This window comes from Lactobacillus sp. UMNPBX17, from assembly GCF_002553735.1.
Lineage (GTDB): Bacteria > Bacillota > Bacilli > Lactobacillales > Lactobacillaceae > Lactobacillus > Lactobacillus gallinarum.
This window is the reverse complement of the sequence record NZ_PCYT01000009.1, coordinates 1-42,320: the sequence shown is the minus strand read 5'-3', so window position 1 is coordinate 42,320 and position 42,320 is coordinate 1. Positions and strand designations below refer to the sequence as shown.

Annotated in this window: 38 protein-coding genes and 1 pseudogene; 33 read left to right on the top strand and 6 right to left on the bottom strand. The window is 36.1% G+C overall.

Features of this window, described 5'->3' with window-relative positions; all coding sequences use genetic code 11:
- Positions 1-99: 99 nt before the first annotated feature.
- Entirely contained in the window at positions 100-2,286 is a 2,187-nt protein-coding gene (locus tag CP368_RS02780) for an ATP-dependent Clp protease ATP-binding subunit (RefSeq protein WP_087175622.1), read from the bottom strand.
- Between the two features lie 191 nt (positions 2,287-2,477).
- Between CP368_RS02780 and CP368_RS02775 the strand changes: the two genes are divergently transcribed.
- The 6 genes from CP368_RS02775 to CP368_RS02750 all read left to right on the top strand — a co-directional run bounded on the left by CP368_RS02775 (position 2,478) and on the right by CP368_RS02750 (position 7,159).
- Entirely contained in the window at positions 2,478-2,660 is a 183-nt protein-coding gene (locus tag CP368_RS02775) for a hypothetical protein (RefSeq protein ID WP_014919161.1), read from the top strand.
- A 113-nt stretch (positions 2,661-2,773) separates the two neighbouring features.
- Complete coding sequence (locus CP368_RS02770) at positions 2,774-3,040, top strand: phosphocarrier protein HPr (protein ID WP_005718606.1); 267 nt, start codon at positions 2,774-2,776, stop codon at positions 3,038-3,040.
- Positions 3,040-4,773, top strand: coding sequence for a phosphoenolpyruvate--protein phosphotransferase (gene ptsP, locus CP368_RS02765; RefSeq protein WP_098043758.1), 1,734 nt, complete (start codon positions 3,040-3,042; stop codon positions 4,771-4,773). The genes CP368_RS02770 and ptsP overlap by 1 nt, the downstream gene beginning before the upstream one ends.
- A 230-nt stretch (positions 4,774-5,003) precedes the next feature.
- Positions 5,004-5,402: a transcriptional regulator Spx gene (gene spx, locus CP368_RS02760; RefSeq protein WP_012211591.1), complete on the top strand. Its 399-nt coding sequence runs from the start codon at positions 5,004-5,006 to the stop codon at positions 5,400-5,402.
- 91 nt (positions 5,403-5,493) lie between these two features.
- The gene (locus CP368_RS02755; RefSeq protein ID WP_098043757.1) at positions 5,494-6,234 is read left to right on the top strand and encodes an adaptor protein MecA; all 741 of its coding nucleotides are present in this window, start codon (positions 5,494-5,496) and stop codon (positions 6,232-6,234) included.
- Positions 6,235-6,310: 76 nt separating this feature from the next.
- Positions 6,311-7,159, top strand: coding sequence for a competence protein CoiA (locus CP368_RS02750; protein WP_098043756.1), 849 nt, complete (start codon positions 6,311-6,313; stop codon positions 7,157-7,159).
- 8 nt (positions 7,160-7,167) lie between these two features.
- On the opposite strand, the gene CP368_RS02745 is transcribed toward CP368_RS02750, so the two are convergent.
- A complete protein-coding gene (locus CP368_RS02745; RefSeq protein ID WP_087175626.1) occupies positions 7,168-7,785 on the bottom strand; it encodes a DsbA family protein in 618 nt (205 codons plus the stop codon).
- An 85-nt stretch (positions 7,786-7,870) separates the two neighbouring features.
- A complete protein-coding gene (locus CP368_RS02740; protein WP_098043755.1) occupies positions 7,871-8,479 on the bottom strand; it encodes a CYTH domain-containing protein in 609 nt (202 codons plus the stop codon).
- A gap of 122 nt (positions 8,480-8,601) precedes the next feature.
- Here CP368_RS02740 and CP368_RS02735 point away from each other — a divergent pair, with 122 nt between their 5' ends.
- The 4 genes from CP368_RS02735 (at position 8,602) to CP368_RS02720 (ending at position 12,816) form a co-directional block, all read left to right on the top strand.
- Entirely contained in the window at positions 8,602-9,234 is a 633-nt protein-coding gene (locus CP368_RS02735) for a GTP pyrophosphokinase family protein (RefSeq protein WP_056945575.1), read from the top strand.
- Positions 9,231-10,043, top strand: coding sequence for an NAD kinase (locus CP368_RS02730; RefSeq protein WP_025005485.1), 813 nt, complete (start codon positions 9,231-9,233; stop codon positions 10,041-10,043). Before CP368_RS02735 ends, CP368_RS02730 begins: the two co-directional genes overlap by 4 nt.
- Entirely contained in the window at positions 10,027-10,923 is an 897-nt protein-coding gene (locus tag CP368_RS02725) for an RluA family pseudouridine synthase (protein ID WP_098036852.1), read from the top strand. Before CP368_RS02730 ends, CP368_RS02725 begins: the two co-directional genes overlap by 17 nt.
- Positions 10,924-11,040: 117 nt before the next feature.
- Positions 11,041-12,816: an oleate hydratase gene (locus CP368_RS02720; RefSeq protein ID WP_098036853.1), complete on the top strand. Its 1,776-nt coding sequence runs from the start codon at positions 11,041-11,043 to the stop codon at positions 12,814-12,816.
- 33 nt (positions 12,817-12,849) lie between these two features.
- Here CP368_RS02720 and CP368_RS02715 read toward each other — a convergent pair whose 3' ends face one another.
- Together CP368_RS02715 and CP368_RS02710 are read right to left on the bottom strand one after the other, a co-directional pair.
- Entirely contained in the window at positions 12,850-13,542 is a 693-nt protein-coding gene (locus CP368_RS02715) for a TVP38/TMEM64 family protein (protein WP_025005488.1), read from the bottom strand.
- Between the two features lie 105 nt (positions 13,543-13,647).
- Positions 13,648-14,676 (bottom strand): lactonase family protein, encoded by a 1,029-nt coding sequence (locus CP368_RS02710; protein WP_098045737.1) that lies wholly within the window; start codon positions 14,674-14,676, stop codon positions 13,648-13,650.
- A gap of 152 nt (positions 14,677-14,828) precedes the next feature.
- Between CP368_RS02710 and CP368_RS02705 the strand changes: the two are divergent.
- From CP368_RS02705 to CP368_RS02640, 14 genes and pseudogenes are all read left to right on the top strand, one after another.
- Positions 14,829-17,590, top strand: a pseudogene (locus tag CP368_RS02705) (cation-translocating P-type ATPase).
- A gap of 70 nt (positions 17,591-17,660) precedes the next feature.
- Positions 17,661-18,041: a PTS glucitol/sorbitol transporter subunit IIA gene (locus CP368_RS02700; protein WP_098043897.1), complete on the top strand. Its 381-nt coding sequence runs from the start codon at positions 17,661-17,663 to the stop codon at positions 18,039-18,041.
- Positions 18,042-18,057: 16 nt separating this feature from the next.
- A complete protein-coding gene (locus tag CP368_RS02695; protein WP_087175633.1) occupies positions 18,058-19,257 on the top strand; it encodes an AI-2E family transporter in 1,200 nt (399 codons plus the stop codon).
- 51 nt (positions 19,258-19,308) lie between these two features.
- Positions 19,309-19,869, top strand: a complete 561-nt coding sequence (locus CP368_RS02690; protein ID WP_098043898.1) for a tRNA (cytidine(34)-2'-O)-methyltransferase — start codon at positions 19,309-19,311, stop codon at positions 19,867-19,869.
- Complete coding sequence (locus tag CP368_RS02685) at positions 19,869-20,258, top strand: DUF1149 family protein (RefSeq protein ID WP_098043899.1); 390 nt, start codon at positions 19,869-19,871, stop codon at positions 20,256-20,258. Before CP368_RS02690 ends, CP368_RS02685 begins: the two co-directional genes overlap by 1 nt.
- A 20-nt stretch (positions 20,259-20,278) precedes the next feature.
- Entirely contained in the window at positions 20,279-22,690 is a 2,412-nt protein-coding gene (locus CP368_RS02680; RefSeq protein ID WP_098043900.1) for a DNA translocase FtsK, read from the top strand.
- A complete protein-coding gene (locus CP368_RS02675; RefSeq protein WP_025005495.1) occupies positions 22,677-23,891 on the top strand; it encodes a pitrilysin family protein in 1,215 nt (404 codons plus the stop codon). Before CP368_RS02680 ends, CP368_RS02675 begins: the two co-directional genes overlap by 14 nt.
- Complete coding sequence (locus tag CP368_RS02670; RefSeq protein WP_087363030.1) at positions 23,888-25,144, top strand: pitrilysin family protein; 1,257 nt, start codon at positions 23,888-23,890, stop codon at positions 25,142-25,144. The genes CP368_RS02675 and CP368_RS02670 overlap by 4 nt, the downstream gene beginning before the upstream one ends.
- Positions 25,145-25,873: an elongation factor P 5-aminopentanone reductase gene (gene ymfI, locus CP368_RS02665; RefSeq protein WP_025005496.1), complete on the top strand. Its 729-nt coding sequence runs from the start codon at positions 25,145-25,147 to the stop codon at positions 25,871-25,873.
- Between the two features lie 67 nt (positions 25,874-25,940).
- On the top strand, positions 25,941-27,056 hold the full coding sequence (locus CP368_RS02660; protein WP_098045736.1) for a RodZ family helix-turn-helix domain-containing protein: 1,116 nt from the start codon (positions 25,941-25,943) through the stop codon (positions 27,054-27,056).
- Positions 27,057-27,078: 22 nt separating this feature from the next.
- Positions 27,079-27,639 carry a CDP-diacylglycerol--glycerol-3-phosphate 3-phosphatidyltransferase gene (pgsA, locus tag CP368_RS02655; RefSeq protein ID WP_025005498.1) on the top strand — a complete coding sequence of 187 codons (561 nt, stop codon included), beginning with the start codon at positions 27,079-27,081 and terminating at the stop codon, positions 27,637-27,639.
- A gap of 183 nt (positions 27,640-27,822) precedes the next feature.
- Positions 27,823-28,920 (top strand): recombinase RecA, encoded by a 1,098-nt coding sequence (recA, locus tag CP368_RS02650; RefSeq protein WP_025005499.1) that lies wholly within the window; start codon positions 27,823-27,825, stop codon positions 28,918-28,920.
- Positions 28,921-29,037: 117 nt separating this feature from the next.
- Positions 29,038-30,669: a ribonuclease Y gene (gene rny, locus CP368_RS02645; protein ID WP_098045735.1), complete on the top strand. Its 1,632-nt coding sequence runs from the start codon at positions 29,038-29,040 to the stop codon at positions 30,667-30,669.
- Between the two features lie 105 nt (positions 30,670-30,774).
- Positions 30,775-31,932 (top strand): glycosyltransferase family 4 protein, encoded by a 1,158-nt coding sequence (locus CP368_RS02640; RefSeq protein WP_056945578.1) that lies wholly within the window; start codon positions 30,775-30,777, stop codon positions 31,930-31,932.
- Positions 31,933-31,957: 25 nt separating this feature from the next.
- Here the strand turns inward: CP368_RS02640 and CP368_RS02635 are convergent, their stop codons facing one another.
- Positions 31,958-32,620 carry a YigZ family protein gene (locus tag CP368_RS02635; protein WP_056945512.1) on the bottom strand — a complete coding sequence of 221 codons (663 nt, stop codon included), beginning with the start codon at positions 32,618-32,620 and terminating at the stop codon, positions 31,958-31,960.
- 44 nt (positions 32,621-32,664) lie between these two features.
- On the opposite strand from CP368_RS02635, the gene CP368_RS02630 reads away from it, so the two are divergent.
- From CP368_RS02630 to CP368_RS02590, 9 genes are all read left to right on the top strand, one after another.
- Entirely contained in the window at positions 32,665-33,951 is a 1,287-nt protein-coding gene (locus tag CP368_RS02630) for a DEAD/DEAH box helicase (protein WP_098045734.1), read from the top strand.
- Positions 33,948-34,643: a ComF family protein gene (locus CP368_RS02625; protein ID WP_025005161.1), complete on the top strand. Its 696-nt coding sequence runs from the start codon at positions 33,948-33,950 to the stop codon at positions 34,641-34,643. Before CP368_RS02630 ends, CP368_RS02625 begins: the two co-directional genes overlap by 4 nt.
- Positions 34,644-34,723: 80 nt before the next feature.
- Positions 34,724-35,266, top strand: coding sequence for a ribosome hibernation-promoting factor, HPF/YfiA family (gene hpf / locus CP368_RS02620; RefSeq protein WP_087175641.1), 543 nt, complete (start codon positions 34,724-34,726; stop codon positions 35,264-35,266).
- Between the two features lie 139 nt (positions 35,267-35,405).
- A complete protein-coding gene (gene secA, locus CP368_RS02615) occupies positions 35,406-37,805 on the top strand; it encodes a preprotein translocase subunit SecA (RefSeq protein WP_087235407.1) in 2,400 nt (799 codons plus the stop codon).
- Between the two features lie 66 nt (positions 37,806-37,871).
- Positions 37,872-38,988 (top strand): peptide chain release factor 2 gene (gene prfB / locus CP368_RS02610; protein ID WP_164477382.1). Its coding sequence is split into 2 segments (ribosomal slippage): positions 37,872-37,943 and positions 37,945-38,988, totalling 1,116 coding nucleotides; the frame shifts between segments, so codons are not numbered across the junction.
- A gap of 7 nt (positions 38,989-38,995) precedes the next feature.
- A complete protein-coding gene (locus CP368_RS02605) occupies positions 38,996-39,271 on the top strand; it encodes a hypothetical protein (RefSeq protein WP_025005157.1) in 276 nt (91 codons plus the stop codon).
- Between the two features lie 17 nt (positions 39,272-39,288).
- Positions 39,289-40,260, top strand: coding sequence for an HPr(Ser) kinase/phosphatase (hprK, locus tag CP368_RS02600; protein WP_098043905.1), 972 nt, complete (start codon positions 39,289-39,291; stop codon positions 40,258-40,260).
- Positions 40,253-41,092 carry a prolipoprotein diacylglyceryl transferase gene (gene lgt / locus CP368_RS02595; RefSeq protein WP_198995851.1) on the top strand — a complete coding sequence of 280 codons (840 nt, stop codon included), beginning with the start codon at positions 40,253-40,255 and terminating at the stop codon, positions 41,090-41,092. The genes hprK and lgt overlap by 8 nt, the downstream gene beginning before the upstream one ends.
- Positions 41,093-41,132: 40 nt before the next feature.
- Positions 41,133-42,152 carry an NAD(P)H-dependent glycerol-3-phosphate dehydrogenase gene (locus CP368_RS02590; RefSeq protein ID WP_025005155.1) on the top strand — a complete coding sequence of 340 codons (1,020 nt, stop codon included), beginning with the start codon at positions 41,133-41,135 and terminating at the stop codon, positions 42,150-42,152.
- Positions 42,153-42,320: the final 168 nt, after the last annotated feature.

Below are 42,320 nucleotides of genomic sequence, written 5' to 3'. Positions count from 1 at the left end.
AATGATCTAAAAGCTTAAACTATCAATTTGTCAATGTCTTAACTTAATGACATTGGATTATTAATCGCAGAATCTTTTTTGAATTATTAATTGGCGTAATTACTCAGCTGTGTTTTCATCGCTAATAACGATCTTATTATCGACAACATCTGCCTTAAGATTCTTGCTATCAGTGTGATCAAGCTTGAAGTCTGCAACGTTATCTTCGATTTCTTCTTGAATTGTTCGACGAAGTGGACGAGCACCTAAAGCAGGGTTGAATCCATCTTCAACTAATTTATCTTTAGCTGCGTCGGTAACATCAATGTACAAACCTTGATCCTTAACCATGTTGTTGGTGTTAGCAAGCATCAAGTCAACAATCTTAAGTAAGTCAGGTTTAGTCAATTCGTTGAATTCAATGACGTCATCAAGACGGTTAAGGAATTCAGGCTTGAAGAATTGACTCATGTTGTTTCTAGCTGATTCATTACTTTCGTCTTCATTTTCAGCAGCGAAACCAACGCTAGCATTCTTGATGCCTTGACCTGCGTTAGAAGTCATGATGATGATTGTATCTTTGAATGAAACAGTTCTACCTTGTGAATCAGTCAAACGACCATCATCTAAGATTTGCAAGAAGAGGTTCAAAACGTCTGGGTGAGCTTTTTCAATTTCGTCAAGCAAAATCAAGCTGTATGGGTTGTGACGAACTTGTTCAGTCAATTGACCAGCTTCTTCGTAGCCAACATAACCAGGAGCTGAACCAATCAACTTAGATACAGAATATTGTTCCATGTATTCAGACATATCGAAACGAATCATGGCATCTTCTGAACCGAACATTTGCTTAGCAAGTTGTTTGGCAAGCTCAGTCTTACCAACACCAGTAGGTCCTACGAATAAGAAGGAACCAATTGGACGACCTGATTTGTTAAAGCCGATTCTATTACGACGAATTGCACGAGCCACTTTTTCAACTGCCTTATCTTGACCAATGATATGAGCCTTTAAGTCACTGGCTAAGTTTTGCAATTGATTTTCTTCTTGCTTTTGAATATCGCCGACAGGGATGCCAGTCTTTTCTTCAACAATCTTATTCATAATCTTGTTGGTGATAACTGGAGACTTGTCTGGATCTACCTTTTGATCTTTAACTTTTTCGTATTTTTCAATTTGGTCGCGGTAGTAGGCTGCCTTTTCGTAATCTTCATTCTTTAAGGCTTCTTCTTTTAGTTGCTCAGCTGCATTGATTCTTTCTTGCATTTTATCCTTATCAATATAAGGAATAGTTAAGTTCATTCTTGAACCAGCTTCATCTAACAAGTCAATGGCTTTGTCAGGTAAAAATCTGTCTTGAATGTAACGAGCTGATAATTTAGCAGCTGCTTCAATTGCATCATCTGTATAATGAACGTGGTGGTAATCTTCGTAGCGTTGTTGAATACCTTTCAGAATCCTAATAGTTTCATCAATAGAAGGTTCTTTTACTTCAACGGGTTGGAATCTACGTGCTAAAGCAGAATCTTTTTCAATGTCGCGGTATTCCTTGATAGTAGTAGCACCAACTAATTGGAGTTCACCACGAGCTAAGGCTGGTTTGATGATGTTACCAGCATCCATACCGCCTTCAGCGTTACCTGCACCAACAATTTCGTGAATTTCATCAATGAATAAAATGATGTCATCACTTTGTTGTAATTCTTTGATTAATTGCTCCATCCGTTGTTCAAATTGACCACGAATTCCAGTACCTTGAACAAGTGAAACTACATTTAATGATATGATTCTTTTATTTTGTAATTTAGCTGGGACAGAACCATCAACGATTTCTTGTGCTAATCCTTCAACTACGGCTGTTTTACCAACACCTGCTTCACCGATTAAAACAGGGTTGTTTTTAGTTCTTCTATTTAAAATCTCAATTACACGAGCGATTTCTTTATCACGGCCGATAACTGGATCGATTTTTCCTTTTTTAGCAAGAGCAGTTAAATCAGTACCGTATTGGTCAAGGAGACTTTTACCACCTTGATTGCCGTTACCATTTCCTCCGCCCATTTGCATTCTTGGATTATTTCCGTTCATATTATTTGCGGCATTGTTGTTATTTCCGTTTAAAGCGTTGAATAAATCATCAAAGTCGCCAAAAAATTCATTGTTATTATTCATATTTTCTAGATTTCCTTGTTGATTTCTTAATTCTTGATAGCATTGTTGACATAAATCAATTTCTCGGCTTTGGCCATTTACCTTAGTAAAGAGGTGAATGGAGGCTGGCCGTTTATGACAATTTTGACAAAGCAAAATGCATGACCGCCTTTCATTTAAGTTGTAACAAAATTATATTATTAGCACTCTTAGTAGTCAAGTGCTAAGCTCTACATTTCTTACTTAATGTAAGAAACACATAAAATAATAATATTTTTGAAAAATTACCATAAATAGTAGAATAAATAATGAAAAAATTATAAAATTTAAAAAGTGTGGTGATATTTTTGGATTATCAAAAGATTTTAGATCAATTGGTGTCTGGAGAGCTTAAAGAATATAAGGTAGAGCCTGAAGATGCCTTTGATTTACAGAAAACTATTAGAAATTATGGCAAAAGACAATATATTACCGGCAGAGCTGAAAGAGGCGGTGCTATTGTATATACCGCTACGAACACTGACGATTGAATAATGTAAACTGTTACATTATTGTTGTCTAAACTGTAAAAACATGATAATCTAATACCTGAATGGGTATTTATTACCAGTTTAATTTTTTCAATTTAAAGGAGATATTTATAATGGAAAAACGCGATTTTCATATTATTGCAGAAACAGGTATTCATGCACGTCCAGCTACTCTTTTAGTACAAGCTGCTTCAAAGTTCGGTTCAGATGTTAACTTGGAATACAACGGCAAGTCAGTAAACTTGAAGTCAATCATGGGTGTTATGTCACTTGGTGTTGGCCAAAATGCTGATGTTACTATCACTGCTGAAGGTGACGATGAAAAAGACGCATTGGACGCAATTGCCGACACTATGAAAAAAGAAGGTTTAGCTGAATAATGACCAAGACTTTAAAAGGAATTGCTGCTAGTGATGGTATTGCCATTGCTCCAGCATATCTTCTTGTGGAGCCTGATCTTTCATTTTCAAAGTCTTCAGTTGATGATGTTGAAGCTGAAGTAGCTCGTTACAAGGATGCTATTAAGACTTCAACTACTGAAGTTGAAAAGGTTCGTGATGTTGCCAAGAAGAGCTTGGGTGAAGAAGAATCTCAAGTTTTTGAAGCTCACTTAATGATTTTGAATGATCCAGAATTTACTGGTGCCATTGAGAATGAAATTAAGGATTCAAAGATCAATGCAGAAGCTGCATTAGATGAAACTGCACAAAAGTTCATCCAAATTTTTGAAAGTATGACTGATAATCCTTACATGCAAGAACGTGCTGCCGATGTACGCGATGTTTCTAAGCGTATTATGGCTCACTTACTTGGTAAGGAATTACCAAACCCAGCTTCAATTGACCATGAAGTAATCGTTGTTGCTCATGATTTGACTCCAAGTGATACTGCACAACTTAACAAGAAATACGTTAAGGGCTTTATTACTGATATTGGTGGTCGTACTGCTCACTCAGCAATCATGGCACGTTCACTTGAATTACCAGCCGTAGTTGGTACTGATTCAATTACTAAGGACGTTAAGAACGGCGACATGTTAATTGATGATGGTCTTGATGGTGTAGCTATTATTGATCCTAGTGATGATCAAGTAGCTGACTACAAGAAGAAGGGTGAAGCTTTCTTAAAGCAAAAGGCTGAATGGAAGAAATTGAAGGATGAACCTTCAGTAACTGTCGATGGTAAGCAATTTACTATTGCAGCCAACATCGGTACTCCTAATGATATGCCAGGTGTACATGAAAACGGTGCAGAAGCTGTTGGTTTGTACAGAACTGAATTCTTGTACATGGATTCATCAAACTTCCCAACTGAAGATGATCAATTCGAAGCTTACAAGAAAGTTATCGAAGGCATGAACGGCAAGCAAGTTATCATCAGAACAATGGATATTGGTGGTGACAAGCACCTAGATTACTGGGACTTGCCAGATGAAATGAACCCATTCTTAGGTGTACGTGCTATTCGTCTTTCACTTAAGAACGAAAAGATTTTCCGTACCCAATTAAGAGCTTTGCTTCGTGCATCAGCATACGGTAAGCTTGGTATTATGTTCCCAATGATTGGTACATTGGCTGAACTTCGTCAAGCTAAGGCTATCTTAAATGATGAAAAGCAAAAGCTTGTTGAAAAGGGCGTTAAGATCGGTGACGACTTGCAAGTTGGTATGATGATCGAAGTTCCTGCAGCTGCTGTTTTAGCAGATCAATTCGCTAAGGAAGTTGACTTCTTCTCAATTGGTACTAACGACTTGATCCAATACACTATGGCTGCTGACCGTGGTAACGATAACCTATCATACTTGTACCAACCATATAACCCATCAGTACTTCGTTTGATTAAGCACACTATTGATTCTGCTCATGAAAATGGTATCTGGTGTGGTATGTGTGGTGAAGCTGCCGGTGATAACACCATGTTCCCAATCTTACTTTCAATGGGACTTGATGAATACTCAATGAGTGCAACTTCAATCTTACGTATCAGAAGCTTAATGAAGAAGTTTGATACTAAGGATCTTAAGGAATTGGCTAACGAGGCATGCTTCGTTTCAGAAACTGCTGAAGAAAATGAAAAGTTAGTTAATGACTTAATGAAGAAGATCGACAAATAAATTCATATTTTGAATTGAGAAAAGAGACCGAAAGGTCTCTTTTTTCATATTTAAATATTTTAAACAAAACATACAATTTCTTCACAAATAATTCACGTTTTATCTTTAGAATATAAAGAGAAGTTAACATAAAAGATAAAATGAGTACTTACAAAAAAGAAGTTAGTATGTTATACTAATAGTAAGATTAAGAACGTATACAAATATTTGTTCTGAGGAGCGTGATTTTTATGGTAGATTTATATGTTTCGCCTAGTTGTACTTCATGTCGTAAGGCACGAGCTTGGCTTGAAAAGCATGATATTCCATTTAAGGAAAGAAACATTTTTTCGGAGCCTTTGACTAAAAAAGAGATATTAAAAATTCTACGTATGACTGAAAATGGTACTGAAGAAATCATTTCTACCCGCTCAAGAGCTTTTCAACAATTAAAAATAAATTTGGATGATTTATCAATTGATCAGTTACTTGATTTAGTAGAAAAGAATCCAAGCTTGTTAAGAAGACCAATTATTATGGATGATCGTCGACTTCAAGTAGGATATAATGAAGACGAAATTCGTCGTTTCTTACCACGTAAGGTTCGTCGATTAGAATTGGCTGAAGCCCAAAAAATTGCAGATTTATAATATGGAAGAGTGTTAGTAATGATGCTAACACTTTTATTTTAGATAAAAAATAGGCTACAATAGGTTATATAATTCGTGGAGGAGATATCCTGTGCAAGTAGATCATATCAATGAAAATACAATAAGAGTTAGAATTAATAAAAATGAATTAGCTCATCGTGGATTGAAGGTTTTAGATTTATTGGGGGATAAACAAAAAATACAGCAATTCTTCTACTCCATTCTTTCAGAGGTAGATACTGATCATACCTTTACTCAAGGAGTACCTGTAACTTTTCAGGTAATGCCTAACAATGGCGGTCTTGACTTGATGATTACCAAGATTAAGCCTGACGATGCTGATAATCTCCGTCAAATGATAGAGCCAATGAATAGTGAGACTAATCAAACACAGGCAGAGCCCGATTCAAGAAGAAGTTTCTTTGACCTTGATCCGAAAGATGATGTAAATACTGAACTTGATCCAATAAAAGAAGAAAAGCTTGAATCATCTAATCAGGAGAACGCAGTTAATATTCAATATTGGAAATTCCAAAATCATCATTCCTACAGCTTTGATGAGTTAGGAAATCTAGTTGAATTAGCGGATAGTTTGAAAGTAAGTGATCTGGCTTCAAGTTTGTATTATTTACGGGGTAAATACTACTTGAAGTTAGCATTTTTAGATGAAAATTATGCTGAACTTAAGCCAGCTGATGCTTGGGCTATTGCTAATGAATACGGAATCAAGATTGATGATAAAGAAATGAAGACGGTAAAGGAAACTGGAAAATGTTTGTTGAACCGTGATGCTCTTGATTATATTCGCTATTACTTTCTTCAAAAGCAATAATTAAGATTTTATAAAGAAAAAGAGACGTTAGAAAAAAACGTCTCTTTTTTACGTAATAAAACATGGGTGAAGAAATATGTATGCAGCCATGTTGAATAAAAAAATAGTATTAGCCGTTAGTGAAGCGAATATGGTTAATACCGGTCAAAAAAATTTAAATATAGATGATTATCGTTGTCCACACTGTCATAAAAAAGTAATTTTAATTATTTCAGAACAAAAGGCAGCCTTTTTTAAGCATTTAACTAGTTATAGCAATGCGATGGGAGAAAAAGAGGAACATCATCAATCTAAGATGCTGTTGAAAGCCGCGCTTACTGCGGCCGGATTCAACGCGCAAGTTGAGATACCGTTAGCTGATGGTCAGCTAAGAGCAGACGTTTTAGCTTCAGAAAAATTAGCCTTTGAAGTTCAATGTGCACCGCTAAGTGATACTGAATTTAGACATCGACATTTATTATATTCTGAAATAGGAGTAACCGATATTTGGATTGTGGGACAAAGGCATTATTTAAAGAAGAAACTAAAACATACTCAGTCGATCTTTTTTAGAAAGAATAAATTGTGGGGAAATTATTATCTGGAAATTAATCCTAAAAAGAATGTGTTTTGCTTAAAATATAATGTTTTACAGGAACCGGTAACGAATAATCTTCATTACCAAGTAAAATATTTTGCTTTAGATGAATTAGATATGAAGATCTTTTGGCATTTTAAGCCTATAAAAAGAGACTATCCAATTAATATAAATAATCAAAAAAAATATTTAAGAAGACAGTTAGCACAGAAAACAAAGCTCGGATTAAAAATAGGCGAGTTACTTTATTGCAAGGGGCTAACTGTGGATAGTCTGCCAGATGAAGTGTTTAGTACTTGGCGTAATCCTGGTGAAGTAGATTCTGTCACTAAATTTTTGCAAAAATAAAACGCCTATTAAATAAGGCGTAAGTGGTTTTGTTGCGGCATAAAATTTGAAAAGCAATTTTGATAATCAGGTAGAAGCAAATTAACTAAATCCTCATGTGCAACGGGACCTTCTAGAAGGACACCATTTTGTTCATTATCCTCATTGAACAAAACAATTGTTGGTGTAGCTTTAATGTTCCATTGATTAGCTAATTTTTGATCTTCCTCGATTGAACTCCGTACATAACTGCTTTTCTTGATTGCATTAATTGTATTAGCTTTAATGTTAAGCTTAGTAGCAATTTTTTCTAACAATTTAGGATTGTAAGCTGAAGCATCATGACTTAAATTCTTTTGCAGTTCATATAAAAATTCACGTGCTTTTTTATTACCATATTTAAGTTTAATAGCATGGTAATTTTCTAGCGCATCATAAGTTGCTTTAGAAAAAGTACTGATGTCTGGCAGCTTTTGTGCATCCTTACGACGCCTAATAGCGTCATCATTTACTAAACAAACATTAGCAATAGGAATATAGTGATAACAAACGTCAATTCCAAGTTCATCAACGGTGTTGCGAATTTGTTTTTCCGTATCATAACAGTAAATTCCTATTGGATTAATGAATAGAAAAATCTCGAACATACTCTCGACCCCTTTGGTGATTTACTATTGATACTTTAGCAAGAAACAAAAAAAGTGACAAAAAATATGCCTTATTTTGTATATGTTATTTTTTGTGAATACTTGCTCGAGCAATTTTACTTTGGTTAGTATTGCTAGAATTCTGCTTAAAATTGTAATCGCTTTCCAGCTTAGCTAGGACATTAGTTATTAAAACTGGATCATCATTCTCGATTTCTAATTCAAAGTCTTCATAGCCATCTGGATAAGAAGTTGCATCTAATGTTAATTCACAATCTTGTGGTCCATTCATTAAGATACGTCTAGTTTTGCTCCAGGTGAAAAGTGAAAGAGCGTCTTGTTCCTTAGCAAAATGTGCACTGAGGTATTGACCAATATTACCGTGAAAGGTAAAGTGCCTTTTTGCTACCAATTCTTTAGCTTGCGCATGAGTTAAATTATCGTTAATTTCAATAACTTCATGATAATTTTTTTGAACTGGATTAGGATCAGGCACTTTCATTGTTTGTTCGGCATGATCGCTATAAATTCTGATTCGCAAACTAATATGGTGCTTTTTTAATAATTTATCAGGTGTATCAAAATAATAATTCTCTTGTACAAAATCACTTTTTACAGGAAAATCACTGACTATTTTTTGATAAGTCTCTTTATGTAAAAGTGTTTTAGCTTCGATTTCTCGATTTTTGCTCATAAGTTTAAAACCTCCGAATCCATAAATTATTATAATAGTTAGGAAAAAATATTTAAATCAGTTCAGATTATAATCTTTAACATGGTAAAATGTGTTTGTTTACTAAGAAAGGATGTTTTCTCATGGAAGTAGATTGGGATAACTTCTTGTGGCCTTATAATGAAGCTGTACGCGAGTTAAAGGTTAAATTTCGTTCCCTTAGACAAGGCTTTTTAACTAGGGGAGAACATTCACCAATTGAATTTGTAATTGGTAGGGTGAAGACAGTAGATTCTATTAAAGAAAAAATGACGAGACGGGTAATTAGCCCAGATGTCATTGAAACTGATATGCAAGATATTGCCGGTATACGTATTGTGACACAATTTGTGGACGATATTTATAAGGTGGTAGACTTAATTCATTCACGTGATGATATGGAAGTAGTAGAAGAGCGTGATTATATTCAAAATGCTAAACCTTCAGGCTATCGTTCATATCATATGGTAATTAACTATACAGTTTACTTGCCAGAAGGACCTAAAAAGTTAATTGCGGAAATTCAGATTAGAACTTTAGCAATGAATTTTTGGGCTACTGTTGAACATACTTTAAATTATAAATACCAAGGTGCTTATCCAGAGGATATTTCAAAACGACTTAAGTCAACCGCAGAAGCTGCGTATAAGCTAGATGAAGAAATGTCTTCTATTAAGGATGAGGTCCAAGAAGCTCAAAAGATTTTTACCAAAAATAAAGGCAAGGAAAAGTCATGAAAGTAACAATAGCGCATAATAACTATGATAAGACTTTAGAGACAGTGGCCTATCTTAAGAAGCTATTGCAAAAGAAGAATGTCATTTTTGACGCTAAATATCCAGATGTAGTAATTACAGTCGGCGGAGATGGTACTTTAATCAACGCTTTTCATCGTTATGAGAATCAGGTTGATTCAGTACGTTTTATAGGTGTGCACACAGGACACTTAGGTTTTTATACTGATTGGCGTAATTATGATATTGATAAAATGGTTGATGCGCTTTTATTAACCAAAGATCAACCGGCTAAGTACCCCTTGCTTGAAATTAAAATGTTAACTGAGTCGGGCGATACTCGTTATCATTTGGCTGTAAATGAATCAGCGGTTAAAAGAATATCACATACGCTTGAAGCAGATGTTTATATTGATGATGAAATATTTGAAAATTTTAGAGGCGATGGTTTATGTGTTTCTACGCCAACGGGCTCAACCGCTTATAGCAAATCGCTGGGCGGGGCTGTAATTCATCCGCGATTAAAAGCTTTGCAAATGACAGAGATCGCTTCAATCAATAATCGTGTATTTAGAACATTATCTGCGCCAATTGTAATCGCACCCGATCAATGGATTACGATTGTGCCTAACGCTGATCATTTTGTAATGACTGTGGATGGGGCAAGAATCGATGTTAAAAATGCCAAAAAAATAGAATATCGTATTTCTAAGCACTCAATTCAGTTTGATCAGTTTGGTCATCACCATTTTTGGGCGCGTGTACAAAATGCGTTTATTAAGGATAACGAGGGTAATGACAAGTTTATTTAAATTAATTGTACAAGAAAAAGATCCCAAAAAATTGGGCTCTTTTTTGTTAAAGAATGGTTTCTCGCATCAGGCTTTGATTAAGGCAAGACATCATCACGGAATGATTTTGGTAAATCATAAGCGAAGATATTTAAGTTTTCATTTACGGACTGGGGATGAAGTTATTTTTGTTAGTGGTGAAGAAAAGAAAAATCAATTTTTGAAGCCATCTAATAATCCGGTAGATCCAGTTTTAGAGACTAAAAATTATATTGTGCTAAATAAACCAGCTGGGGTTTTATCAATCCCGTCTAGATATGAAGATAACGATGCTATTGTAAATAGATTAATGGGCTATTTTTCGAGTCAAAATGAAAAGGATTTAAAGCCTCATGTGATTACTCGTTTGGACCGAGATACTTCTGGTTTAGTATTAGTTGGAAAGAATGCTGTTGCGCATGCTCGTTTTAGCAAAATTGGTAAAGAGCAGTTTATTAAAAAGTATCACGCTATTGTTCATGGGAATTTTGCGAAAGATGAGTTAGCTGGATTAATTGATGAACCGATCGGTAAAGAAGGCGACGGTGTAAAAAGAGCCGTAGTAGCAAGCGGAAAAAAAGCACAGACGTGTTATCGTGTGCTTAGCCAAGTTAAAGGGGCTAGTCTAGTAGAATTACGCCTGTTAACAGGTAGAACGCATCAGATAAGGGTTCATATGGCTTATTTAGGCCATCCACTTTTTGGTGATCCCTTATATGGCATTGATGACGATTTTTCCCGGCAAGCATTAAATTGTTTTTATTTAGCTTTCCCTGATCCATTTGATAATGAAAAAAAGCGAGTAATTGAAATCAAAGATCCACAAGACATGTCGAAGTTATGGCAAAAATTAGTTAATTAATAAAAATTTTTAAAATCATTAGGATAAACTATTAAAATACTTGCATAAAGAAAGCGCATTCTTTAGAATGATAAGTGCAATATAAAACTATACTTATACAGAAAAGAGGATACCTTTATGTATTATTCCAATGGTAATTATGAAGCTTTTGCAGATCCTAAAAAGCCTGAAGGCGTAGACAATAAGTCTGCTTATATTATCGGTAGCGGTCTAGCTGGCCTTTCTGCAGCTGTCTTCTTGGTTCGTGATGCTCAAATGAAAGGTGAGAATATTCATATCTTGGAAGAATTGCCAGTAGCTGGTGGTTCACTTGACGGTGCTAAACGTCCAAACGCTGGCTTCGTTGTCCGTGGTGGACGTGAAATGGAGAATCACTTTGAATGTTTATGGGATATGTATCGCTCAATTCCAAGTTTGGAAATTCCAGGTGCTTCTTATCTTGATGAGTATTATTGGCTTGATAAAGAAGACCCTAACTCCTCAAATTGCCGTTTGATTTATAACCGTGGTGATCGTCTTCCAAGTGATGGTCAATACGGTTTAGGCAAATGTACTAATGAAATTGTTAAATTAATCATGACACCAGAAAAGAAACTTGAAGGAGAAACTATTGAGGAATTCTTTAGCGATGACTTCTTTAAGACTAACTTCTGGTCATACTGGTCAACAATGTTTGCTTTCGAAAAATGGCACTCAGTAGCCGAAATGCGCCGTTATGCAATGCGCTTTATTCACCACATTGATGGTTTGCCAGACTTTACCGCTTTGAAATTTAACAAGTATAACCAATATGAATCAATGGTAAAACCACTCTTGGCATACTTAAAAGATCATGGTGTTAAATTTGAATATGATTGTCACGTTCAAAATGTAGAAGTTGATCATGATGGCAAGCAAAAGATTGCTAAGAAGATCATTATGACTCAAAATGGCAAGGAAACAGAAGTTCCATTGACTCCAAATGACATCGTATTTATTACTAATGGTTCAATTACTGAGAGTTCAACTTACGGTGATCAAAATACCCCAGCTCCAATTACACATGCTAAAGGTAGTTCCTGGAAGTTATGGGAAAATTTGGCAAAGCAAGATCCAGACTTTGGTCACCCAGATGTCTTCTGTGAAAACTTACCAGAACGTAGCTGGTTTGTTTCCGCAACTACTACTTTGAAGAATAAGAAATTAGCTCCATACTTTGAACGTTTGACTAAACGTAGTCTTTATGATGGCAAAGTTAATACTGGTGGTATTATCACGATTGTCGATTCTAACTGGGAGCTTAGCTTTACTATTCACCGTCAACCACACTTCAAGAGTCAAAATCCAGATGAAATTGTAGTTTGGATTTATGCACTTTATTCAGACACTGAAGGTAATTACATTAAGAAGAGAGTGGTTGACTGCAGCGGTAAGGAAATTGCCGAGGAACTTTTGTATCACTTAGGTGTTCCAGAAAGTCAAATTAGTGAATTAGCTAGTGAAGAAAACATGAATACTGTTCCTGTTTACATGCCATACATTACTAGTTACTTCATGCCAAGACATAGCGGTGACCGTCCAGCCGTTGTACCAGATGGTTCTGTCAACATCGCCTTTATTGGTAACTTTGCGGAGTCGCCAACAAGAGATACCGTATTTACTACTGAATATTCAGTCAGAACGGCTATGGAAGCTGTTTATACGCTTTTGAATGTTGACCGTGGTGTTCCTGAAGTATTTGATTCAATTTACGATATTCGTCAACTCTTGCGGGCAATGTACTACATGTCAGACAAGAGGAAGCTGGCTGATCAAGACATGCCACTCCCTGAAAAATTAGCTCTTAAGACAGGGATGCGCAAGATTAAGAAGACTTGGGTAGAAGAATTGTTAAAAGAAGCTAACTTGATGTAGTTTTAATGCAAAAAGAAAAAAGCTTGATTTTTATCAAGCTTTTTTTGTATGCTTCTTAACGCGCTTCATAATAAATAAAATCGCTGCAGCTATTAGGGCAACGGCCACAATCATGACTGCTGCCTTAATAATTCTGCTGGTGTCAAGATGCAAAATTGAGTCGCCACCATAAGCATAAAGATAAGCAAATGGACTTACCCCGATCACAATCGGAATCAATTGCTTTTTGAAATCATTTTTATTAATCAAAATATTGACATAGCTAACGGTTGCACTTGGAATAAATGGGATGAGATAGCCAATAGTTAGAGCGACCATCGGATATTTTTGTGTAGTTAACAATTTGTAGATCTTACTATTAGACATATGTTTAATGTCATATAGTTTGTGCAAAAACTGCATCAAGATGATTTGTCCTAAAATATCACTAATCCAGTTAACAATAAAGCCAAATGCTGGACCATACAGGATTCCATTCAAAACACAGAAGATACCATTAGATAAGCCGGGAATTGCCACACAAATGGCATTTAAAATAAAAAGAAAAGCTAAATCTTCGATCCCGTGGCTACGAACCATTTTAATTAACAATTCTTCATTATGGTGATCAAAATGAACTAGTAATTTTAATTCTGGTAGATAGCTTAAATATAATTTATATAAAAGCAATAATCCTAAAATTCCACCTAGAATAAATAGTATGATACGAATAATCTTTTGTTTCACTTGGTCACCTTCTTATTAATTCAGTTCTGCTTATGTCTATTTTACTTTAAATTTATGAAATGAAAAAGCCATGACTAGCATGTCATGGTTATTTTTCATTATGAGTTATTTGGTGAAAAGTACGCGAGTGCCTTCAGGAACAGGAATTTCTGTTTGAATTGGAGTTAAAGTTCCATTACCGCCATTTCTGATATACAAGGTAGCGTTATCTGTATTTTGATTTGCAGCTACTACGTATTTTTGATCGGCATCCCAGTTGAAGTCACGAGGGAAATCACCAAATGTAGAAATGCGCTGAACTAAGCTTAGGGTGTGGTCATCATTAATCTTAAAGACGGTGATAGAATTGTGGCCTCTGTTGGAGTTATAAACATATTTACCATCTTTACTAATGTAAAGTGCTGCGGCACCATTGTGTTCAGTAAAATCTTCTGGAATGGTCTTGTATGTAGCGATATTTTCGAAGTCCCAAGTGTCTTCATTAAATTTAACTACGTTGATTTTGCTAGATAATTCACCAACAACGTAGAAGTAGTTACCATCTTTTGAAAAGACGATGTGGCGAGTTCCAAAACCAGCTTCATTTTTATATTGAGCTAGGTGATGTAACTTGCCGTTTTCTAACCGGTAGAAGTCGACAGTGTCATTACCTAAATCGCAGCTAACTAAATTACCTGCGGGTGTTTCATCGAAGAAGTGTGGGTGAGGGCCATCGACTTGTTCTGAACGTGGGCCCAATGTTTCGGCCTTGTGAGTGACTTGATCGAGTAATTCTAACTTGCCGCTTTTATTGTAGTGGAATACAGATAAAACGGCGGTGTGGTAATTTGCGGTATAGATAAGCTTTTGATCGCGATCAATACCAACATATGCTGGTGAAGCGCCAGGTGTTAAATAGCGATCGACTTCACTTGAACCATGTTCACCTAATTTAAAGACGCTGATACCACCTTCGTCACCTGCGTTGTTAATAGTAAAAATTAAATCGCCATCTTTTTGGAAATAAGTAGGGCCACCTACACTAATAATATTTTCGGCCTTGCCTAACTTAGCTCCATTATCTTCACCAGTAAAAGGCAATTCATAAATACCTTTAGAGGTCTTCTTAGTATAGCCACCGATTAAAACTTTCATATAATGCCTCCGATTTTTTAGAAAAAGTATTAACTGAGATAAGTATAGCATGGAAAATAATGAATCAGATTGTGACTTGTTCTCGTGAAAAGTGCTAGAGTAGGAAATATAAGGGAAAATAATAATTGTAAAAATGAGAAGGTGCGTATAGGATGGATGAAAATAAAATCCGTAAATTATATGCCCAGAATGAGGTTCAACAAGTTTTTACAAATTTGCAATCTTCTTCTTCTGGATTATCAGATGAGGAAGCCGCTAAGCGACTTAAAAAATATGGTACTAATACTATTCTATTAAAAAAGCCGCAGCTGAATCAGAATGGAAAACGTTTTTAAAAAACTTTTCTAGTATGATGGCAATTTTGCTTTGGATATCAGGGTTAATTGCAATAGTTTCCGGAACGTTAGAATTAGGAATTGCCATTTGGTTGGTTAATATTATCAATGGCTTATTTAGTTTTTGGCAGGAGCGAGCCGCCAAGCGGGCAACGGATACCTTAAACAATATGTTGCCCAGCTATGTAGAAGTGATTAGAAATGGCAAGAAAAAGCAAATAAATAGTAAAGAGCTAGTGCCGGGGGATGTTTTTGTTTTACAAGCTGGTAACTCAATCCCAGCCGATGCAAGAATTATTTCCGCCAGTTCAATGCAAGTAGATCAAAGTGCTTTGAATGGTGAATCTGTTCCAGAGTCTAAAACCACAAAGTATGATCCTGGTGAAGGTAGTTATGCTGAAAGCAATTTGGTCTACTCAGGCACAACTGTGGGAGCTGGCACTGCTAGAACAATTGCTTTTGCGACGGGTATGAATACAGAATTCGGTCGAATTGCAAGCTTGACGCAAAAACAAACGAAGACAAGCAGTCCTCTCACGGCAGAGCTTAATCGATTGACTAAGCAAATTTCGATTATTGCTATTACGATTGGACTTATATTTTTTATCGCAGCTATCTTCTTCGTAAAGTATCCTTTAGCTAAGGCTTTTATCTTTGCTTTGGGGATGATTGTTGCTTTTATTCCAGAAGGATTATTGCCAACGGTAACTTTAAGTCTAGCTCAAGGTGTTAAGCGGATGGCTAAAAAGCATGCGTTAGTGAAAGAATTGAATTCTGTTGAAACTTTAGGTGAAACGACAGTTATTTGCTCAGATAAAACCGGTACGTTGACGCAGAATCAAATGACAATTCACTACCTTTGGACACCAGCTCATGAATATCACGTTACTGGTAATGGCTATGTTAATAATGGTCAGATTGAGCTAAATACAAAACAATTATGGTATGAGGAAAATCCTGATTTACGTAAATTAGTTCAAATTGCAGCTTTGGATAATGATACTTCGGTTCAACCTAATAAAAAGGGTGGAAAGCCTAAGATTTTAGGTACACCAACCGAAGCTTCCTTGATTGTGATGGCAGAAAAAGCTGGATTTGATAAACAAAAAGTTTTAGTAAAATATCCTTGTTTGCGGGAATTGCCATTTGATTCTGATCGTAAAAGAATGTCAACTGTTCATCGTTGGGATGATACGCATTATATTGTTCTCACTAAAGGTTCTTATAGCGACACGATTAAGCAATGTGATCAAATCCAGGTTGATGGTAAAATTCGTCCGATGACTGAAGCAGATCGTCTTCGCGCTAAAAAGGCAAACGCTGATTATGCTTCTCGCGGATTGCGCAGTATGGTCCTCGCTTATAAAATAATCGATCATGGTGTCGATATTAATAAAATAAGTATTGCGGATGCGGAAAATTATTTGATCTTTGTGGGTTTAGCAACAATGAGCGATCCACCACGTCCAGAAATTTATGATGCAGTTAAACGTTGTCATCAGGCCAAAATTAGAATAATCATGGTAACTGGGGATTCAAAATTAACTGCTAAGTCAGTGGCTGTTCAAATTGGTTTAACTTCTGATCAAGCACGTGTAATTTCCGGTAATGAATTAGATCAAATGAGCGATGAAGAATTGCGTCATGCATTAAAAGATGAGGTAATCTTTGCCAGAGTTGCTCCAGAACAAAAATACCGCATTGTAAAGAATTGTCAGGCTAACGGTGAAGTTGTAGCTTCCACCGGTGATGGAGTTAATGATGCTCCGGCTTTAAAGCAAGCCGATATTGGAATTGCAATGGGAATGACTGGTACTGACGTGGCTAAAGATGCAGCCAATATGATTTTGACCGATGATAACTTCGCCTCGATTGTAGCTGCCATTGAAGAAGGACGTGCAGTTTATAGCAATATCCGCAAGTTCTTAACATATATTTTGACTTCTAATGTACCCGAAGCTATTCCGTCAGTGCTATTTCTTTTCTCGGCTGGATTAATTCCACTTCCTATGACAGTTATGCAAATTTTAACGGTTGATCTAGGTACCGATATGCTTCCAGCCTTAGGATTAGGTGCGGAAGCTGCCGATCAAGATGTTATGAAGCAACCACCACGTAAAAGATCAGAACATTTATTGAACAAGGGTGTTATTATTAAAGCCTTTTGCTGGTATGGTCTTTTATCAAGTATTATTTCTACAGCTGCCTATTTCTTTGTGAACTATCAAAATGGTTGGCCTAACGTAGCTTTGGCTGCTAATGGCTCAATTTATATGCGAGCTACAACTATGGCTTTAGGTGCAATTGTCTTCACTCAGGTGGCAAATGTATTAAATTGTAGAACTAATACAGTTTCTGTTTTTAAAAAGGGATTATTTGAGAATAAAAATATTTGGTACGGCATTATTTTTGAAATCATTCTATTCGTTATCTTGACTATTACACCAGGCATTCAGCAGGTGTTCAATACAACTATCTTGACTGCTAGTGATTGGCTATTCCTATTCTTGTTACCAATTCCTTTAGTATTATTAGATGAACTAAGAAAATGGTTGATGTATCATCACAAAAATATCTAATAATTTGGGCTGCTTAAGTTTTTAAGCTGCTATTCTTATGCTAAAATTATTTTTAAGGAGATATAAGATTATGAAATGGATTTCAACTATTAAAAAAATTGGTAAAAAAGCTATCGATAATAAAGATGGCATGGTAATTTTGTTCGGCGAGGGTGCCAACAAAGACTTAGAAGATGTTTCAGTTATTCAAAAATTTAGTGATGAAACTCCAGTTAATGGCTTTGTCTTTAAAAAGGGTGATACGATTACTGTAGATGGTCAAACTTATGTAGCTAATTATGTAGGTCCAATGGTTGAAAGTAATATGAAGGCTTTGGGTCACGCTACTTTATTCTTTAACCGCCCAATTTCTAAAGCACCTTTAGCAAATGCGGTATATTTTGATCCAGATGTTGCTCAACCACTTCCAACCTTTAAAGTGGATGATGATATTGTTTACGAACACATTTAAATACTAGGACAGGTAGATGGATTATAAACAAAAAAGTAAAAAAGAAACCTTATTTAAAAAATGGTTTTTAGATAATCGGTTTAGTATTGTTTTATTAAACATCTTATTGTTCTTTTTAATTATCTGGATTTTTAAAAAAATTTCTTTTGTATTAAATCCTGCTTGGGTATTTTTTAGTGCGATTTTGCCGCCATTACTTTTAGCGGTTATTCAATATTATGTAATGAATCCAGTAGTAGATTGGTTTGAAAAGAAGTTTAAAGTACCTAGAGTTGCTACAATTCTTGTCTTGTTTCTGTTTGTTTTAATAGCTTTAATCTGGATTATCAATATCCTGGTTCCTATTGCCCAGAATCAGATTAATTCGCTGATTAAAAACTGGCCTCATATTTGGAACGATGCTGTTAATGCAACGCAGAATGCTTTGCGTGATCCTCGTTTGCATGAGGTAAAAGGTAGCTTACAAGGCATGATAGACAATACGCAAAAAACTTTGTTTAAATCAGGGCAAAGTACTATCAACGCTACTTTAGGCAATATATCATCTGCGGTAAGTATTATTACAATGATTGTGATGACTCTGCTTACTGCACCGTTTATCTTATTCTTTATGCTCAAAGATGGGCATCAATTGCGTCCTTACATTACGAAATTTGCACCGGAGCATTGGCAACCTAGTTTTAGTCAGCTGTTGTATGATATCAACTATGCATTGGCTTCATATATTCGTGGTCAAATAACAGTTGCTTTTTGGGTAGGCGTCATGTTTGTAATTGGCTACATAATAATTGGCCTACCATATGGATTAGCTTTAGCTATCCTAGCCGGTTTTATGAATTTGATTCCATATTTTGGGACACCATTGGCTCTTATTCCGGTATTCGTAATTGCAATTATGACTTCAGGATCAATGTTAATTAAGGTTTTAGTGGTCTTTTTAATTGAACAAGCAATTGAAACTAGAATTTTAAGTCCTTTAGTTATGGGGAATAAAATGGAAATGCATCCCGTAACTACTATTTTACTTTTAATCGGTGCTAGTTCCGTTTGGGGACTATGGGGTGTAATTTTTGGTATTCCGATCTATGCAGTCTTGAAGATTATCGTGTCTCGCGTGTACAATTATTATCGAAGAGAATCTGAAATTTTTAGTGAAACAGATGCTGTTTCTTCGACCACGGGAGATGCAGATACAAAAGCAAATAATGCTAAATAAATTAAAGCGTGGTTTAAAAGCTGCGCTTTTTTAGTTTAAGGAGTTTTTGAAATGACAAATCACGTAGTTTTATATGAGCCGTTAATGCCAGCTAATACTGGTAATATTGCACGTACCTGTGCAGGTACCAATACAGTTTTAGAGTTGATTGAACCTTTGGGGTTTCAAATTGATAATAAAAAAATGAAACGAGCAGGGCTCGATTATTGGGACAAAGTTGATGTACGTCGTCATGATGATCTGAATGCTTTTTTAAAGACTTTAGGGCCTAATGACGAAATGTATTTAATTTCTAAGTTTTCATCAAAGAATTATGTAGATGTAGATTACACCGACCCAAATAAAAATTATTATTTTGTTTTTGGTAAGGAAACTACAGGGTTACCTGAAACTTTTATGCGTGAATATTATGACAGAAATTTAAGAATTCCAATGTCAGATAATATTCGTTGCTATAATTTGTCGAATTCTGTAGCAATGGTCTTGCTTGAAGCATTGCGTCAACAAGGATTTCCAAATATGGAAACTGCACACCATTATGAAAATGATAAATTGAAGGATGATTATGATCGTCCAGAAAGATATGAACGTAATTTAGGAAGTGAAGAATAATGGATTTTGAGAGAAAAACACCAGTAACTGTACAAGCATTTCACTATGATTTAGTTGATGAAGATACAGAACCAAAGAGCGATGTTAGAACTGGCATTCAAAAATTGGATGTAAGTCAAGATGATGAGCATTCAGAAGAAAATGGCAGCTATTATGATGTAGCTGTGTTCTATGATGTAGTTCCTGCACCAAGTGAATTTAGAGTAAGTGGAACTATTCATCAGGTTGTTCAATTGAAAGATTATCATGGTGATGGTTCTGATATCAGTAGCGCAGATTGGCAACTTTTAAGTCGACCATTGGTTGAATATATTGAGACTTTAACGTATGAAGTAACTCAAGTAACTTTTGACCAACCGGTTAACTTGAACTTTAAAGCCAATTTTTAATCACTAATTAGGGTGAGTACATGCCTGTAAAAAGGAAAAAAAGAAAGACAAAAAAGACATATTCTAAAAAGAAAACAACTAAAAAACAAAATTTAAATTGGAGTATTTTGGGGCTAGTATTTATTTTGCTAGCTGTTTTTGCCTTTGTTAGATTTGGTATTTTAGGTAAACAGATTGCTAATTTGATTCGCTTGTTTTTTGGTGATTCGTATCTATTAGCTGCTAGTTTATTAGCCCTTTTTGGGCTGGTAAATTTGATTTATAACCAGCCAGTTCATTTGTCAGTTAAACGTACAATTGGGCTTTCTTTAGCATTCATTGGTATTTTATTGATTCAAAGTAGCTTGTATTACGAGCATGAATTAGTAAATAGTAATTTCTTGAATTCATTCTGGCATGCGATGACTGCAGAATTTGGTCGTGCCGCTGTTACAGAAAGTGTTGGTGGCGGCCTGATTGGTTCGCTAGGTTATCAGATTTTCTATCCGCTATTAGGACAAATTGGGATCAAGATTTTTGCGTTCTTACTAATTCCTATTGGAATCTTGATGTTCTTTGATGTGAAATTCAGGACGATTATTGAAAAATTTCAATCCAGTAGTCAATTATTTATTCAAAAAAATAAAACCGCTGGTGTTAAGTTGAAGGACAAATATAGCGACGTATTGGAAAAAAGAAAACAAAAACGTGCTAATGACGATGATAAAAATATTTTCCCAGACGTTGCAGATTTTGATTCTGATGACAATGAGGAAGATACTAGTGTTAAACCTTCAAGTGAAGACGTGATGGTCGAACCAGATCCAGAGCCGGCTCCTGAGCCGCAAATCCAAATTGCACCACAGCATGAAGAACCTGACAGCAAGGATTTACCTAAATCGCATTCTTTTGCTCAAGAAGATCAAAAATTGGTGCAAGAATTAGCCAATGTGGATCATGGTGAGTTAAAAACAGATACTATAGTTAACAAGTCATATAAAAAGCCTCCTTTGAGTTTATTAGATCCAATTAAATCAACTGATCAGAGTACAGACCGTGATTTAATTAAGAAAAATACTCAGGTTTTACAATCTACTTTTAAGAGTTTTGGTGTAAAGGTAATTATTAAAAAGGCCATTTTAGGCCCTACTATTACTCGGTATGAGGTTCAACCTGCCGTCGGTGTAAAAGTTAGTCGTATTGTTAATTTGGCTGACGATTTGGCTTTGGCACTTGCAGCCAAGGATATTAGAATTGAAGCTCCAATTCCAGGAAAACCTTTTATTGGTATTGAGGTGCCTAATCGGGCAACTTCAGTTGTATCTTTTAAAGATGTAATGGAACATCAAGATGCAAAGGCAAAAAAGGATCCAATGAATGTGCCATTAGGCAAAGACGTTACTGGAAGTACTATTTCCGCTAATTTGGCAAAAATGCCACACTTATTAATAGCTGGGTCTACTGGTTCTGGTAAGTCTGTTGCCATCAACACTATTTTGGCAAGTATTTTGATGAAAGCCAGACCAGAAGATGTAAAGCTAGTTTTAATTGATCCTAAAATGGTAGAACTTTCTGTTTATAACGGAGTACCACACTTGTTAATTCCGGTTGTAACAGATGCTAAATTGGCTTCTAATGCATTGCGCAAAGTAGTTAAAGAAATGGAACGCCGCTATAAGTTATTTGCGGCAGGTGGCGTTCGCAACATGGGCGAATATAATCAAAAAGTCGCTGAAAATAATCAGGATAAATCTAAGCCTGCAATGAAGCCATTGCCGTATATTTTAGTAGTGGTTGACGAACTTAGTGACCTGATGATGGTTGGTGGCCATGATGTTGAAGGAGCAATAGTTCGACTAGGACAAATGGCTCGAGCTGCCGGAATTCATATGATTTTAGCTACTCAGCGTCCAAGTGTAGATGTTATTACTGGTTTAATTAAAGCCAATGTTCCATCTCGTATTTCTTTTGCTGTATCTAGTGGTGTAGATTCTAGAACTATTTTGGACCAAACAGGAGCTGAAAAACTTCTAGGTCGTGGTGATATGCTTTATATGCCAATTGGTGCTTCAAAACCTGAACGTATTCAAGGTGCTTATATTGCGAGTGATGAAGTTGAACGTGTAATCGATTGGGTAAAGAAGCAACAAAAAGTTGACTATGATGAGACTATGATTCCTAAAAAGGGTGAAAACTCATCGGCTTCTGATAATGGAAACGATGAACCGGAAGATGAATTTTATAATCAAGCTGTTGATTTGGTTCGTCGTCAGCAAACAGCAAGCGTATCTATGTTGCAGAGACGTTTTAGGATCGGTTATAATCGGGCTGCAAGAATCGTGGATGAGATGGAAGCTAAAGGAATTGTGGGACCTTCTGAAGGTTCAAAGCCACGTCAAGTATTAGTCCCACCAGTAAAGAATGAAGGTAATGGAAATAATGCTAATGACTAATATTACAATTAGGAAAAATAAGAAATTTACAACAGCCGCGTTGGGCTGTTTTTTGCGTTTACCGCTGACAAGTCACAATTTAGCTTTTGCAAGCTTGCTATCACGTTTGCAGTCAAACACCAGTATGTTATATCCACAAATTGCGGAGCAGACTCGAAGATTGGCCGATTTATATGATTTGCAATTGGATATTATGCCTCAGCTTTTTGGTAAAGAAATAATTTTGACTTATTATGCAAATTTTGTTGAACCAACTGAAGTACTGGATCCAGAGTATGTATGTCAAGAAATAATTCAAACTATTAGCGAAATTATTACTAAGCCAGATTGTACTCCGGAGATGTTGGCCTATGCGAAAAGACAACTAGAAGATGATTATCGCGAGTTAATGGAGCAGCCTGCCAATTATGCCATCGATCAATTCTTTAAATTATGGTACCGGGATCAGCCAGATTATGCTGAGAATTTTATGGGACCAATTGATGAAATACAAAATGCTACTGTAGATGAGGTAAATCGTTACATTGAGAGTCTGCGTGATGTCCCTGTAGCCGTAATTGGCATGGGACGTGACCACCAGTTAATGACTAAACTAGCTAAATTTTATTTCACCCAGGCTGGTATTATAAAAAATTTCCAAACCACTGGCTTAACTATTCCTGCTAACAAAAACTTAATTGAAAAAGTTGATGAACAAGGCAATGCGCAAGCACAATTGTTAATGGGCTTTGGCATTAATCATACAATTAATTATCAGGAACAAATTGTAGGCTTACTTTTAAGTCAATATTTAGCAGGAGACCAATCATCTAAGTTGTTTAGTAAAATTCGTGAAGAATTAGGTGCAGCTTATGCTGTCGAGGCTAGCTGTTTTGCTAATAATTCTCTGTTTTTAATTAATGCTGGATTGGATCCCGATCAAGTAGAATCTGCTAAGCGAGTGATATTAAATGAAATAGAGAATTTGGCTGCTGGCAATGTAGATGAAGAACTTTTTAAAAAAGCTCAAAAGGCCTTGTATAGAAATACTAAAATTGGTTTAGACAGTCAAAATTGGCAAATGGGTCAAGCCTTTCGAGGAGAATTATTTTCAGACTATTTAGATTTTGATCGAGAGACTGCTATTAAAAAGGTCACAACTCATCAATTAGTCAGTTTTGTTCAAAATTTATTCTTTAATGAAAGCTATATTTTAAAATGATTACACCAAAAATTATTAAAAGAGAATATAAATCTGGTTTTAAAGCCGAGATTATCCTGAAGCCCCATTTTTATCAACGCTTTTTTGGTATTATTATTGATTTCGGCAGTAGTGATCCCCAAAAAGTAGCGGGTTCTGCCCACTTTTTGGAACATAAATTATTTGCTAAAAAAGATGGAGATATTTCTTCACAATTTGAGGAAATTGGCGCAGATGTTAATGCATTTACCTCCTTCAATGAAACTATGTTTTATTGCAGCGGGATTGAACACACCCCCAAGATGATTGATCTGTTGTTTAGATTAGTAGGCGAGCCATATTTTACTAAACAAAATATTGCCAAAGAGGCTCCTATAATTGAGCAAGAATTGGCAATGTACCAGGATGATCCGATGTGGAAAGTAAACAATGCCATTATGACGAGCATGTTTGGTAATTCCAATTTAGGGACCGAAGTAGTTGGGACTAAAGAATCGATTAATCAGGTAACCAAGCAAAATTTGACTAAGGTTTATACTGAAAATTATGTGCCTACTAAAATGCAATTTGTTGCTTGTGGTGATTTTTCGGATAATCAAGTTCGAACCATTTTGCGTCAAGTAGGTAAATTGCAAACTAAGTATCTAGCTGATCGTAAAGATGTTTCGACTCCGGTTTCTCAACCAGTGGGTGAGCTTTCAGATCAAGTTTTGCAAGCTAAAGGAAATTCAAAAGCTTTTGGATTGGGTATTCGATTTAAAAACTTTAAGAAAGTATTATCTAGTTCTGATTTGACTCAAATTCTGCTAGAAATAATGTTAGAATCAAAATTAAGCGTGATGAGTCCTTGGTTTGAGAAAATGCGCAAGGAAAAGCTGTTGGCTAATCCTTTGCAAATTTCAGTTAACTATACTAGACAAGGCGATTTTGCTACTATTTTTGGAGTTAGTGCAGATAATCAAAGAATAATTGAGGAGATTAAACGCGTTTTAACCCAACCTATAGATCCTAATTCTGAGCAATATCGTTTTATTAAAGAGAATTTTGTTTTGCAGAAGAAAGAATGGCTGGCCCGTACTATTCGGACAATGAATAATCTTTCATATTTTGCAATTGAAATGATTGAAGAAAATCTTGACCATGAAGATTTACAACTTAATTTATTAAAGTTGCAGACGATGGGCTTTGAAGAATTCGATCAAATTTGTCAAAAGCTGATGAAAGATAGCACTATTTGCTCGGCTTATTTAAACTCTGATAAGGAGGAGCAATAAATGAAGCGTGCAATTGTATTCGGTGCTACAGGTGGCATAGGACAAGCAATTTGTCGTGATTTGGCTGAAGATGGCTGGTCTCTTTATTTGCATTACAATTCCAAAAAGGAAGTTGCTGAAGAATTAGGTCAAAAGTTGTTTACTAAATATCCTGACCAGGATTTTATGCCGATTAAGTTAGATTTTGAAGTTGATGATGCACAATTAAGTGAATTTGTTCAGAATTTATTGCCGGTTAATGCAGCAGTTTTTGCTCAAGGGGTCACTAATTACGGCTTTCTAGGGGATGAAGATCTTGATAATATTACAAGATTAATAAAAATCAATCTGACTGTACCCATTAAATTAACTAAATTACTGGAGCCGCAGCTAATGAAACAAGGTTTTAGTCGAATCGTTTACTTAGGTTCGGTTTATGGAGGCTACGGTAGTGCTCTGGAATCGGTATATAGTGCCACTAAAGGTGGGTTAAGTCGTTTTGCGCAGGCTTATGCACGTGAAGTAGCATCAAATAATTTGACGGTTAATGTAATTGCACCAGGTGCTGTAAAGACTAATATGAACAGTATTTTTTCAGAAGATACTATTGAGGAAGTTCAAGAAGAGATTCCTGTTGGTCGTTGGGCTGATGGAAAAGATATTTCATATTGGATCAAAGTGTTGCTGAATGAACGAAGCAGTTACCTTACTGGTCAAACAATTTATGTTACTGGAGGCTGGCTTTTATAACTAAGAAGTTGTAAACGAAATTTTATGGTATACTCAATTTGTTAAATTTAATTTTGAAGAGGTTAATATGGCAGACATCGGAGATAAATTAAAGAGCGCCAGAGAGGCTAAAGGACTTTCAATTCAAGATATCGAAAAGGCAACTAAGATTCAAAGCAGATATCTTGAAGCAATTGAAAACAATGAATTTGATAAGCTTCCAGGTGATTTTTACGTTAGAGCATTTATTAGACAATATGCTCAAGTTGTTGGCTTAGATGGTAAGGAACTTCTTAGCGACTATCATGAAGATATTCCTGAATCCAAGCCGGATGAATACGTAGAAAACTCGATTGACAATAAGAGCGAAGAGGTTCGTGAAACCACAAATAACAAGAAGAATTTGTGGAAGAATTACTTGCCAAGAATCGCAATCGCATTAGGTGTAATTATCGTAATCTTAGTTGTATACGTATTGTATGCACGTATTTCATCAAGTGGTCAGCATCATGATACTGATAACAGCGGCGTAACTGTATCATCACAGAAGACATCATCGTCATCTTCTAAGAAGACTAAGCCGGTTGCTGTAAATACAGTTAAGATTAAAAAGATTAATGACAATGAATACCGTGTCCTTGGTCTTAAGAGGAATCGTCGTTTAGTTGTTAAGGCAGGTTCAACTCAAAATACTTCTGCGGGAGTACAAATTAATGGCAATGCAAATAGCTGGCAAGGAACTTTAATTGCTAAGCAAAAGCATACCCTTACTTTACCTTCAAACGCTGAACGAGTTGTAATTACCTTGGGTAATGATAATGGTAGTTCGATTAAGATCGGTGGCAAGAAGGTTCCATACGTACCTAATAATAGCTACAGAACAATTACTTTGTTAATTGGAAAGGCTAAGAAGACTACTACTCATCATACTGATGACAATACTAGTCAAAATGGAACGACTAGCGATAATAATACTAATAACAGTAATACTACTACTCAAAATCAAACTCAGAGCAGCTCTACTACTAGACACAACACTCAAACTAGTCACCAACAATCATCAGCTGCTCAAAGCAGTCAAACAAGACAAAGTAGTCAAACACAACAATCATCAGCTACTCAATCATCAACAACCACTACGCAAAATAACAATGCCGGTGGAAATGATAATGGTGGCAGCGGTGATGAAAATAATGGTAATTAAAGCTTAGGAGAAAATAAGAAGAATGAATTTACCTAATAAACTTACTGTTTTTAGAATCTTTTTGATTCCAGTATTTATGTTAATTATAATTTTCGGTGGGGATGCTCATACTGAAGCCGCTGGTTCAACTGTTGTTTGGAGCTGGGTAATTGCAGCTATTGTTTTTGCCGTAGCTTCAGCTACTGACTGGTTTGATGGTCATATTGCTCGTTCACGCAACATGGTTACCAACTTTGGTAAGTTTGCTGATCCTTTGGCAGACAAGATGTTGACTATGACTGCATTTATTTTCTTAGTTGAATTGAAGCTTGCTCCAGCTTGGGTTGTTGCAATCATCGTTTGTCGTGAATTAGCAGTTACTGGTTTGCGCTTGATTTTAGCTGAAAACAAGGGACAAGTTTTGGCAGCTAAAATGCCTGGTAAGATCAAGACTACTTGCCAAATGTTATCAATCATCTTCTTATTGATCGGTAACTTCTGGTATATCGGTACAATTTTACTTTACCTTGCATTGATCTTTACTATTTACTCAGGTTACGACTACTTCCACCAATCATGGGGCGTATTCAAAGGATCCATGTAAAATTAAAGATAAATTAAAAGAAGCATAAAATTGCTTCTTTTTTTATTTTCTCAAAAAAAAATTACCTTTTTTTGCGTATTTAATAGTGTAGGCTAAATACTTTGAACGTTAGTTTGTATATTGCTTGCAAAGTAGATAATGATCAAAGTATAATTACTGAGTACAAAAATTTAGGAGGAAAACATGCCCAAAGATGAAAAAAAGGCTGCTTTAGATGCAGCGCTCAAGAAAATTGAAAAGAACTTTGGCAAAGGTGCTGTTATGCGTATGGGTGAGAAGGCCGATACTCAAATTTCAACAGTTCCAACAGGTTCACTTGCTTTAGATGCTGCTATTGGTGTTGGTGGCTATCCTCGGGGACGTATTATTGAAGTATATGGACCTGAATCATCTGGTAAGACTACTGTTGCTCTTCATGCAGTAGCTGAAGTGCAAAAACGTGGTGGTACAGCCGCATATATTGATGCTGAAAACGCAATGGATCCAGCATACGCTGAAGCTTTAGGTGTAGACATTGATTCACTTATTTTGTCTCAACCTAATACTGGTGAAGAAGGACTACAAATTGCTGATACTTTAATTTCTAGTGGTGCTATTGATATTGTGGTTGTCGACTCTGTTGCTGCTTTAGTTCCACGTGCAGAAATTGAAGGCGAAATGGGGGATGCCCATGTTGGTCTTCAAGCTAGATTAATGAGTCAAGCTTTGCGTAAGTTATCAGGAACAATTTCCAAGACTAAGACTATTGCAATTTTCATTAATCAGATTCGTGAAAAAGTTGGGGTTATGTTTGGTAACCCTGAAACTACACCTGGTGGTCGTGCCCTTAAGTTTTATTCAACTATTCGACTTGAAGTAAGAAGAGCAGAACAGATTAAGCAATCTGGTGATGTAATTGGTAACCGCGTCAAGATTAAAGTTGTAAAGAACAAGGTTGCCCCACCATTTAAGGTAGCAGAAGTAGATATCATGTATGGTAAAGGTATTTCTCAAAGTGGAGAATTACTTGATATGGCTGCTGACAAGGATATCATTGATAAGGCTGGATCATGGTATTCATATAAGAGCGATCGTATCGGCCAAGGACGAGAAAATGCTAAGAAATATCTTGAAGATCATCCAGATATTTATCAAGATATTCAACAACAAGTTCGTCAGGCATATGGTATTGATGAGAAGTCAGTAGCTGATCGTGAAGATCCTGAAAAAATAAAGGAAAAGCGTGAAGAGGCTCAAGCAGAGAAGTCTGCCGAAGCTAAAAAGACAACTGATGATAAATAAAAATGATTTTTACCTTGGAATTATGTTCCAAGGTTTTTTCTTGTGGATTGACATGGACCAACAGGTTCTTTATCATAAAAGTTGTGTGAATAATTCTAAAAAAAGGCGATAGTAATCATGAATACAATTATTATGATTCCCGTCGCAACTGCCATTGTTTCAATTTTGGTGGGTACAGTGATTGGCTATGCTATTCGTAAACATTCTTGGGAACAAAAAGCTCAGAATGCACAAAATGATGCTGATCATATTTTAGCCGATGCTCGAGCACAAGTAGCTGCGGTAGAAGCAGAGGTTAATGCACAAAAGCAAGCAGCAGAAGCTGTTAAGCAAAGTGCTGAAAATACTAAGAAAGAAAAAATTCTTGAAGCTCAAGAACAAATTCGTGATTATAAGCAAAAGACTGAAGACAAGTTAAATTTAAAAAAGGATGATTTAGCTCGTCAAGAAAATCGTTTAAAGCAACGTGAAGATACTTTAGATCACAAAAATTCTTTGTTAGATGAAAGAGAAGCTGGACTCATTCAAAAGGAAGATCAATTAAAGCAGCAAGATACTAGCTTAAAGGCAAAATTAACTGAAGCTGATGAATTAGTTGAAGCTAGACGGCAAAAGCTTTATGACGTAGCTAAGTTGGATAAAGAAGAAGCAAAAAAGATTGTGCTTAATAAATTATCTGATGAGCTTGTTAAAGAACGTGCCGAATTGATTAGAAATAGTAATGAAGAAGTTAAAGCGAAAGCTGATCATTATGCTAACCAAATTATAGTTGATGCAATTCAGAGTAGTGCAGCAGATACTGTAGCAGAAACCACCGTGTCTGTTGTTGATCTACCAAATGAAGAGATGAAGGGACGTATTATTGGACGTGAAGGTCGCAATATTCGTTCATTTGAAGCTTTAACTGGTATTGATTTAATTATTGATGATACACCAAAGGTTGTAACTTTGAGTGGCTTCGATCCAATTAGACGTGAAATTGCGAAGAGAGCAATGGAACGTTTGATTAAGGATGGGAGAATTCATCCAGCTAGAATTGAGGAAATGGTTGATAAAGCTCGTAAAGAAGTTAATGACGATATTTATGAAGCTGGTGAAAGTGCCTTAATGGAACTTGGAATTCACCGTATGAATCCAGAACTCGTTAAGACGCTTGGACGACTCAAGTATCGTACTTCATATGGGCAAAATGTCTTGTCACACTCAATTGAAGTTGGTAAATTAGCTGGTACTATGGCTGCCGAATTAGGTCTAGATGAAAAATTAGCAGTTCGCGCGGGATTATTACACGATATTGGTAAAGCCATCGATCATGATATTGAAGGTTCACACGTAGAAATTGGTGTAGAGTTGACCCGTAAATATCATGAATCCGATGTTGTAGTTAACGCGATTGCTGCACACCATGGTGATGTGCCTAAGTTATCGTTTATTGCTGAACTTGTAGTTGCAGCAGATACGATTTCTTCAGCTCGACCAGGTGCAAGAAGTGAGAGTCTAGAAAATTACATCAGGCGTTTGACCGAATTAGAAAAGATAGCTAAGAGCTATCAAGGTGTCAAGCAGGCTTATGCCATTCAAGCGGGACGTGAGGTTCGCGTGATGGTAGAACCTGATGAAATTTCAGATGATCGTACAGTTATTTTGGCACGGGATATTCGTAATCAGGTTGAAAAAGAACTTGATTATCCTGGTAATATTAAAATTACTGTTATCCGTGAAAAACGAGTTGTAGCGATCGCTAAATAAATTTAAAAAGGTTTGAAATTAAAAGTTTCAAACCTTTTTTGTTATTTGTGCAAAACCGACTCTACTTGTATAATTAGAACGAGTAAATAAGGAAAGTAGCCAAATATGTTTAAAATCATTGTTGAATTATTTTTATTGGTAATTATCTCGGCGGCTATTACGCCGTTTATTCGGCGTTTGGCTTTCGTATTGGGAGCTGTTGATAATCCTAATGCACGTAGGGTTAATAAGAAGCCAATGCCTACTATCGGGGGATTAGGAATTTTCGTTACTTTTAATATCGGTGCATTTGTACTGTTACGAGAGCAATTTCCTACCCATGAAATCTTTTCGATTTTATTAGCTTCAAGTGTAATTGTGTTGACGGGATTGATAGATGATATTCTTGAATTAAAGCCTAGACAAAAAATGTTCGGCATTTTTATTGCCTCATTGATCATTTATTTCTTGGCAGGTATTCGAATGAATGTCTTAAAAATTCCTTTTGTCACGCACGAAGTTAATATTGGTTGGTGGAGTTTTCCAATTACCATTTTTTGGATATTAGCTTTAACTAATGCAGTCAATTTGATTGATGGACTGGATGGGCTAGCAGATGGGGTATCAATGATTTCTCTAACGACCATGGGAATCGTAGGATATTTCTTTTTACACACGCATCAGCTATATGTGCCTATAGCTTGTTTTATGTTAGCCGCATGTTTATTAGGTTTTTTACCATATAATTTCCATCCAGCTAAGATCTTTTTAGGAGATACAGGTGCATTATATATTGGATTTATGATTGCGGTTCTTTCACTGAAAGGTTTAAAGAATGTAACTTTTATTTCTTTATTAGTACCGATCATAATTTTAGGTGTGCCAATCACCGATACGGTTTATGCCATGATTCGGAGAAAATTAAATAAAAAACCTATCTCAGAGGCGGATAAACACCACTTGCACCACCAATTGATGAGAATGGGATTAACTCATAGACAAACGGTTTTAACGATCTATGCATTGTCTTTGGTCTTTTCTTTCATCTCATTATTATTCTTGCTTTCTCCGGCTTGGGGAACATGGTTATTAATTCTGGGATTGTTGGTTGCACTTGAATATTTTGTGGAATCAATCGGCTTGTTGGGTGAAAAGTATCATCCATTAATGCATGTTATCCAGAAAATCATTAATCAAAAAAGCAAAACTGATCCTACAGTTGAAGTTTGGCATTTGGGCGACGAGAAGCCTGACCAATTAAAAAATAAAAAGAATACAAAATAAAGAGTTTGGTTATTAGCCAAACTCTTTATTGTTCATGATAATTATTTTGTTCAACTGGAAGTTCGTTGTAGCGTTTTTCACCATTAGTGAAACTGATTTGACCAGCCAAAAGGTTGGTCAAATCTTTTTTTGTTTGTTCTTGATCATCTATATCTAAAAAAATATGAATTTTGATATCTACACCGTATTCAGTATCAGCTATGAAGACTTTATTCGTCTTAAGGTAATGATCAACTTCATCAAACCGATTATAAGGCACGCTGAAAATAAGTTCTTGTTGCAGGACACGTTTAACCACGCCAATTTTTTCTACAGCGTTGGTTACGCTATTGGAATAAGCCCGAATTAAGCCACCTGCACCGAGCTTAATGCCACCGAAATATCTGGTTACAACGACAGTGATATTTTTTAAGTTCATTAATTGCAGCGCTTTTAATTCGGGGATGCCAGCTGTGCCTGAAGGTTCACCGTTATCACTTGCTTTTACTTGATCATCATTTAAACCGATAGTATAGGCAAATGTGTTGTGGGTAGCGTCACGATATTTCTTTGAAATTTCCTGGATGAATTCATTTGCTTCATCTGTAGTAGTGGTTCGTGCCATGTTAGCAATAAATTTACTCTTTTTGATTACTAGTTCAGCAGCGCCATTTTCTTTAATAGTTAAAAAATTTTCTTCTTTTGACAAAAAAATCGCCTCTTTTTGCGTAATAGATAATAGAGGTGAAAAATATGGAAGATTTAACTCTATTATCGGGTCGTCAATGGATTGTTAATCAAAAGGATTCTAGCACACTTGAAGATTGTAGCAAAGTTCCGGTAATTGAAAATGGGTTGTGCAACCGATGTGGCAGTAAAGTCGAATGTAAATTACCAAGTGGCAAATTATACTGCCGTGCTTGTATTGGTTTAGGAAGAGCAAATGAGGGAGATGTTTTGGTTCACTGTCAAAATGCGAGCCAATTTTCAAAGTTACCGAATGGTGGAATGACTTGGAATGGGCAGCTGACTACGTTGCAACAAAAAATTTCAGATAATTTAGTTTTAAATTTTAAACAAAAGAAAAGCAGCTTAGTTCATGCGGTAACTGGTGCAGGAAAGACCGAGATGCTGTTTCAGCTAATTGCGGAGTGCATGAAGAATGGAAAACGTGCATGTATTGCCACACCCAGAATCGACGTGGTTAATGAACTATTTCCACGATTTGAAGCAGCTTTTGCGGAAATTGAGATTGGCAAATATCACGGGCGAGAATACCAAGAACCAAATTTGGATCAATTGACAATTTGTACTACGCATCAGTTATTGAAATTTTATGAAGCTTTTGATTTGTTAGTGATTGATGAAGTAGACTCGTTTCCTTATGTGGGAAATGATCAATTGCATTTTGCAGCTAAAAATGCCGTAAAAAAAGATGGAGTGCGCGTGTATTTAACAGCCACGCCGACAGAAGACTTATTAGAAGAGGTTAAGCAGGGAAAAATTGAAATCTTAAAGCTCAATCGGAGATTTCATGGTGGACTTTTACCGGTACCAAGGGAGAAATTATTTATTAAGCCGTTTTTAAATAAAAAAGGACAAATTCACGCTAATTTGCTTGCCGAAGTAAAAAAGGTAGTAAGAAGCGAGCATCCCTTGTTAATTTTTGTACCTCGAATTGAACAAATTCCGATCTATTTGGCAGCTTTAAAAAAGAAGTTGAAAGATAATAACGTGAAAATCGTTGGAGTGCATGCACAAGATTCTCAAAGAATAGAAAAAGTTGCGGCTTTTAGAGAGCGAAAGTATGACATTCTTTTGACTACTACGATTTTGGAACGTGGAGTAACTTTTAAAAATGTTTGGGTAATTATTGTTGCAGCCGATGATCCTATTTATACTGCCGCAAGTTTAGTGCAAATTGCGGGACGAGTGGGTAGAGCGAAAGAAGACAAAACAGGTTTAGTGCTATATTGCTATCATCGTTACACTAAAAATATTCGCAGCAGTATCAAGCAAATTAAGGGGATGAATAAATGAGACAATGTCTATTATGTGAGCAAGAATTTATTCCTCCAATTAAATTTGCCCAAATTTTCTCATTAAAAAATTTTAGGCAGCCTAAGATTTGCTTTCATTGTTTGAATCAATTTGAAAAATTGACGGGAAATCGTTGCTCAGTATGTTCGAAAATGATGGAGCAAGGGATTATTTGTAGTGATTGTAAAAAGTGGCAAAAGATATATCAAGGTGAAGTTTTGCATAATTCTGCATTATATCGGTATAATTCTGCTTTTCATGATTTGATGGTGGCGTATAAGCGAAGAGGAGATTATGTTTTACGGGAAGTATTGCAAGAATTAAGCTGGGACTATTTATCTAAAACGGAGTTTGATTATTATATTCCTGTGCCTACCTCACCTGGGCACCAGGTTAAGAGACAGTTCGATACAATTTCGGCTGTTTATGGAGATATTGTGTCCCTTACGCCGCTTTTAGCTAAAAAAGAAGGTAGTCATGCTCAAGGTGAGAAAAACAAAGAGGAGCGGCTAAAAACGCCCCAAAGCTTTTTTATTGATAAAACTATAAAAATAAAAGAAAATATACAGACAGGGAAAGTGTTGCTATTAGATGATATTTATACTACTGGACGGACGCTTTATCATGCACGAGATTGCTTAAAATCAAGGTTTCCAGGGATGCATATTGAAAGCTTTTCAATTTGTCGTTAGATTTGTTATGAAACGCTTTCATTTTTTGGTATAATGTAAGTGTAAAGAAAAACCGCATAGCGGTGAAAGGAGAATCTTATATGTTAAAGTACAATGTTCGTGGAGAAAATATTGAAGTAACTGACGCTTTAAGAAGTTATGTTGAAAAACGGTTAAATAAATTAGAAAAATATTTTGAATTAAGTCAAGACGTGATCGCACACGTAAACTTAAGAGTTTACCGTGACCGCTCTGCTAAGGTCGAAGTTACTATTCCTTTACCATACTTAGTTTTGAGAGCAGAAGAAACCACGGACGATATGTATCGTAGCATTGACTTCGTTTCGGAGAAACTTGAACGTCAAATTAGAAAGTACAAGACTCGTGTAAACAGAAAGAGTCGTGAAAAAGGTTTACAAGATTTCTTTGTGGAACAACCTCAAGAAGAAAAGAAGCCTAGCGAATTTGATATCGTTCGTAACAAGCGTGTAAGCTTAAAGCCAATGGATCCAGAAGAAGCAATTTTACAAATGGACATGTTGGAACATGATTTCTTTGTATTTGAAGATGCTGAAACCAATGGTACTAGTGTTGTTTACCGCAGAAACGATGGTCGTTATGGTTTAATTGAAACTAACGAATAATTAAGGTAAAATAATTACTAGTGTCAAACCTCGCGTGAGATAAACGCGAGGTTTTTATTTGGAATATTTTAAATTTGTAAATAATCATGTTAAAATTAATCTGTATTTTTAGACTTTACGATATATAAGGACCGATTTAATGGTAAATATTTTAAAGAAATTATATAACGACGATAAAAGAGAACTTAAGAAATTCGAAAAATATGCCAACAAGGTAGAAGGCTATGCCGATGAAATGAGCAAGCTTACTGATGAGCAATTACAAGCTAAAACTCCTGAGTTCCGTGAACGACTCAAGAAGGGTGAAAGCTTAGATGATCTTTTGCCAGAAGCATTTGCTGTTGCTCGTGAAGGTGCCAAGCGTGTGCTTGGTCTTTATCCTTTCCACGTTCAGATTTTAGGTGGTATTGCACTTCACTATGGTAACATTGCCGAAATGATGACTGGTGAAGGTAAGACTTTGACAGCAACCATGCCTGTATACTTAAATGCGCTTGAAGGCAAGGGTGTACACGTTGTTACTGTTAACGAATACCTTTCAAGTCGTGACGAAGAGGAAATGGGTCAACTTTATAAGTGGCTTGGTTTAACTGTGGGCTTGAACTTAAATTCAATGTCTCCAGATGAAAAGCGTGAAGCTTATAATTGTGATGTTACTTATTCAACTAATTCAGAATTAGGCTTTGACTATTTGCGTGACAACATGGTTGTTTATAAAGAGCAAATGGTACAACGTCCACTTAATTACGCCATCATCGACGAAGTTGACTCAATTTTGATTGATGAAGCTAGAACACCTTTGATTATTTCTGGTGAAGCTGAACAAGCAAATAGTGACTATATTCGTGCAGATCGCTTTGTTAAGACTTTATCTGAAGATAAGAGCGATGACGATGCAGATGATGACGAAGATCATGGCGATTATAAGATCGATTGGCCAACCAAGACCATTTCTCTTACTAGAACTGGGATTGAAAAGGCATGTAAGCACTTTGGTTTAAGAAACTTATATGATGTTGAAAACCAAAAGTTGGTTCACCACATCGATCAAGCTCTTCGTGCTAACTACATCATGCTTAAGGATATCGATTACGTTGTTCAAGACGGCGAAGTTTTAATCGTTGACTCATTCACTGGTCGTGTAATGGAAGGACGTCGTTACTCAGACGGTTTACACCAAGCAATTGAAGCTAAGGAAGGCGTTAAGATTCAAGAAGAATCAAAGACGCAAGCTACAATTACTTACCAGAATTTCTTCAGAATGTACAAGAAGTTATCTGGTATGACTGGTACTGCTAAGACTGAAGAAGAAGAATTTCGTGAAATCTACAATATGCAGGTAATCACAATTCCAACTAACCGTCCAATTGCTAGAAAAGATATGCCTGATATTTTGTATCCAACTTTGGATTCAAAATTCCATGCTGTAGTTGAAGAAATTAAGAAGCGCCATGCTAAAGGTCAACCTGTGCTAGTTGGTACTGTAGCCATCGAGAGTTCAGAAAGATTGAGTAATTTGCTTGATGAAGCAGGTATTCCACATGCTGTTTTAAACGCTAAGAATCACGCAAAAGAAGCTCAAATTATTATGAATGCCGGTCAACGTGGAGCTGTTACTATCGCTACTAACATGGCTGGTCGTGGTACTGATATTAAGCTTGGGCCTGGTGTTAAGGAACTTGGCGGTTTAGCCGTAATTGGTACTGAACGTCACGAATCACGTCGTATTGATAACCAGCTTCGTGGTCGTTCTGGTCGTCAGGGTGACCCAGGTTACACTCGTTTCTACTTATCACTTGAAGATGACTTGATGAAGCGTTTCGGTGGAGACCGTGTTAAAGACTTCTTGGATCGTTTATCAGACAATGATGATGATAAGGTAATTGAAAGTCGTTTAATCACTCGCCAAGTTGAATCAGCTCAAAAGCGTGTTGAAGGTAACAACTACGATACTCGTAAGCAAACTTTGCAATACGATGATGTTATGCGTATTCAGCGTGAAATTATTTACGGTGAAAGAATGCAAGTAATTAATGCTGATAAATCATTAAAGAATGTTTTAGTTCCGATGATTCACCGTACAATTGATAGTCAAGTTGATATGTTTACTCAAGGCGATAGAAGCGAATGGCGTCTTGATTCATTGCGCGACTTTATTTCTTCAAGTTTAACTTCTGAACAAGTTACAGATTCAATTGACTTTAAGACTATTAGTGTCGAGGACTTAAAGAAGAAGTTATACGACATTGTGGAAAAGAACTTTGAAGATAAGGAAAAGGCATTAGGCGATCCTAGTCAAATGCTTGAATTCGAAAAAGTTGTTATCTTACGTGTTGTTGATGATCGCTGGACTGATCACATTGATGCAATGGATCAATTGCGTCAATCAATTGGACTTCGTGGTTATGGACAACTTAATCCACTTGTTGAATATCAAGATTCTGGTTACAGAATGTTTGAAGAAATGATTTCAAATATTGAATTTGATGTAACTCGTTTGTTCATGAAGGCTGAAATTAGACAAAATCTTAGTCGTTAATAAAGAAAGAGGGGAGTTAACAGCTTCCCTTTTTTTGCAATTATTAGTAAAGGGAATTGAGTTTAAATGGAAATTAGTGAAATTCAAAGTGTGCTAGACGAATTAAAGAAACGCCTAGATCACTTTAGGGGGTCTCTTTGACTTAGATGCAATTGATGAAAGCATCGAAATAAATGAAGCAAAGATGGCTGAACCGGATTTTTGGAATGATCAAGAGAAAGCGCAAAAATTAATTAGTGACAATAATCTGTTAAAAGAAAAACGTGATTCGTTTTTGAAATTGCAACAGGGCTATGAAGATGAAACCACTGCGCTTGAACTTTTACGTGAAGAACCAGATCCAGATTTGCATCAAGAAGTAGAAACTGATTTAAAAAATCTGCAAGAAGCGTTTCATAATTATGAATTAGACTTATTGTTATCAGGTAAATACGATAGTCATAATGCACTCCTTGAAATCCACCCAGGTGCCGGTGGTACTGAAGCGATGGATTGGGGTCAAATGCTTTTCCGGATGTATCAAAGATATTGTGATGCAGCAGGTTTTAAGTTTGAGATTAATGATTATGAACCTGGTGAAGAAGCTGGACTTAAGAGCGTAAGCGTTAGAATAAGCGGCAAAAATGCTTATGGGATGCTCAAATCAGAAAATGGAGTTCACCGATTGGTTAGAATATCACCTTTTGATGCGGCCAAAAGACGGCACACTTCTTTTGCTTCAGTAGAAGTGATTCCTGAAATAGATGACAGTATTCAAATTGATATTGATCCTAAAGATTTACGAGTTGATGTTTATCGTTCTAGTGGTGCTGGTGGACAGCACATTAACAAAACTTCTAGTGCGGTAAGAATTACTCACTTGCCTACAGGCATTGTGACTACTTCTCAGGCTCAGCGTTCGCAGCTTCAAAACCGTGAAACTGCAATGAATGAATTGAGAGCAAAGCTTTTTCACTTAGAAGAGGAGAAGAAGCGGAAGCAAAAGCAGGCTTTAAAAGGTGATCAAAAAGAAATCGGTTGGGGATCTCAAATTAGATCTTACGTTTTCCATCCATATAACTTGGTTAAAGATTTACGCACAGGATATGAAACTGCAGATGTTAATGGCGTAATGGATGGAAAACTGCAGCCATTTATTTATTCATATTTGCAATGGCTTCTTAGTCAAGAAAATCCGGAGTAAATGAAAGATGAGTTTTTTAGGCATTGTAACGTTAGTTTTAATAGCGTTAATCATATTAAGTTTATTATTTGTCTTTTTTAAAGCATTTATTCTATTGTTGCCAGTCGCTTTAATTGCAATCGCAATTATTTGGTTGATTGGGTTTACGGGAAGAAAAAATAAGAATAATATGCCAAGTAGTGGTAATTACTATGATTGGTTTAAAAATGTTAATTCCACTCAGTCACAATCCCGTCCCCGCAAACAAGCTAAAAATGTGACTACAAAAGATATCGATAAATAGTTGGGAGGTAAAAAACTATGGCCGATGCAGTAAAATTAAGCAAATTAATTGAAGACAATAAAAGTATTCTTGAGGTGTATCAAGGACATGAATATATTAAAGATGATGAAATATATGTTTCTGATATTTATCGTCCAGGATTGGAGTTAACGGGATACTTTGATTTTTATCCTGCACAACGTATTCAATTATTGGGTCGTACTGAAATCTCATATGCTGCTAGATTAGACCACGATATTAGAATGCATGTATTTAATAAAATGGCTACTAAGGCTACACCATGCTTTTTGATATCACGTTCTTTACCTGTGCCTAAAGAATTAGCGGAAGCCGCAGAAGAAGCTCAGATTCCAATTTTGCGGACTGGAGAATCAACCACCTATATTTCAAGTATTTTGACTGAATATTTACGTGCGCGTTTAGCTAAAAGAACTAGTATTCACGGAGTTTTGGTTGAAATTAAAGGTATGGGTGTCCTGCTAACCGGCGCTTCTGGTGTTGGTAAATCTGAAACGGCTTTAGGTTTGGTTCAAAGAGGCCACCGTTTGATTGCGGATGACCGAGTAGATGCCTTCCAAAAAGATCACAACACTGTTGTAGGTGAAGCTCCGAAGATTTTGCGTCATTTGATGGAAATCAGAGGTATCGGGATCATTGATGTAATGAACTTATTTGGTGCCGGTGCTGTTAAGAGCAGAACTGAGATTCAATTGGTAATTAACTTGGTTAACTGGGATCCTAAGGCTAACTATGATCGTTTAGGCTTTGAAGAAAATGCACGTACGCTTTGCAACGTCCCTATTCCACAGGTTAATATTCCAGTTAAGGTCGGACGTAACATTGAAAGTATTATTGAAGTAGCTGCGATGAACTTTAGAGCTAAGCAAATGGGTTACGATGCTGCACAAACTTTTGATAATAATTTGACCAGTTTAATTTCAGAACATTCAAAAGAGGATACGAACAAGGAGCCACATCATAATGATTAATATGGTAATTAATCCAGTTGCATTTCAATTAGGAAATTTAAGCGTAAAATGGTACGGTATTATTATGGCCGTAGCAATCGTACTTGCTGCGTGGATGTCCATTGAGGAAGGAAAGAAGAGACAAATAATCAGTGATGATTTTATTGATTTACTCTTATGGGCCGTGCCATTAGGCTATGTAGGTGCTAGAATATATTACGTAATTTTTGAATGGGGTTATTATTCTCAACATCCAGATCAAATTATTGCTATTTGGCATGGTGGAATTGCCATCTATGGCGGATTAATTGCAGGATTAATAGTACTCTTGATTTTTTGTTACAAAAGAATGTTGCCACCTTTTTTGATGCTAGATATTATTACACCTGGTGTAATGGCCGCTCAAATTTTAGGTCGGTGGGGTAATTTTGTAAATCAAGAGGCTCATGGTGGTCCAACTACCCTTCATTTTTTACAAAGTCTTCATTTGCCTGAGTTTATTATTCAGCAGATGAAAATAGGTGGGACATATTATCAACCTACTTTTCTTTATGAGTCTTTTTTTAACTTGATAGGATTAATTTTAATTCTGGCTCTGCGTCATCGAAAACATGTCTTTAAACAAGGAGAAGTTTTCATGACTTATCTTCTTTGGTATAGTGTAGTAAGATTCTTTGTCGAGGGTCTGAGAACGGATAGTTTGTATGCTTTTGGAATGATTCGTGTATCGCAGGCACTGAGCTTGGTTTTATTTATTGCAACAATTATTTTATGGATTTATCGTCGTAAAGTAGTTAAACCAAAGTGGTATTTGCAAGGCAGTGGGTTAAAATATCCATATACAAGAGATTAGTTTAGATAAAAATTTCAATATAGAAAGTTTGAGAGAAAAAATGACAAAGATTTCAGTTTTAGGTAATGGTTCATGGGGTTCAGTTTTAGGTTCAATGTTAGCCGATAACGGAAACGATGTGACTCTTTACGGTAACATTGATAGTGTTAACGAAGAAATTAATAAAACTCATACCAATAGTCACTACATGAAAGATTGGAAATTAAATGAAACTACTAAGGCTACTGGAGACCTTGAAGAAGCACTTGATGGTGCAGAATTAGTTTTATTTGTTTTACCAACTAAGGCAGTAAGAATTGTTGCTAAGAATGTACGTAAGGTATTGGACAAGACAGGTGCTAAGCCACTTTTAGTTACTGCAACTAAAGGTATTGAACCAGGTACTAAGAAGCTTATTTCAGAAATCTTGACTGAAGAAGTTTATCCAAATGATGAAGATAAGATCGTAGCTATTTCAGGTCCAAGTCATGCTGAAAATGTAGCTCAAAAAGATTTAACTGCTATTGCATGTGCTTCAACTGATGAAGAAAATGCTAAGAAAGTTCAAAAGATTTTCTCAAATGATTATGTTCGTTTCTACACAAATGATGATTTAGTTGGTGTAGAAGTTGGTGGTGCCGTTAAGAACGTTATCGCCATTGCAGCTGGTATTTTAGTAGGACAAGGCTACGGCGATGATGCTAAGGCAGCACTTATGACTAGAGGTTTAGCTGAAATTACTCGTTTAGGTGTTAACTACTTTGGTGCTAAGCCAATGACTTTTAGTGGTTTATCAGGTATTGGTGACTTGATCGTAACTTGTACTTCAGTTAACTCACGTAACTGGCGTGCCGGTAAACAAATCGGTGAAGGCAAGAGCTTAGATTACGTTCTTGAAAACATGGGTCAAGTTGTAGAAGGTGCAACTACTGTTAAAGCCGTTCATGAACTTAGCGAAGAAAAGAACATCGATATGCCAATTTGTGAAGCTATTTACCGTGTTCTTTACGAAAACACTGATGTAGCTGAAGAAATTAAGCAAATGATGGGCAGAGATCCTAAGCCAGAAATTCGCCTTTAATTTTTAATAAAATAAGGATAAAAAGACATGTTCAGATGAGCATGTCTTTTATTGTTAATAATATAGATCAGAAAAGACAGAGTCATTCCAGCTAAAAATGGAATAAAAAAATGCCCGGATTTAAAATTGAAGTGCAACACTAAGTGTTAAACAAAAAGGCCATGAAGA

Coding starts and splice junctions, on each gene's coding strand:
- CP368_RS02770 (WP_005718606.1), top strand. CDS start 2,774: ATGGAAAAACGCGATTTTCATATTATTGCAGAAACAGGTATTCATGCA.
- ptsP (WP_098043758.1), top strand. CDS start 3,040: ATGACCAAGACTTTAAAAGGAATTGCTGCTAGTGATGGTATTGCCATT.
- spx (WP_012211591.1), top strand. CDS start 5,004: ATGGTAGATTTATATGTTTCGCCTAGTTGTACTTCATGTCGTAAGGCA.
- CP368_RS02750 (WP_098043756.1), top strand. CDS start 6,311: ATGTATGCAGCCATGTTGAATAAAAAAATAGTATTAGCCGTTAGTGAA.
- CP368_RS02745 (WP_087175626.1), bottom strand. CDS start 7,785: ATGTTCGAGATTTTTCTATTCATTAATCCAATAGGAATTTACTGTTAT.
- CP368_RS02740 (WP_098043755.1), bottom strand. CDS start 8,479: ATGAGCAAAAATCGAGAAATCGAAGCTAAAACACTTTTACATAAAGAG.
- CP368_RS02735 (WP_056945575.1), top strand. CDS start 8,602: ATGGAAGTAGATTGGGATAACTTCTTGTGGCCTTATAATGAAGCTGTA.
- CP368_RS02730 (WP_025005485.1), top strand. CDS start 9,231: ATGAAAGTAACAATAGCGCATAATAACTATGATAAGACTTTAGAGACA.
- CP368_RS02725 (WP_098036852.1), top strand. CDS start 10,027: ATGACAAGTTTATTTAAATTAATTGTACAAGAAAAAGATCCCAAAAAA.
- CP368_RS02720 (WP_098036853.1), top strand. CDS start 11,041: ATGTATTATTCCAATGGTAATTATGAAGCTTTTGCAGATCCTAAAAAG.
- CP368_RS02710 (WP_098045737.1), bottom strand. CDS start 14,676: ATGAAAGTTTTAATCGGTGGCTATACTAAGAAGACCTCTAAAGGTATT.
- CP368_RS02700 (WP_098043897.1), top strand. CDS start 17,661: ATGAAATGGATTTCAACTATTAAAAAAATTGGTAAAAAAGCTATCGAT.
- CP368_RS02695 (WP_087175633.1), top strand. CDS start 18,058: ATGGATTATAAACAAAAAAGTAAAAAAGAAACCTTATTTAAAAAATGG.
- CP368_RS02690 (WP_098043898.1), top strand. CDS start 19,309: ATGACAAATCACGTAGTTTTATATGAGCCGTTAATGCCAGCTAATACT.
- CP368_RS02685 (WP_098043899.1), top strand. CDS start 19,869: ATGGATTTTGAGAGAAAAACACCAGTAACTGTACAAGCATTTCACTAT.
- CP368_RS02680 (WP_098043900.1), top strand. CDS start 20,279: ATGCCTGTAAAAAGGAAAAAAAGAAAGACAAAAAAGACATATTCTAAA.
- CP368_RS02675 (WP_025005495.1), top strand. CDS start 22,677: ATGCTAATGACTAATATTACAATTAGGAAAAATAAGAAATTTACAACA.
- CP368_RS02670 (WP_087363030.1), top strand. CDS start 23,888: ATGATTACACCAAAAATTATTAAAAGAGAATATAAATCTGGTTTTAAA.
- ymfI (WP_025005496.1), top strand. CDS start 25,145: ATGAAGCGTGCAATTGTATTCGGTGCTACAGGTGGCATAGGACAAGCA.
- CP368_RS02660 (WP_098045736.1), top strand. CDS start 25,941: ATGGCAGACATCGGAGATAAATTAAAGAGCGCCAGAGAGGCTAAAGGA.
- pgsA (WP_025005498.1), top strand. CDS start 27,079: ATGAATTTACCTAATAAACTTACTGTTTTTAGAATCTTTTTGATTCCA.
- recA (WP_025005499.1), top strand. CDS start 27,823: ATGCCCAAAGATGAAAAAAAGGCTGCTTTAGATGCAGCGCTCAAGAAA.
- rny (WP_098045735.1), top strand. CDS start 29,038: ATGAATACAATTATTATGATTCCCGTCGCAACTGCCATTGTTTCAATT.
- CP368_RS02640 (WP_056945578.1), top strand. CDS start 30,775: ATGTTTAAAATCATTGTTGAATTATTTTTATTGGTAATTATCTCGGCG.
- CP368_RS02630 (WP_098045734.1), top strand. CDS start 32,665: ATGGAAGATTTAACTCTATTATCGGGTCGTCAATGGATTGTTAATCAA.
- CP368_RS02625 (WP_025005161.1), top strand. CDS start 33,948: ATGAGACAATGTCTATTATGTGAGCAAGAATTTATTCCTCCAATTAAA.
- hpf (WP_087175641.1), top strand. CDS start 34,724: ATGTTAAAGTACAATGTTCGTGGAGAAAATATTGAAGTAACTGACGCT.
- secA (WP_087235407.1), top strand. CDS start 35,406: ATGGTAAATATTTTAAAGAAATTATATAACGACGATAAAAGAGAACTT.
- CP368_RS02605 (WP_025005157.1), top strand. CDS start 38,996: ATGAGTTTTTTAGGCATTGTAACGTTAGTTTTAATAGCGTTAATCATA.
- hprK (WP_098043905.1), top strand. CDS start 39,289: ATGGCCGATGCAGTAAAATTAAGCAAATTAATTGAAGACAATAAAAGT.
- lgt (WP_198995851.1), top strand. CDS start 40,253: ATGATTAATATGGTAATTAATCCAGTTGCATTTCAATTAGGAAATTTA.
- CP368_RS02590 (WP_025005155.1), top strand. CDS start 41,133: ATGACAAAGATTTCAGTTTTAGGTAATGGTTCATGGGGTTCAGTTTTA.